This window comes from Geotalea uraniireducens (assembly GCF_027943965.1).
In the GTDB taxonomy this organism is placed as follows: Bacteria; Desulfobacterota; Desulfuromonadia; order Geobacterales; family Geobacteraceae; genus Geobacter; species Geobacter uraniireducens.
Window position 1 is genome coordinate 2,033,335 of sequence record NZ_AP027151.1, and the last position, 57,244, is coordinate 2,090,578.

At 64.2% G+C, this 57,244-nt stretch carries 47 protein-coding genes (2 of these 47 running past the window's edge); 26 read left to right on the forward strand and 21 right to left on the reverse strand.

Annotated elements, in window-relative coordinates:
- The 16 genes from QMN23_RS09510 to QMN23_RS09580 form a co-directional block, all read left to right on the forward strand.
- Positions 1 to 125: the final stretch of a NifB/NifX family molybdenum-iron cluster-binding protein gene (locus QMN23_RS09510; RefSeq protein ID WP_282003698.1), read on the forward strand. 253 nt of this gene lie to the left of the window's left edge; the window shows 125 of its 378 coding nt (coding positions 254-378); its start codon lies off the left edge, out of view; its stop codon occupies positions 123 to 125.
- 18 nt (positions 126 to 143) lie between these two features.
- Positions 144 to 782 (forward strand): class I SAM-dependent methyltransferase, encoded by a 639-nt coding sequence (locus QMN23_RS09515; protein ID WP_282003699.1) that lies wholly within the window; start codon positions 144 to 146, stop codon positions 780 to 782.
- A gap of 102 nt (positions 783 to 884) precedes the next feature.
- The gene (locus QMN23_RS19620) at positions 885 to 1,109 is read left to right on the forward strand and encodes a DUF5320 domain-containing protein (RefSeq protein WP_348835259.1); all 225 of its coding nucleotides are present in this window, start codon (positions 885 to 887) and stop codon (positions 1,107 to 1,109) included.
- Positions 1,060 to 1,311, forward strand: coding sequence for a GSU3529 family protein (locus QMN23_RS09520; RefSeq protein WP_282003700.1), 252 nt, complete (start codon positions 1,060 to 1,062; stop codon positions 1,309 to 1,311). Before QMN23_RS19620 ends, QMN23_RS09520 begins: the two co-directional genes overlap by 50 nt.
- A 180-nt stretch (positions 1,312 to 1,491) precedes the next feature.
- Positions 1,492 to 1,749: a DUF2845 domain-containing protein gene (locus tag QMN23_RS09525; RefSeq protein ID WP_282003851.1), complete on the forward strand. Its 258-nt coding sequence runs from the start codon at positions 1,492 to 1,494 to the stop codon at positions 1,747 to 1,749.
- Positions 1,750 to 1,836: 87 nt separating this feature from the next.
- Positions 1,837 to 2,466: a TetR/AcrR family transcriptional regulator gene (locus tag QMN23_RS09530; RefSeq protein ID WP_282003701.1), complete on the forward strand. Its 630-nt coding sequence runs from the start codon at positions 1,837 to 1,839 to the stop codon at positions 2,464 to 2,466.
- A complete protein-coding gene (locus QMN23_RS09535; RefSeq protein ID WP_282003703.1) occupies positions 2,450 to 3,892 on the forward strand; it encodes an ABC1 kinase family protein in 1,443 nt (480 codons plus the stop codon). Before QMN23_RS09530 ends, QMN23_RS09535 begins: the two co-directional genes overlap by 17 nt.
- Before the next feature lie 53 nt (positions 3,893 to 3,945).
- A complete protein-coding gene (locus QMN23_RS09540) occupies positions 3,946 to 4,800 on the forward strand; it encodes a 4Fe-4S binding protein (protein WP_282003705.1) in 855 nt (284 codons plus the stop codon).
- 45 nt (positions 4,801 to 4,845) lie between these two features.
- On the forward strand, positions 4,846 to 5,940 hold the full coding sequence (locus QMN23_RS09545) for a methyltransferase (protein ID WP_282003707.1): 1,095 nt from the start codon (positions 4,846 to 4,848) through the stop codon (positions 5,938 to 5,940).
- Between the two features lie 154 nt (positions 5,941 to 6,094).
- On the forward strand, positions 6,095 to 6,781 hold the full coding sequence (locus QMN23_RS09550; protein WP_282003709.1) for an SAM-dependent methyltransferase: 687 nt from the start codon (positions 6,095 to 6,097) through the stop codon (positions 6,779 to 6,781).
- Positions 6,782 to 6,970: 189 nt separating this feature from the next.
- The gene (locus QMN23_RS09555) at positions 6,971 to 7,312 is read left to right on the forward strand and encodes a hypothetical protein (RefSeq protein WP_282003710.1); all 342 of its coding nucleotides are present in this window, start codon (positions 6,971 to 6,973) and stop codon (positions 7,310 to 7,312) included.
- Positions 7,313 to 7,433: 121 nt separating this feature from the next.
- Positions 7,434 to 7,763, forward strand: coding sequence for a hypothetical protein (locus QMN23_RS09560; RefSeq protein ID WP_282003712.1), 330 nt, complete (start codon positions 7,434 to 7,436; stop codon positions 7,761 to 7,763).
- A gap of 66 nt (positions 7,764 to 7,829) precedes the next feature.
- Positions 7,830 to 8,261 (forward strand): DUF3795 domain-containing protein, encoded by a 432-nt coding sequence (locus QMN23_RS09565; protein ID WP_282003714.1) that lies wholly within the window; start codon positions 7,830 to 7,832, stop codon positions 8,259 to 8,261.
- 49 nt (positions 8,262 to 8,310) lie between these two features.
- Positions 8,311 to 8,733: an OsmC family protein gene (locus tag QMN23_RS09570; RefSeq protein WP_282003715.1), complete on the forward strand. Its 423-nt coding sequence runs from the start codon at positions 8,311 to 8,313 to the stop codon at positions 8,731 to 8,733.
- Between the two features lie 48 nt (positions 8,734 to 8,781).
- The gene (locus tag QMN23_RS09575) at positions 8,782 to 9,564 is read left to right on the forward strand and encodes an RNA polymerase sigma factor (protein WP_282003717.1); all 783 of its coding nucleotides are present in this window, start codon (positions 8,782 to 8,784) and stop codon (positions 9,562 to 9,564) included.
- A 95-nt stretch (positions 9,565 to 9,659) separates the two neighbouring features.
- Positions 9,660 to 10,559 carry an alpha/beta fold hydrolase gene (locus tag QMN23_RS09580; RefSeq protein WP_282003719.1) on the forward strand — a complete coding sequence of 300 codons (900 nt, stop codon included), beginning with the start codon at positions 9,660 to 9,662 and terminating at the stop codon, positions 10,557 to 10,559.
- A 33-nt stretch (positions 10,560 to 10,592) separates the two neighbouring features.
- Here the strand turns inward: QMN23_RS09580 and QMN23_RS09585 are convergent, their stop codons facing one another.
- The 14 genes from QMN23_RS09585 to QMN23_RS09650 form a co-directional block, all read right to left on the reverse strand.
- Positions 10,593 to 11,129, reverse strand: a complete 537-nt coding sequence (locus QMN23_RS09585; RefSeq protein ID WP_282003721.1) for a thermonuclease family protein — start codon at positions 11,127 to 11,129, stop codon at positions 10,593 to 10,595.
- Positions 11,130 to 11,263: 134 nt separating this feature from the next.
- Positions 11,264 to 12,724 (reverse strand): efflux transporter outer membrane subunit, encoded by a 1,461-nt coding sequence (locus tag QMN23_RS09590; RefSeq protein WP_282003723.1) that lies wholly within the window; start codon positions 12,722 to 12,724, stop codon positions 11,264 to 11,266.
- Between the two features lie 50 nt (positions 12,725 to 12,774).
- Positions 12,775 to 15,873: a multidrug efflux RND transporter permease subunit gene (locus QMN23_RS09595; protein WP_282003725.1), complete on the reverse strand. Its 3,099-nt coding sequence runs from the start codon at positions 15,871 to 15,873 to the stop codon at positions 12,775 to 12,777.
- 6 nt (positions 15,874 to 15,879) lie between these two features.
- The gene (locus QMN23_RS09600; RefSeq protein ID WP_282003727.1) at positions 15,880 to 18,978 is read right to left on the reverse strand and encodes an MdtB/MuxB family multidrug efflux RND transporter permease subunit; all 3,099 of its coding nucleotides are present in this window, start codon (positions 18,976 to 18,978) and stop codon (positions 15,880 to 15,882) included.
- Between the two features lie 69 nt (positions 18,979 to 19,047).
- Positions 19,048 to 20,427, reverse strand: a complete 1,380-nt coding sequence (locus tag QMN23_RS09605; protein WP_282003728.1) for an MdtA/MuxA family multidrug efflux RND transporter periplasmic adaptor subunit — start codon at positions 20,425 to 20,427, stop codon at positions 19,048 to 19,050.
- A 188-nt stretch (positions 20,428 to 20,615) separates the two neighbouring features.
- Entirely contained in the window at positions 20,616 to 20,969 is a 354-nt protein-coding gene (locus tag QMN23_RS09610; RefSeq protein ID WP_282003729.1) for a PadR family transcriptional regulator, read from the reverse strand.
- A gap of 22 nt (positions 20,970 to 20,991) precedes the next feature.
- On the reverse strand, positions 20,992 to 21,576 hold the full coding sequence (locus QMN23_RS09615) for a permease (protein WP_282003730.1): 585 nt from the start codon (positions 21,574 to 21,576) through the stop codon (positions 20,992 to 20,994).
- Positions 21,576 to 22,046, reverse strand: coding sequence for a permease (locus tag QMN23_RS09620; protein ID WP_282003732.1), 471 nt, complete (start codon positions 22,044 to 22,046; stop codon positions 21,576 to 21,578). Before QMN23_RS09620 ends, QMN23_RS09615 begins: the two co-directional genes overlap by 1 nt.
- 207 nt (positions 22,047 to 22,253) lie before the next feature.
- Positions 22,254 to 24,542, reverse strand: a complete 2,289-nt coding sequence (locus QMN23_RS09625) for a choice-of-anchor Q domain-containing protein (RefSeq protein WP_282003733.1) — start codon at positions 24,540 to 24,542, stop codon at positions 22,254 to 22,256.
- 48 nt (positions 24,543 to 24,590) lie between these two features.
- Entirely contained in the window at positions 24,591 to 33,776 is a 9,186-nt protein-coding gene (locus tag QMN23_RS09630; RefSeq protein WP_282003734.1) for a kelch repeat-containing protein, read from the reverse strand.
- A 36-nt stretch (positions 33,777 to 33,812) separates the two neighbouring features.
- Positions 33,813 to 35,558: a hypothetical protein gene (locus QMN23_RS09635; RefSeq protein WP_282003735.1), complete on the reverse strand. Its 1,746-nt coding sequence runs from the start codon at positions 35,556 to 35,558 to the stop codon at positions 33,813 to 33,815.
- Between the two features lie 50 nt (positions 35,559 to 35,608).
- Entirely contained in the window at positions 35,609 to 36,571 is a 963-nt protein-coding gene (locus QMN23_RS09640) for a peptidylprolyl isomerase (RefSeq protein ID WP_282003737.1), read from the reverse strand.
- Positions 36,568 to 36,801, reverse strand: coding sequence for a hypothetical protein (locus tag QMN23_RS09645; protein WP_282003739.1), 234 nt, complete (start codon positions 36,799 to 36,801; stop codon positions 36,568 to 36,570). Before QMN23_RS09645 ends, QMN23_RS09640 begins: the two co-directional genes overlap by 4 nt.
- Before the next feature lie 97 nt (positions 36,802 to 36,898).
- Positions 36,899 to 40,135 carry a BTAD domain-containing putative transcriptional regulator gene (locus QMN23_RS09650; RefSeq protein ID WP_282003741.1) on the reverse strand — a complete coding sequence of 1,079 codons (3,237 nt, stop codon included), beginning with the start codon at positions 40,133 to 40,135 and terminating at the stop codon, positions 36,899 to 36,901.
- Between the two features lie 261 nt (positions 40,136 to 40,396).
- Between QMN23_RS09650 and QMN23_RS09655 the strand changes: the two genes are divergently transcribed.
- Together QMN23_RS09655 and QMN23_RS09660 are read left to right on the forward strand one after the other, a co-directional pair.
- Complete coding sequence (locus QMN23_RS09655) at positions 40,397 to 42,487, forward strand: PAS domain-containing sensor histidine kinase (protein WP_282003742.1); 2,091 nt, start codon at positions 40,397 to 40,399, stop codon at positions 42,485 to 42,487.
- A gap of 76 nt (positions 42,488 to 42,563) precedes the next feature.
- Entirely contained in the window at positions 42,564 to 42,947 is a 384-nt protein-coding gene (locus tag QMN23_RS09660; protein WP_282003744.1) for a hypothetical protein, read from the forward strand.
- Between the two features lie 56 nt (positions 42,948 to 43,003).
- On the opposite strand, the gene QMN23_RS09665 is transcribed toward QMN23_RS09660, so the two are convergent.
- The 3 genes from QMN23_RS09665 to QMN23_RS09675 all read right to left on the reverse strand — a co-directional run bounded on the left by QMN23_RS09665 (position 43,004) and on the right by QMN23_RS09675 (position 45,583).
- Positions 43,004 to 43,156 (reverse strand): hypothetical protein, encoded by a 153-nt coding sequence (locus tag QMN23_RS09665; RefSeq protein WP_282003745.1) that lies wholly within the window; start codon positions 43,154 to 43,156, stop codon positions 43,004 to 43,006.
- Between the two features lie 217 nt (positions 43,157 to 43,373).
- Positions 43,374 to 44,642, reverse strand: a complete 1,269-nt coding sequence (locus QMN23_RS09670; protein WP_282003746.1) for a cation:proton antiporter — start codon at positions 44,640 to 44,642, stop codon at positions 43,374 to 43,376.
- Positions 44,639 to 45,583, reverse strand: a complete 945-nt coding sequence (locus QMN23_RS09675) for a mechanosensitive ion channel family protein (protein ID WP_282003748.1) — start codon at positions 45,581 to 45,583, stop codon at positions 44,639 to 44,641. Before QMN23_RS09675 ends, QMN23_RS09670 begins: the two co-directional genes overlap by 4 nt.
- A 254-nt stretch (positions 45,584 to 45,837) precedes the next feature.
- Here QMN23_RS09675 and QMN23_RS09680 point away from each other — a divergent pair, with 254 nt between their 5' ends.
- Both QMN23_RS09680 and QMN23_RS09685 read left to right on the forward strand, forming a co-directional pair.
- Positions 45,838 to 46,266 carry an OsmC family protein gene (locus tag QMN23_RS09680; RefSeq protein ID WP_282003749.1) on the forward strand — a complete coding sequence of 143 codons (429 nt, stop codon included), beginning with the start codon at positions 45,838 to 45,840 and terminating at the stop codon, positions 46,264 to 46,266.
- Positions 46,267 to 46,293: 27 nt separating this feature from the next.
- Positions 46,294 to 46,581, forward strand: a complete 288-nt coding sequence (locus tag QMN23_RS09685; RefSeq protein ID WP_282003751.1) for a hypothetical protein — start codon at positions 46,294 to 46,296, stop codon at positions 46,579 to 46,581.
- Here the strand turns inward: QMN23_RS09685 and QMN23_RS09690 are convergent.
- Together QMN23_RS09690 and QMN23_RS09695 are read right to left on the reverse strand one after the other, a co-directional pair.
- Positions 46,574 to 47,668, reverse strand: a complete 1,095-nt coding sequence (locus tag QMN23_RS09690) for a mechanosensitive ion channel family protein (RefSeq protein ID WP_282003753.1) — start codon at positions 47,666 to 47,668, stop codon at positions 46,574 to 46,576. The genes QMN23_RS09685 and QMN23_RS09690 overlap by 8 nt on opposite strands.
- A gap of 41 nt (positions 47,669 to 47,709) precedes the next feature.
- Entirely contained in the window at positions 47,710 to 48,141 is a 432-nt protein-coding gene (locus QMN23_RS09695) for a YidH family protein (protein WP_282003755.1), read from the reverse strand.
- Between the two features lie 443 nt (positions 48,142 to 48,584).
- Between QMN23_RS09695 and QMN23_RS09700 the strand changes: the two genes are divergently transcribed.
- Entirely contained in the window at positions 48,585 to 48,971 is a 387-nt protein-coding gene (locus tag QMN23_RS09700; protein WP_282003756.1) for an HIT family protein, read from the forward strand.
- Positions 48,968 to 49,396 carry a DUF1653 domain-containing protein gene (locus QMN23_RS19695; RefSeq protein WP_282003758.1) on the forward strand — a complete coding sequence of 143 codons (429 nt, stop codon included), beginning with the start codon at positions 48,968 to 48,970 and terminating at the stop codon, positions 49,394 to 49,396. Before QMN23_RS09700 ends, QMN23_RS19695 begins: the two co-directional genes overlap by 4 nt.
- A gap of 341 nt (positions 49,397 to 49,737) precedes the next feature.
- Here the strand turns inward: QMN23_RS19695 and QMN23_RS09710 are convergent, their stop codons facing one another.
- The gene (locus QMN23_RS09710) at positions 49,738 to 50,130 is read right to left on the reverse strand and encodes a TraR/DksA family transcriptional regulator (RefSeq protein ID WP_282003760.1); all 393 of its coding nucleotides are present in this window, start codon (positions 50,128 to 50,130) and stop codon (positions 49,738 to 49,740) included.
- A 341-nt stretch (positions 50,131 to 50,471) separates the two neighbouring features.
- On the opposite strand from QMN23_RS09710, the gene ehuB reads away from it, so the two are divergent.
- The 4 genes from ehuB to QMN23_RS09730 are packed head-to-tail and all read left to right on the forward strand — an operon-like array spanning position 50,472 to position 56,116.
- Complete coding sequence (gene ehuB, locus QMN23_RS09715; RefSeq protein ID WP_282003762.1) at positions 50,472 to 51,344, forward strand: ectoine/hydroxyectoine ABC transporter substrate-binding protein EhuB; 873 nt, start codon at positions 50,472 to 50,474, stop codon at positions 51,342 to 51,344.
- On the forward strand, positions 51,341 to 54,517 hold the full coding sequence (locus QMN23_RS09720; RefSeq protein ID WP_282003763.1) for a PAS domain S-box protein: 3,177 nt from the start codon (positions 51,341 to 51,343) through the stop codon (positions 54,515 to 54,517). The genes ehuB and QMN23_RS09720 overlap by 4 nt, the downstream gene beginning before the upstream one ends.
- Positions 54,514 to 54,954: a response regulator gene (locus QMN23_RS09725; protein WP_282003765.1), complete on the forward strand. Its 441-nt coding sequence runs from the start codon at positions 54,514 to 54,516 to the stop codon at positions 54,952 to 54,954. Before QMN23_RS09720 ends, QMN23_RS09725 begins: the two co-directional genes overlap by 4 nt.
- A 19-nt stretch (positions 54,955 to 54,973) precedes the next feature.
- The gene (locus QMN23_RS09730) at positions 54,974 to 56,116 is read left to right on the forward strand and encodes a sensor histidine kinase (RefSeq protein ID WP_282003767.1); all 1,143 of its coding nucleotides are present in this window, start codon (positions 54,974 to 54,976) and stop codon (positions 56,114 to 56,116) included.
- Between the two features lie 53 nt (positions 56,117 to 56,169).
- On the opposite strand, the gene QMN23_RS09735 is transcribed toward QMN23_RS09730, so the two are convergent.
- A protein-coding gene (locus QMN23_RS09735) for an aspartate aminotransferase family protein (RefSeq protein WP_282003769.1) crosses the window boundary here: on the reverse strand, positions 56,170 to 57,244 show its 3' portion. It continues 218 nt past the right edge of the window; only the last 1,075 of its 1,293 coding nucleotides appear in the window; its start codon lies off the right edge, out of view — the gene reads right to left on this strand; it ends in the stop codon at positions 56,170 to 56,172.

Genomic DNA, 57,244 nt, shown 5'->3' on the forward strand with positions numbered 1-57,244 from the left:
GGGTGTTCACCGCCCAGGCGCCGACGGTGGGGGAAAACGTGGCGCTCTTCAAAAGCGGGGCGTTCCGGGAGATCGTGCCCCAGGGGTGCGGCGGGCATGGCCAGGGACACGGCTGCGCTCACTGAGCCGGTGGAAAGGGAGTTATGAGCGAACTGCGAACCGGGCGGCGGAAATATTACGACCTTTTCTCCCGTTACTACGACGCCTTTATCCGCCTCCATTCCGGGCGGGACGAGGACGATACCCGGGATTTCCTCGTTGGCGCGGCCCGGCTGGATGACCGGCGCGCCCCGCGGGTTCTCGACGTCTGCTGCGGGACGGGCTCGGTCGTGCTGGCCTTTGCCGACCGCTACCCCGATGCCCTGGCAGTCGGTTACGATTTTTCCCGCGGCATGCTGAACAAGGCCCGGGAGAAAGATGGCGCCGACCGGGTGGTGTTCGTCGAGGGGGATGCGGCGGCGCTCCCCTTTGCCGATGACAGTTTCGACGTGGTGACCTGCTCCCATGCGCTGTACGAACTGAAGGGGGAGGCGCGGCGCAAGGCCCTCGCGGAGATGCGGCGGGTGGTTTCCCCCGCCGGTCGGGTGCTGATCATGGAACACGAAATCCCGCGTCATCCTGTCATCAGGCTGCTGTTCAACATTCGGATGCTCTCGATGGGGTCGGCAGATGCGCACGAATTCGTCAAGGCGGGGTTGACGCCGTACCGGACGATCTTTTCGCAGGTCGAACTGAGCCATTCCCGGACCGGCAAAAGCAAGCTGATGAGCTGTCAGAAATAACCGCATCGTCTGCTGTCTGTCAGGTTGCCGGCTCCATGCCGTAGGCCGACCGGGGCCGGTGCACGGGCCGTCCCGTCGGGGACGGCGGAAAGGAGCAAGCACATGCCAGGTGGTGACAGAACGGGACCGCAAGGATTGGGCCCGCGCTCGGGCGGAGCGCGCGGCCGGTGTACGGGGGGCGATGCTCCGGGGGATGGAGGAAGGCGCGGCGGTCAAGCCGGCACGGCTTCTTCCTGCCGCATGCAGAACTCGCCGGTCAACGGCAGGAAGGAGCATCATGGATCCATTCGAAAAACTGAGAAATGTCGTGATGAGACAGAGTCTTGAGGGGGATTTTCCCGACTGGCTGCTCGAGGATGTGTTGAGCATTGCCGATGCGCCGGAGAGTTATGGCGCAGTCGTGCCCCTTGTCGAGCAACTCATCGACCAGATCGGGGAATTCGACCCCTTTGCCGGTGTCGGCTGTTTCCCGGCCGCCGTCGGCATCGAGCAGATCCAAGCGACGGTGCAGCGGATCAAGCGGCACTGAAATCCCGTGCCGGTCGCGTGCCCGGCGCTCTTTGGCCGTTGCCGCGTGTTGTCGGCGACGACAAGGTAACTCGCTTCGCACACTGTTTCACCGTGGCCCGCCACCGTAACTACAACGGTGCGGGCCTTTTTGTTTTTTTAGGCAATTTTTTTTGGTGCTGCGGTAACCTACAGCGGCAGCCTGAGCTGCGAGCGGGGGATCGTCTCGCTCGGCGATAGCGGCGGGGAAGTAGTTGCCAAGTGCGGCCCGCCGTCCTTTACGACCCGGCGCGAGGAAAAGCGGGTCAGCGACGCCGCGAAAGTGGCGCGTGACCGGACCGTTACCGAGGTTACCGTCGACGACTGGACCTTTAATTTCGGCCCGGACCGGTTCCAGTACCGGCTGCTGCTGGAAGATGGCCGGGTGACGCGGATCGAGAGCCTCGATTACGGGTATTGATTTGTTATATGAGCGTGCTCATTTACTGGTTGCATTTACCGGTGGCGGATGTTAAAGTGAGCGCGCTCATTTAGACGGAGAGACCCCATGCGCATCAGCGAACAGACCAAGCAGGAAACCCGGAGCCGCATCCTGGAAAAGGCGACGGAGCTTTTCATTACCCGCGGCTTCGACGAGTGCACCACCCGAGATGTCGCCGTGGCCGCAGGGCTCGCTGCCGGTACCCTTTTTAACTATTTCCCCAGCAAGGAAACCCTGGCGATGACCCTGGTTGCCGAAGCCCTCAGCGGGGGGACAGAAGATTTCCAGCGGCGTCGTACCGGCACGGAGGAGCTGGCCGAGGAGCTCTTTCTCTTCATCTCTTCCGGGCTCAGGCGGCTGCGACCGTTGCGCTCTTTTCTCGGTCCGGTGCTGGAGCGTTCCATGAGTCCGTTCCCCCGCAAGACCGTCTGCCCGGAAGGGGAGGCGGCTCATCAGGAACATCTGGCCGCCGTGCAGCAGATCATCGCCCGGCACGGTTTCACCGAGGCACCCGATTACGTGGCGATGACCATTTACTGGTCGCTCTATCTCGGCATTCTCGCCTTCTGGGCTCATGATGAGTCGCCCCATCAGCAGGCGACCCTGGCGCTCGTTGACTATGCAATCCGCACGTTCGTCCAGGTGATTTCCGGCACGGCAGCGGAAACGGGAGGGAACCATGCAGAGAGATCGTGAAGAGAGCGCTGACGTGTGGTGCCCTGACTTCCTTGCCGGCAGCCTTGCAGGCGGAGCGGATGGCGGGCGGGGCAGAGACCGCCTGGCGGAACGTCTTGCCGGAATCTCCGCCAGAAAGGTGCCGGCAAGTTCCTTTTCCCGCTTGTGGCTGCTCGGCTCACTGCACGCCAAGGTTGCCGCCGGCTACTTCGTCTGCTGGCTCCGCAGCCGTTTTGCCGACGCCGGTGAAAAAGAGCGGCTGAAAAACGAGGCCAACCTCTCTGCTGCGCTGCAGTTGCTCGGTACAATGGGGTACCTGCGCGGTGCGGTAATGAAGATCGGCCAGATGCTGGCAACACTCCCCGAAGTCGTCCCGGATGAATTCGCCCGGGTGCTGGCCTCGCTGCAGTTCGAGGCGCCGCCGATGCATTATGCGTTGATCCGGGAGGTTTTTCTCGATGAGTTCGGCCGGGAGCCCGAGGAACTGTTCGCTTCATTCGAGCGGCGGGCCTTTGCCGCCGCCTCGCTGGGGCAGGTGCACCGCGCCAGGCTTCATTCCGGTGAAGAGGTGGCGGTGAAGATTCAGTATCCGGATATTGCCCGGACTATCCGCGCCGATCTGCGTACACTGCGCCTGCTCCTCCAGCCGATGTGCATGACCGGGGACTGGCCGAACCAACTGGCAAAGTTGGCGGATATCGAGCGGATGCTGCTCATGGAGACCGACTATGAACAGGAAGCCCGCTTTGGTCGGGAAATCCGCCGGCATTTCACGGCCAACGACCGGGTGGTTATCCCGCGCATCTATGATGAATATTCCACCCGGCGGGTCCTGACCGCCGACTACCTGCCTGGCCTGCACCTGGAGCAGTTTCTTGCTACCGGGCCGAGCCGGGAGTTACGCGACCATTTCACCCGGCTGATCACCGTCGCGACCATGCGGCTGATGTATCGGGCACACTGGATTCTGGCCGACCCGAACCCAGGTAATTATATATTTATGGCGGATGGCCGTCTCGGACTCATTGATTTCGGCTGTACGCGGGTCATTACCGATGATGAGTGGCGTCTTCAACGCGCCTTTGAAGATGCTGTCATCAATCGGGACGAGGCGGAAATGGATCGGGTAATTGCCAAAGCCTGCCTGTATGACGATCCGGCGGAGATGGAGCCGGAGCGGCTGGCGGCGGTCGGGCAGGGTGCCCGCTGGCAGATGGAGCCGTGGCTGACCGAAGGTCTGTTCGATTTCGGTGACAGGGAGTTTTATCGCCGGGGCATCGCTTTGTTCCTCGACGTCATGCGCAAAGGCTATACCCGGGGGAAGCCGCTGTATCTCTGGACCAACCGCTTTGTCCTGGGGGCGCGGGCCATGGTCTTTCGCCTTGAGGGGCGTTGCGAGTTCCGGAAGATCTACGATGAAGAGTTGGCCGGGGCGAGGGAAGGCTGAGCCTGTTTCTCCGGCAACGAGTTCGTCGGAGGCAATGTATCGGGAGGTGACGGGTGTGTGAATTCTGTCTGAAGCATGGCGAAGGGGAAAAGTGGTACCTGCAGGCCAGGAATTACTCGGAGGACCTGCTGAGCGACCTGCGGCGCTACAAATTCCTGGAAAAGTTCGCCGACCCGGCGGCGCTGGAGCGGGAGATCGCCAAGGCGAACACCGGTTTCGACCGGCTCGGCAAGCTCCCCTGGTTTCTGCGGACCCTGTTTACCCGGCTGATCGTCGGCAAGATGAAGAAGATCCACTTCGGCCAGGTGGTGCCGATCGAGGATGTCGAGCAGATCTTCGCCCTGACCAACTCCGTCGTCCGGGTGGCCTGCGTCTGCCGCCAGTCGGCACTGGGAGCGGAAAAACGCTACTGCTACGGGATCAGCATCGGTCCCAACGGCGGCAAGCTGCTGGAAATTTTCCAGGCGCTCGAAGAGAAATTCACCGGCGGCGTCGACGACAACCGGTTCGAGATGCTCAGCCGGGAGGAAGCGTTGGCGGCCTTCCGCCGCCACGAGCAGGAAGGGCTCTGCCACACCATCTGGACCTTCCAGACCCCCTTCATCGGCGGCATCTGCAACTGCGACCGGGTCGACTGTCTGGCCATGCGCGGTATCTTTACCCACGACGTCCCGACGATGCTCCGCGCCGAGTACATCGCCGAGGTCGCTGCCGACGCCTGCACCGGCTGCCGGGAGTGCATGCGGCTCTGCCAGTTCGGTGCCCTGGGTTACAGCGCCGCCACCGGGAAGATGGTGGTGGACCAGACGCGCTGCTACGGCTGCGGCGTCTGCCGGGCCGGCTGCCCGACCAACGCCATCCGGCTCGAAGACCGTGCCGCCTCGCCGGTCGCGGCGAATCTCTGGTAGAAGCATCGTCGCGGCGCCGGCAGCCGCCGCGGAAAGGAATCGTTCATGCGCAGTGCCGTCGTTCCCCCTTGGTTTGTCGTCAAGTCCCTCTTTGCCCTGCTGCGCGGTCTTGATCGGCTGCGGAACACGTTGACCCCGCCGCCGTTGCGGTTGATGGAGCTGGTCGGCGGCTACGGTGCGACCCAGATCGTTCGCAGCGCGGCGGAACTCGGCCTTGCCGACCTCTTGGCGGCCGGGCCGAAGACCATCGCCGAACTGGCCGCCGGCTGCGGTGCCGACGAGGATGCCCTGGCGCGGTTGATCCGGCCGCTCTGCAGCCTCGGTATCTGTCGGAAAAGCGCCAGTCGCGGCGCCTTTGCCCTCGGCCCGCTCGGGGAGTATCTGCGCAGCGACCATCCGGAAACCTTCCGGGCTACCGCCATCGCCGCGGGCCGGGAGCAGTACGACGGCATGGCCGGCCTGACGGCGAGCATCCGGCGCGGCGGCGCGACCTTCCCCGAGCGCCAGGGGAGCGATTTTTTCAGCTGCCTGGCGCAACGCGAGGAGTCGGGGCGACACTTTGCCGACAGCATGGCGGAGATCTCGCGGGCCTGTCTCCCCGCTGTCCTGGCCGAGTACGACTTCTCTACCATCCGTCATCTCGTCGACGTGGCGGGCGGAACCGGGGCGCTGCTCAACGGCATCTTGGCCCGCTACCCCCAGATGGCGGGGACCCTCTTCGAGCAGCCGTCGATTGTCGCACGGGTGGAGTCCTCGCCCGGCCAGTCCGCTCGCTGCCGCTGCGTGGCCGGCGACATGTTCGATGCGGTGCCGGCCGGTGGCGACGCCTACCTGTTGCAGCGGGTCCTGCACGACTGGGACGACGAGGGGGCGCTGCGGATTCTCGCCAACTGCCGCCGGGTGATGCCCTCCAATGGCCGGCTGCTGCTGCTCGAACTCGGCATGGGGGGCGATGACGAGCAGTTCGTCCGCTTCCATGCCGACCTGCTGATGCTGTCGCTGTTCGGCGGCCGGGAGCGGACCGACGACGAGTTCCGCGACTTGCTCGACCGGGCCGGCTTTACTCTCCACTGCGTCATCGAGACCCGTTCGCCGCTGCGGATCTACGAAGCGTTCCCTTCCCGCTGGGGAACGGAATGAATGTCCGGGGATTCCCCTCCTTCAAGGGAGGGGAATGGAAATGAGCCGGAAGATTGGTGCAATCAGGTTAAAGGTTGACGTTACTCCCCTGCGGGAGTAAGAGCATTAATGCGGGAAGTTGAATGTGGCTGCCGGCGGCCGGAGGTGATCAGCGGTGAACCTGGAAAATATCGTCCCCTGGGGGAGATCGTTTGCCGAGTACGTGCGGATGTTCGCTCTGACGGCGGATGATTTGGCGCTGTATATCCTCGGTTGCGGCGACGGACCCGCCTCGTTCAACGGGACCCTGACCCGTCAGGGGGGGCGGGTGGTCTCCTGCGATCCGCTCTACCGCTATTCCGCCGGCGAGATCGAGGCGCGGATCGCGGCCACCCGCGGGACGATCCTGGCGCAGCTGCACCAGTTGCGGGACCGCTACGTCTGGGATTTTTTCGGCTCTCCCGCAGAGGTGGGCCGGGTCCGGCAGGCGGCGATGGCGAAGTTCCTGGCGGATTACGTTGGGGGCCGCGAGGCGGGGCGCTACCTGGCGGGGGAGTTGCCGGAGCTGCCGTTCGCTCCCCGGCAGTTCGACCTGGCCCTCTGCTCCCACCTGCTGTTTCTCTACTCCGCGCAGCTGTCGCTGGATTTTCACCGGGCCGCACTCCGCGAACTCTGCCGCGTCGCCCGGGAGGTCCGGATCTTTCCGCTCGTCGACCTGGCGGGGAAGCCGTCACCCTATGTCGAACCCCTTGCCGCCGAGCTGGCGGACCTCGGTTACGCGGTGGAGTTCCGTCGGGTGTCGTATGAATTCCAGCGTGGCGCCGATACGATGCTGCGCCTCGTTGCCCGTGGCCCGGCATGACCTTGATCGCGGCGGCACGGCTTGCCGAAACGGAAAAGGTAACGCGGCATGTTCGACGGAGGCTCTTTTGGGACGCATTTTTAAAATACAGCCGCCAAGCAGTCCCTGACGTATTTTGCCGTTGAAGTCTGCCGGCATTTCCGGCTTGCCACGTGGCACGAACCGAACGATAGGAGGTGCGGATATCCGATGCGCGAGGTGATTATTTTACTGGGCCTGATAGTTGTTGGGGTAGTGCTGTACGGGGCGTTTCCGCCGATGTGCGCCGCGGCGGCTGGTTCGGCCGGACCTGCTCCGGAAGTGATCTCCCGGGTGCCGCAGGAGCTGCTTCCGGCGAGCATCGCGCCGCCTCTGCTGTCGCGGGCCGCGGCAGCGGAACAGCCCGAACCGGGCTTGATGGCCAACGGCTGGGGCCGGCTGCTGCTGGAGAGCACGGTCGCGGGGATCAGTAATCTCGTGCCGACCCACCGGGTACGTCCCTGCCGGGAATCTTTCCCCGGCGGCACGTTCGGTTCGTGCCGGGACGAATAGAAGGGGCGGTCAGTCAGCCGCCGGAAATATCGCCGGTGCCGGGGGGGCGAAGCGGTGAACCTGCGCCGGCTGAATTGCTGTCCCGGGTCAACGAGATGTCGCTGGGAAAGGAAGGAGCCCGATGGTGGAGTTGCTGCAACAGGATGAGGCGGCCGGACAAAGCCTGGTGGAATCGTTATGGATTCGCGAGCCGCGGGAGGCGTTCAGCCGCCTTTCCGAAACCTTTGCCATGACTCGCTGGCAGGTCCGGTCGACGGCGGGAGGCTGCATTGCCGAGACCAGTTTCTGTACCCTTGCCGCACAGGCAAAGGCGCTGGGGGCGGCGAGTCCCTGCCGGCACTACTGCCTGGATCCCCTGGCCGCCATGGTGCGGAGCCTTGCCCCGCAGAGCCGCTTCACGGTGTGCGAGACCCTCTGGGCGGGGGAACGCTGTCTGGTGGAGGTCGGATGACGGCACGGAGGTTGGGCGGTTCGTGTGGTTGGATTCTATCCCTGTGAAGCAAAGAGGAGGGGAACCATGGAGGACAAAAAGTCGTTGGTCGCGCCGTGCGGCCTGGACTGTTTCAACTGTGACATCCACGAGAGCAATTTGACCGCCGAACTGGCCGAGGTGATCCATAACGCCCGCGGGGTGCCGAAAGAGCAGATTGCCTGCCGGGGGTGCCGCCAGCAGGGCGGCCGGCATTACCATCTGCCCGACGGTTGCGCGACGCTGGAGTGCGCCAAGGCCAAGGGGGTGGAGCTTTGCGGCGACTGCGCCGACTTTCCCTGCCCCTATCTGGCGCCGCTCGCCGACCAGGCCGGCCGGCTGGTCCACAACATCAAGGTCTACAATCTCTGCCGGATCGGGAAAATCGGCCTCGAACGCTGGATTGCGGAGGAAGCGGGGGCGATGCGGCACAACTACTTTACCCGCCCCTTCGTCATGGGGAAGGGACAGGCGGAGTGAGTGCCGGCTACGACCGGCGATTATCGGGTAAACATCGAAAGGATAGCGCATGGCGACGCAACTGGCCGCAACCGTCTCGCTGCAGGGCGATTCACTGCTGATCGGCAAAGGGCATACTGGGCACGAAGTCCGGATCGACTATCTCCCCCCGTTGGGAGGCGATGACGGCTTCATGCCGCTGGAGCTGCTGCTGACCAGCCTGGCCGCCTGCAGCTGTCATACCGTCCTTTTTTTGCTGCGCAAAATGGGCAAGACGGTCGAGACGTTCGAGGTCCGGGCCGTCGGCAACCGCCGCGAGGAACATCCGACCGGCTTTACGGCGATCGAGTTGCGCTACGAGCTGGCTGGCGCGGCGCTGGACGCTGCGTCGGTGGCCCGGGCGATCCGGCTGGCGGAAGAGACCTACTGTCCGGTCTGGGCGATGCTGCAGGGCAGCGTTACCCTGTCGTCGTCCTACCGCGTGCTCGCGTGAGCGGCGCTCGTGCCGGCGGCTGTAATCCCCGCGTCATCGGGAGGGAAAATGACCGATAACCATACTGAGCTGTTCGACCGGCTCTATCGCGATCACCAGGCGCAGGTCTATCACCTGGCGCTGGGGCTGGCCGGCAATCCGCACGAGGCGGAAGAGATCGTCCAGGAGGCGTTTTACCGGGCGTTCCGCGCCTACGACACCTTTCGGGAGGAGTCGTCCTTCGCCACCTGGCTCTACCGGATCACCGTCAACGTGTCTAATGACTCTCTGCGGCAGCGGAGCAAATTCCCGGTCCAGACCCTGACCGAGGACCTGGGCTATGCGCTTGACGACATCATCGATCCGAATCCCGCCGCCAATCCCGAAAACGAGCTGCTGGCCGCCCAGGCGCGGCTCCGCTGCCTGCACAGCATGACCGAGTGCCTGCCGCTCGAGCAGCGCAAGGTGTTCTGCCTGGCAATCACCCTCGGCCTGCCGCACAAGCTGGTAGCGGAGATCCTGGGCTGTTCGGTCGGCGCGGTGAAAACCACCCTCCATCGCGCCAAACAACGCTGGTTCGGCTATATGGAGGATCACTGCCAGTTGATCCGGCAGTCCAATCCTTGTAACTGCGCCCAGTGGGTCCGCTTCGGTCTCGCCAAGGGGTGGATCAGCCGGGATGGGGCGCGCCGCCCGGAGCCGGCGGCGACTGCGGCGGTCAAAGAAGAACTCGGCCGGCTGAAGACGTTGCGGACCGTCTATCAGGATCTGTACCGGGAAGAGGCCGATGCGGCGTATGTGCAACGGCTGCGCGAGGGAATCCGCAACCGGGAGTGGCAGATTTTTTCCTGAGCCGACGAGCCGTGCCGGCCGGATTTTCATTCCGCCGGTAACCTTCCGCCTCCGGAGCCGTCTAAGCGACAGATCGCTCTTCAGGAGGCATGACCATGACGACATCATCCCCCTTGACCTTCTCCACCGGCACGGTCCGGGCTAACGGCCTGGCGTTCAGCTACCTCGAACAGGGCGAGGGGCCGCTGGTCCTCGCCCTGCACGGCTTTCCCGACCTGCCGTACACCTTTTGCCACCAGCTGGCGGCGCTGGCGGCCGCCGGTTACCGGGTGGTTGCCCCCTGGCTGCGCGGTTATCCGCCGAGCGGCGCGGCGCCCGACGGCCGGTACGAGGCGGCGGTGCTGGTGCAGGACGTCCTGGCCCTCGCGGCGGCATTGTCACCTGAACCGGTCTTTCTGCTCGGTCACGACTGGGGGGCGCAGGCCGCCTACGGGGCGGCGATTCTGACCCCGGAGCGGGTCGCCGGGCTGATCGCCATCGCCGTGCCGCTCGGGCTGGGCGGCCAGTTCATTACCAATCCGCTCCAGCAACGCCGTTCCTGGTATCTGTTCCTCTTTCAGCTGGCCTTCGCCGAGGCGGCCGTTGCCTATGACGATTTCGCCTTTCTCGACCGGCTGTGGCGGGAGTGGTCGCCGGGGTGGGACTACCCGGCCGGGGAGATGGCGCGGCTCAAGGAAACCTTCCGCATCCCCGGAGTGCTGCCGGCGGCGCTTGATTACTATCGGCAGACCCTCAATCCGGCCCGGCAGAGCCCTGAATTGGCGGCAATCCGGCAGCGGCTGCACGAGCCGGTCCCGGTGCCGGCGCTCTACCTGCATGGTGCCGATGACGGTTGTATCGGGGCGGAAACGGTTAGGGGGGTGGAAAGCAGGTTTGCGGGCGGGGTGGCAATCCGGATCGTCGCCGGGGCGGGGCATTTCGTCCATCGGGAACAACCGGTGGCGGTTAACCGGGCGATTCTCGAATTCCTCGCGGCACGGCGGACGGGGGCGTAACGGTCCAAGGGCCGTTCTGCAGCTGAACCGGCGCTACCAGTTTTCCTTCCGGAACTCCCACGGCGCCTGTGGGGAGTGTTGCTGCCAGAGTCCGTTACGGGCGGCCCGGGCCGCCTTTTCGGCAACAATGAAGTCCACGTTGTACTGGCCGTGGAGATAGTGCCGGTAGGCCCAGGCCCATCCCTCGGCGATCATTTCCCGGTTGATGAGGTGCTCACCGACTTTTACCAGCGAGACGAGCCGTTTGCCCCGGTCGACGGTCATCACTTCCAACTGCACCGGATTCCCTACAACTTTTTGTTCGAGAACCGTTTTCGCTTCCTCGCCGAAAGGCTGCCCCGGTCTGAGGAGCCGGCCCGTTTTCCGGCTCCGGCGTTCGACTTCCGGCGCGTCGATGCCGTAGAGGCTGACGAGTACCTTCCTGCCGTCGCAGAGCGCGGTCAGCGTGTCGCCGCTGGCGACGTCGGTGACGGTGCAGTCGGGGAGAACCCGGATCGGAGTGGCCGCCCAGGCGGCGGCAGGGGAGGAGAGCAGCAGGCAGCACAAGGCCAGCAGGACGAGCTGTTTCACGACATCCCTCCGGGAGGATGACCTCAAACATTACCCGCTACTAAATACAACAAAATTCGCTCGGGCGAAAGAACAAATCGCGCTGGCCAGCCGTGGTAACACCTTCTTTTTCGGGCAATTCCGGCGGCGGGCGCCTATTTTCGGTCCTGCTCCCCGCCAGCCGTCAGCGAGCCGGCATTCCAGCCGCCGCCCAGCGCCTGGATCAGCAGGACGCTGGCGATCATCCGCCGGCCCCTGATGCCGATTGCGGTCAGTTCGTTGGCCACTTCGGTGGTCTGGGCAACCAGGACGTTCAGGTAGCTTACGGTCCCCGCCCGGTACTGATTGTCGGTGATCGCCACCGTCTGCCGGGCGGCGGCAACCGTCTCGTCCTGTACTCCCGCCTCCTCTTCAAGGATCCGCAACGCCGCCAGATTGTCCTCGACTTCCTGGAAGCCGGTCAGCACCGTCTGACGGTAGGTGGCGACGCTGGCCTCGTAGGCGGCCCGCGCCTGCTCGTCCTGGGCGCGGCGCAGACCCCCATCGTAAACGGTCTCCGAAACCGCTGGGCCGACCGACCAGAAGCGGCTCGGCCAGGTCAGCCAGTGGGAAAGGCCGGTCGCCTGCAGACCGCCCGAGGCGGAGAGGGTGACGGTCGGATACCAGGCGGCCTCGGTGGCGCCGATTTGGGCGTTGGCCGCCGCCATCTGCCGTTCGGCGGCGGCGATGTCGGGGCGGCGTTCGAGGAGTGCCGAGGGGAGACCGACCGGGATCGGCGGCGGCACCGCGTCGAGCGGCGAGAAAGGGATGGTGAGCTCGGCGGCCGGCTTGCCGATCAACAGCGCAATGGCATGCTCCTGTTGGGCACGCTGGACCCCGACATCGATGGCCTGGGCCTGGGCGCTCTTGAGCTGGGTTTCGGCCTGCAGCACGTCCGACCGGGCGACCACGCCGCTGGTATAGCGATTCCGGGTCAGCTGGAGCGATTTCTGGTAGTAGGAGACGGTGGTCTCCAGGAACCGTTTCTGGCTATCGAGGGTGCGGAGCTGGAAGTAGGCCTGGGCCAGGCCGGCCTGGGCGCTCAGCCGGGCCGCCGCCAGGTCGGCGGCGCTCGCCTGGGCGCTGGCGGTGCTTGCTTCGACGCTGCGGCGGATCCGTCCCCAGAGATCGGCCTCCCAGGAGAAATCGATCGGCAGGGTCTCGGTGGTGGTGGCGGACTGCGAGGTCGTCCGGCTGCCGAGGTTGGCGGACTGGCGGGAGTTGATCGCCGAGGCGCCCACCGTGACGGTCGGGAAGTAGCCGGCCCGGGTCGCCTGGATCAGGGCGCGGGCCTGCCGGTAGCGCGCTTCGGCCGCCAGGACGTTCTGGTTGGAGATGACCACCTGCTCTTCCAGGGCAGTCAGCTGCGGGTCATTGAACAGTTCCCACCAGGTCCCCATGAGGCTGGCATCGCGCGGTTGCGCGGTCTTCCAGCCGTTCAGCTCTTTGTAGGCCGTCGGCATCACCGGCGTGGCTGGCGGCCTGACATACTCGGGCCCCACCGTGCAGGCGGAGAGGAGGATGGGCGTCGCCAGGGCGGAGAGCAGCGCGCGGCGAAATCCTGTGGTTATGAACATGGTGCGTCCTTTCTGTACAGCCTTTCCCCGGCCAAGGGAAGGGCAAAAAGCTATCTCCGGCTGTTTCCCCGGCCCCGCAGCCGCTCCACCCACAGGCGCAACCGGTCCATGTAGAGGTAGATCACCGGCGTGGTGTAAAGGGTCATCAGCTGGCTGAAGAGCAAGCCGCCGACGATCGAGATGCCGAGCGGCCGGCGCAGTTCCGAGCCGACCCCGGTTCCCAGCGCCAGGGGGAGCGCCCCGAACAGGGCGGCCATGGTCGTCATCATGATCGGCCGGAAGCGGAGCAGGCAGGCCTCGTAGATTGCCGCCTCGGGGGATTTCCCTTCGTTCCGCTCGGCGGCGATGGCGAAATCGACCATCATGATCCCGTTTTTCTTGACGATGCCGATCAGGAGGATCACGCCGATGATGGCGATCAGGCTCAGGTCGAAGCGGAAGAGCAAGAGGGCCAGCACCGCGCCCACCCCCGCCGAGGGAAGGGTGGAGAGAATGGTGATCGGGTGGACGTAGCTCTCGTAGAGCATGCCGAGGACGATATAGACCGTTACCAGGGCGGCAAGGATCAACAGCGGCTGGTTTTTGAGCGACGCCTGGAATGCCTGGGCCGTCCCCTGGAAACTCCCCCGGATGGTGGCCGGCATGCCCAGCTGCCGGGTGGCGGTTTCGATCGCCTTGACCGCGTCGCCGAGGGCCACCCCGGGCGCCAGGTTGAACGACAGGGTGATCGAGGGAAACTGCCCCTGGTGGTTGACGGCCAGCGAGGTGGCGGTCGGCGCATAGTGGGTGAAGGTCGACAGCGGCACCGGGGCGCCTGAGGCGGTCGGCAGATAGATGTCCCGCAGCGTTTCGGGGTTCTGCCAGAACGGCGGCGCCACTTCCATCACCACGTGATACTGGTTGAGCAGGGTGTAGGAAATCGCCACCTGGCGCTGGCCGAAGGCGTCGTAGAGGGTGTTGTCGAGCAGCTGCGGCGAGATCCCCAACCGGCTGGCGGTGGGGCGATCGATCACCAGTTCGGCCTGCAGCCCCCGGTTCTGCTGATCGCTGTTCAGATCGACCAGCTGGGGGAGGGTCCGCAGTTTCTGCAGCACCCGCTGGGACCAGCTGTTGAGCTCGTCCAGGTTGGCGCCCTGCAAGGTGTACTGGTAGAGGGCGTTGCTGATCCGGCCGCCGACCCGCAGGTCCTGCACCGGGGTCAGGAAGGCTGGGGCGCCGGGAACCAGCCGCAGTTTCTTACGCAGCCGGTTGATGACGTCGTTGGCGGTTGAGGTCCGCGTTTCGAACGGTTTCAGGGCGATGAACATCCGGCCGCTGTTGGTGGTCGAACCGCCCCCCCCGCCGCCACCGGTGAAGGCGGTGACGTATTCGACGTCCGGGTCAGATTTGATGATCGTGACGATCGTCGCCAGCTTCTGGGCCATCCCCTGGAAGGAAATGTCCTGGGCCGCCTGAATCCTTCCCATGATCCGGCCGGTGTCCTGTTCGGGGAAGAACCCCTTGGGGATGAACCAGAAGAGGAGCACGTTGAGGCCGAGCGTCGCCAGGGTGATGCCGAGCATGATCCGGGAGTGGGCGAGCGCCCAGGCCAGGGTCCGGTCGTAGAGGGCATGCATCCGGGTGAACATCGCTTCGCTGATTCGGTAGAGGTGGCCGTGCTGCTTCTTTTCCTCCGGGCGGAGCAGGGTGGCGCACATCATCGGCGTGGCGGTCAGGGAGATCAGCAGCGACACGACGATCGCGGTCGAGAGGACGACGGCGAACTCGCGGAACAGGCGGCCGACCATTCCCCCCATCAGCAGGATCGGGATGAATACCGCCACCAGCGAAAGGCTCATCGAGAGAACGGTGAAGGCGATCTCCTTCGATCCCGCCATGGCGGCGCGGAACGGGCTCTGGCCCATTTCCCGGTAGCGGGTGACGTTCTCCAGCACGACGATGGCGTCGTCGACCACGAAGCCGGTAGCGATGGTCAGCGCCATCAGCGACAGGTTGTCCAGCGAATAGCCCATCAGGTACATCACCGCGAAGGTGCCGACGATCGAGACGGTTACCGCCACCGCCGGGATCAGGGTGGCGCGGATGTTGCGCAGGAACCAGAAGACCACCAGGATCACCAGGATTCCCGAGGCGAGTAGCGAAAACTCCACGTCCCGCAGGGAGCCGCGGATCGGCGGGGTCCGGTCGAGGACGACCGACAGCTTGATCGCTCCCGGCAGGGCCGCGGCCAGCTGGGGGAGCAGTGCGCGCACACTGTCCACCGTCTCGATGATGTTGGCCCCCGGCTGGCGGAAGAGGATCACCATGACCGCCGGTTGGCCGTTCACCAGCCCGGTCGAGCGCACATCCTCCACCGAGTCCCGGACGTCGGCCACGTCTGCCAGCTTGACCGCCGTCCCGGCGCGATACCTGATCACCAGCGGCAGGTACTCGGCCGCCGTGTGGAACTGGTCGTTGGTCCGGATCTGCCAGCGTCGGTCGCCTGAGGCGATTTCTCCCTTCGGCCGGTTGACGTTGGTGGCCGCCAGTGCGCCGCGCAGCTCTTCCAGGCTGATGCCGTACTTGCTGAGGACCAGGGGGTTCGCCTCGACCCGCACCGCCGGCAGCGAGCTGCCGCCGACAAAGACCTGGCCGACGCCCTTCACCTGGGAGAGCCGCTGCTGCAGGATGGACGAGGCCGCATCGTACATCTGCGGCTTGCTCATGGTGTCCGAGGTGAGCGCCAGGATCATGATCGGCGCATCGGACGGGTTGATCTTCCGGTAGGTCGGGTTGCTGGGAAGATTGGAGGGAAGGTCGCCCCGGGCGGCGTTGATGGCCGCCTGCACATCCCGGGCGGCACCGTCGATGTCACGGTTCAGCTCGAACTGCAGGGTGATGCTGGTGGTGCCGCGGTAGCTGGTGGAGGTCATCTCGGTCACCCCGGCGATCCGGGCGAACTGTCGTTCCAGGGGGGCGGCCACCGAGGTCGACATGGTTTCCGGATCGGCGCCCGGCAGGCCGGCCGAAACCGAGATGGTCGGGAAGTCCACCTGGGGGAGCGGCGACACCGGCAGGAGCCGGAAGGCGATCACTCCGGCCAGCACCAGCCCGAGGGTGAGCAGGGTGGTGGCGACCGGTCGCTTGATGAACGGGGCGGAGATGTTCATAGGGATTTAAAAGTCCGCACTCCCTTCAAGCGGCCGCTTCTTCCAGAACCGCCGCTTGAGCCGTTCGAAGGCCAGGTAGATTACCGGCGTGGTGTAGAGGGTCAAGATCTGGCTGAAAATCAACCCGCCGACGATGGAAATGCCGAGCGGCCGGCGCAGCTCCGAGCCGACGCCGTGCCCCAGGGCCAGCGGCAGGGCGCCGAGCAGCGCCGCCATGGTGGTCATCATGATCGGCCGGAAGCGGAGCAGGCAGGCCTGATAGATCGCCTCCTCCGGCGGTTTCCCCTCGTTCCGTTCGGCGTCGAGGGCAAAGTCGACCATCATGATGCCGTTCTTCTTGACGATGCCGATCAGGAGGATGATCCCGATAATGGCGATCACGCTCAGGTCGGTGCGGCAGAGCATCAGCGACAGCACCGCGCCGACCCCGGCCGACGGCAGCGTCGAGAGGATGGTGATCGGATGGATGTAACTTTCGTAGAGCACGCCGAGAACGATGTAGACGGTGATCAGCGCCGCCAGGATCAGCAGCGGCTCGTTGGTGAGCGACGCCTTGAATGCCTGCGCCGTCCCCTGGAAGCTGCCGCGGAGGCTGGCCGGCAGGTTGAGCTCTTGCGTCGCCTCTTCGATCGCCGTCACCGCCTTGCCGAGCGCCACTCCCGGGGCCAGGTTGAAGGAGGTGGTCACCGCCGGGAACTGGCCCTGGCGGTTGATCACCAGTGGACCGGTGGATTCGGTGGCGCGGGTGATGGCACCGAGCGGCACCTGGCCGCCATCGGCACTGCGCAGCCAGAGCGATTGCAGCCCGGTGGGGCCGTCCTTGAATTGCGGTTTCACCGTCAGCACCACCCGGTACTGGTTCAACTCGGTGAAGATGGTCGAGATCTGCCGCTGGCCGAAGGCGTCGTAGAGGGTGTCGTCGATGTTCTGCGGAGTGATGCCGAAGCGGGCCGCCGTCGGCCGGTCGATGGCGAGATCGAGCCGCAGCCCCTGGTCCAGCTGGTCGCTGCTGACGTCCCGCAGCTCGGGCCGGGTCTTCATGGCGGCGACGATCCGCGGGGCCAGCGCTTTCAATTCGTCGGTATTCGGGTCTTCCAGGGTGTATTGGAACTGGGTGCGGCTGACCCGGGTATCGACGGTCAGATCCTGCACCGGCTGCATGAAAAGGGTGATGCCGTCGACTTTGGCCAACTCGGGCTCCAGGCGGCGGATCACCTCGCTGGCGCTGGCGTCGCGGTCTGCCAGCGGCTTGAGGTTGATCAGCAACCGCCCGCTGTTGAGGGTGGTGTTGGTGCCGTCGATGCCGATGAACGAGGAAAGACTTTCTACCGCCGTGTCCTTGAGGATCACCCGCGCCAGTTCCCGCTGCCGCTCGGCCATGGCGCTGAAGGAGATGGACTGGGGGGCCTCGGAAATCCCCTGGATGGTGCCGGTATCCTGCACCGGGAAGAAGCCCTTCGGGACGATCACGTAGAGGAGTACCGTCAATACCAGGGTGCCGATCGCCACCAGCAGGGTGGCGGTCTGGTGGCGCAGCACCCACTGCAGCGAGCGACCGTAGGCGGCGATGATCCGATCGAACTGCTGCTGGGACCAGTGGTAGAACCTCCCCTGGCGTTCTTCGGGGACGTGCCGGAGCAGCCGGGCACACATCATCGGCGTCAGGGTCAGGGAGACCACCGCCGAAATCAGGATGGTGACGCCGAGGGTGACGGCGAACTCGCGGAACAGCCGGCCGACCACGTCCCCCATGAAGAGAAGCGGGATGAGCACGGCGATCAGCGACACCGTCAGCGAGAGGATGGTGAAGCCGATCTGCTGCGACCCCTTGAGCGCCGCCTGGAGCGGCGTTTCCCCTTCCTCCACGTAGCGGGCGATATTTTCGATCATCACGATGGCATCGTCGACCACGAAGCCGGTGGAGATGGTCAGGGCCATCAGCGACAGGTTGTTCAGGCTGAACCCGAGCAGGTACATGATGCCGAATGTCCCCACCAGGGAGAGCGGCACTGCCACGCTCGGGATGGCAGTGGCGGAAAGGTTGCGCAGGAAGAGAAAGATGACCATCACCACCAGTACCACTGCCAGCAGCAGCTCGTCCTGGACGTCGGCCACCGAGGCGCGGATGGTGGTGGTCCGGTCGGTCAGCACCGAAACGTGGACGGCGGCGGGGAGTGATGCCTGGAGCTGGGGGAGCAGCTTTTTGATCCGGTCGACCACTTCGATGACGTTGGCGCCGGGCTGGCGCTGGACGTTGAGGACTACCGCCGGCTTGTCGTTGATCCAGGCCGCCTGGTTGACGTTCTCCGCGTCGTCGACGACATCGGCGACGTCGGCGAGGCGGACCGGCGCGCCGTTCCGGTAAGCGACCACCAGCGGTCGAAAATCGGCGCTCGAGTAAAGTTGGTCGTTGGCGCCGATGATGTAGGCCTGGCGAGGCCCGTCGAAGCCCCCCTTGGCCTGGTTGACGTTGGCGGCGGCGATGCTGCTCCGCAGGTCTTCCATGGTCAGGCTGTAGGAGGCGAGGGCGGTCGGGTTGGCGTGCACCCGGACCGCCGGTCGCTGGCCGCCGCTGATGCTGACCAGGCCGACGCCGGGGAGCTGGGAGATCTTCTGCGCCAGCCGGGTATCGGCCAGATCCTCCACTTTCGGCAGCGGCAGGTCGTCGGAGGTCAGGGCCAGGGTCAGGATCGGCGCGTCGGCCGGGTTGACTTTGCTGTAGACCGGCGGATTGGGGAGGTCGCGGGGGAGGAAGGTCGAGCTGGCATTGATGGCGGCCTGGACCTCCTGCTCGGCCACGTCGAGCGACAGTTCCAGGCTGAACTGGAGGGTGATGGTCGAGCTGCCGTTGGAGCTGGTCGAGGTCATCTGGGTCAGTCCCGGCATCTGGCCGAACTGCCGTTCCAGCGGGGCGGTGACCGAGGTGGCCATGACGTCCGGGCTGGCGCCCGGGTAGAAGGTCCGCACCTGGATGGTCGGATAGTCCACCTGGGGGAGGGCCGCTACCGGCAGCTGCTTGTAGGCGATGGCGCCGGCCAGCAGGATGGCGATCATCAGCAAGGTGGTGGCGACGGGACGCAATATGAAGAGACGGGAGATGTTCATGGCTGTCCTGGAAACGGCTGTGCGAGATGCATCCCCCTGCGGTACGGGGAGGCGTGAAAGGCGACGGGGTTACTGCCTGCCGCCCGGCCCGGCTGCGGCCGGCACTGACGGCTGATTCGCCCCCTTCCGGTTCCTGCCGCCCGGGTCGGGTGTCCCCTGTTGGCCCTTGGTCCCGGCCGGGTTTCTCAGCTCGACCTTGCTCCCTTCCCGCAACCGTTCCGCCCCTTCGACGACGACCATTTCGCCGCCGGCGAGGCCGGAGTCGACGGAGACGATGTCCGCTTGGTGCACACCGACGACCACTGGGCGGACGGTAACGGTCCGGTCGGCCTTCACCACGTAGACGAACGTCCCCTGGCTGCCGCGCTGGATGGCGGCGGCCGGCACGACGATCGCGTTACGCCGGGTTTCGAGCAGCAGCCTGACGTTGACGAACTGGTTGGGGAACAGTTGGTTGTCGGTATTGGGAAAGACCGCCTTGAGCTTGACCGTGCCGGTCGTCGGATCGATCTGGTTATCCAGGGTTTGCAGCAGGCCGCTGGCCAGCTGCTGTCGCTGTTCCCGGTCATAGGCATCCACTGTCAGGCGGGCGCCCGTTTTGACCTTGGCCAGCAGCTTGGGGAGATTGTCCTCGGGGAGGGGAAAGACGACCGTGATCGGCTGTACCTGGGTGATTACCACCAGGCCGTTGGTGTCGCTGGCGTGGACGATGTTACCCGGGTCGACCTGCCGCAGTCCGACCCGGCCGGCGACCGGGGCGGTGATGCGGCTGTAGACCAGCTGTAGTCGGGCGCTGTCGATCTGCCCCTGGTCAACCTTGAGCGAACCTTCGAGCTGGCGGACCAGCGCTTCCTGGGTGTCGTACTGCTGGCGGGAGCCCGAATCCTGCTGCCAGAGCTGCTTGTAGCGCTGGAGGTCGAGCCGGGCGTTGTTCAGTTGTTCCCGGTCGCGGGCCATCTGCCCCTCGGCCTGGGTCAGCTGCACCTGGAAGGGGCGCGGGTCGATCACCGCCAGCAGCTGGCCCCGCCTGACGTCCTGCCCTTCGCGGAAGTGCACCGCCATTAGCTGGCCGTCGACCCGGCTCTTTACCGTCACCGTGTTGAGCGCGGTGACGTTGCCGAGGCCGGTGAGATAGACCCCCACATCTTTTTTCCCGGCCGGCACGGCCACCACCGGCATGGTCGCCGGCTTCTTCTGTGCCTGTTTGGCGGCGAGTGACTTTGCCCGGGCGCCGTACAGGTATATCCCTCCGGCCACAAGGAGCAGCAGCGGTACGGCGAGCCACCAGCGCCGCGTCCCCCCCGGGCGGGACCCCGTCGGCCGGCCGTTGTGGCCGGCCTCCACCTGCGTGTCGTCGGTTATGGCATCATCCCCCGCCGTTGCCCCGCGTGTCGGCCGGGTATCATTTCCCGTTACCTCTGGAATCACCGTTTCCTCCTCCTTCGTCATCCGCCTGAAACCGCCTGCGAGCGGCGTCTTTCGGCTCGTCCCCTACTATTCCACAGCGCCCGGCGAATAGGGGTTAAGAAAAATCAAGGCATTGTAAAAGTTTGTAAAACATTGGCAGCGGCCGGGCTGCCGGGAGAGGGCTGCTACGCGCTGTCGTCGGGCGGGAGCCTGACGGGGAGGGGGGCCGGTCAATGCCTGCGGGCATCCGTGACGGCGCGATAGCTGTCGAGGAAGTGGCGGAGGTTGGCGATCCGCAGTTCGATATCCTCCCGCCAGTACTCAAGTTTTTCCCAGCCCCGGTCGGTCAGTTGGTAAATTTTGCGGGCGGGGCCACTCTGGGAGGTATCCCAGGTCGACGTCACTTCGCCGTCCAGTTCGAGCTGGTGCAACGTCCGGTAGATTGCGCCGGTATCCGGCTTGTACAGCGGCATCCGGTCGCTCAGGACGGTATGGATCGCCCCGCCGTGGATCGGTCCTTCGGCCAGGGCGAGGAGGATAAAGGCGGGCAAATGGCGATACTGCTGTTTGCGTTTGGGCTGCATGGTCGTTTTCCTGCGGGTGACGTTATTTCGATACTATAGTGCAGTCGGCCGACCCCGTCAATCGTGCTCTGCCGGCTGGTGCCGCCGCTGCCGGCGCCACACCGGGGAGGCTGGCGGCCGGGACCAGCCGCTCCATCAGGTACCCCACCGCCAGGACGCACGGGACGGTGAACAGCAGCCGGAGAAGGGCGAAGCGCATGCCGATGAAGCTGCTTTCCATGACGATCATCGGGATCTTGATGGTCGCCCAGGTGCCGAGGAAGATGACCATGTTGGCCAGCCGCGCTCCTTTTTCCCGCAACGACTCCGCCACCGGAAAGGCGGCGTAGATCGGGCCCGCCGCGAAGCTTCCCAGCAGCATCGCCAGGATGGCGCCTCGCGGGCCGGCCTCGTGCCCGAGATGATTTTCCACCAGCCGGCGCGGCAGCCAGACGTCAAGCAAACCCATCAGCAGCATCACCGGGGGGACGATCAACGCCACCTCGGCGAGAAAGGCGATCGTTTCGTCCGCCGAGCGGCGGGCCAGGGCCGGCTGCCAGCCGGCCAGCAGCAGGTTGACCGCCAGCACGGCCAGGAGGAGCCGATAGCGTTTCAGGATGCGGGCCATCAGAGGAATACCCCCATCAACAGGCCGATCAGGACTGCCGAAGCAAAGCTCAGCAGCTGGCGGAGGAGGGTGAAGCGCCGGCCGAAATATGAAACCTCCAGCGGTGCGGTAACGGTGCCGACCATGGTGAGGGTGGTGATGAAGGCGGCCAGCGCCGCCGGATTGGCGCCGAGCCGGAGCAGCGAGCCGGCCAGCGGGAAGGCGACCGGTCCCGGCATGGAGACCAGCGAGCCGACCAGCGAAACCAGCACGAAGCCGCCGATGCCATGGGCGGCAAAGAGTTTCTGCAGGACGTGCGGCGGAATCAGTGCCAGTACCAGCCCCACCAGACTGACCATCCCGAGGATTGCCGGTACCAGCCCGAGGAGTGACCGGCCGGCGAGCCGCACTGCCGCTGCGGTGCGTTGCCGGTCGGCGCCCCACGACAATAGCAGCGCCGCTGCTGCAATAATGAACAACGTTGTCGACATGGCGAGCCCTCTCATGCACTTGGTTTGTATTGTTAACAACATCTAGATGTTAATTACAGTATAGTGTTTGACTTGGGTTGAAGTCAAGGTGGATTTACGGGAGAGCCGAGGGGGGAGATCAAGCGCCGCTCCCAGGCGGTGAAAACGACTGCGGGGCCGTCTCGATCTGAAACGGCCCCGCAGTGGTGCAGCTGTATCCGGCGTGAGTTAACGGATGATGAGCTGTTCCACGGTGAGCGATCCCTTGCCGATTGTTACCCCCCCTTGAATGGTAGTGTAGTCAGTGCGGTTACTGCCGAAACTCGTGTCATAGCCCCCCTTGAGTTGCAGTGTCACCGGCCGGTCGAAGGCCAGCCACCCGGTCAGGCTGGATGCCCGGCAGGCGATGGTGGCCGTCGCGTTATCCGCAATGACCGCGTAGGCACCGGCAATCGTGCCGAAATCCAGGCTGGACGTCTGCTGGAAAAGCCGGACCGGTTGGACGAAGGTGAACAGTGCGCTTGCCTGCCGATCCGCATCCATGGTCAGGGAACAGTCGCCGGTGGCGGCACAGTCGCCTCCCCAGCCGCTGAAGAGGTAATCGGCCGAAGCGGTGGCGGAGAGGGTCACCCGGTCGCCGGAGACGTAGGGCGTTGCCGGGCAGTCGGCCGTTGCGCAGGAGTAGTTCTGCCCGAGGATGCTGCTGCCGTGGACTGCTCCATTGCCGGTGATCGTCACCTTGAGCAGCGGATCGACGGTGGAGAACGTCAGGTCGCCGCCATAGGTTACCCCGGCACTGCTTGTGGCGGCGATCCGGTAATGATAGATGCCGGAAGAGAGACCGTCGATAACGGCGCTGACGGGAGTATCGGTAACGCCGCCGATCGTCCCCGGGATGGCGGCGACCGAAAAGCCGTAGCCGGTGTCGCGGCCGTACTGGAAAAAGACCATCGTGTCGGCATTGTTGGCATTGGCCGTGCCGTGCAGGGTCGCTCCGTTGCGGGTCAGTGCGGTAGCCGGGTTCGTTGTCGCCCCGTGGAATTCGTAGGCGCCCGGATCGACGGCGCTGCCCCAGGTCCGCGCCGCGCCGCCGGCATCCTCCGTCGGCAGGTCTGGATGGCCGATCCCTCCGTCGAGGCAGGGCGAACCGGGTTTCAGTCGGTAATTGCCGGCGAGGGGGGCGACGAATTGGGGGGGAGCGTCGATATTGGAGGCGTCGGCGGCAAAGGCTGGGGCGTTGGCGTAAAATCCGCTGGCGGACCAGACGTTGTGGGAGACGGTCAGCGGAATCGTTGCGCCGGAACTGTTGATATAGACATCCTCGCCGTTGACGGCGGCGGTGCCGTAGACGATATTGTTGGTCAGATCGACGGCGGCTGCGGTGGTTTCGACGATGATCGCGGTCCCGGCGCCGGCGGTGCTGGCACTGTTGCCGGCGATGGTGTTGTTGAGCAGGACGACCGGTCCGGTCGCCGCGGTGATCTGCAGTGCCGCGGCGCCGGCGGCACTGTTGGCGTACAGGATGTTGTCGACGAGGAGAACCGGGCCGCTGTCGCTGCTGGTGATGGCACCGCCGCCGCCGCTGTCGGCGCTGTTGCCGCTGATGATGTTGCCGACCAGTTCAATCGCCCCTTGGTAGCAGCCGGCCCTGATGCCGCCACCCTTCTGGCCGGTGGTGGCGGCGCCGTTCCTGACGGTGAGGTTTTCGATGCGGACCGTGCCGGTGCACTTGGCCGAGTCGGTGTCGATCGCCAGGACTATGCCGTTGCCGATGCCGTCCTGGTCCGTATCGCCGTCCAGGACGGTGAGGGCGGGATCGGTCTGCCGCCCGTTCGTGTCGGCCGGGTCGTACCCACCGCTCAGGGTAAGGCCGTACTGCTCGTTCCAGCCGGCGGCATAGCTGAAAGCGCCTGGATAGGTTCCCCTGGCCACCCTGATCAGGTTGTGCCGCTGGTCGGCCCCGGCATCCGACAGGCAGTTCTGCAGGACCAACGGATGGTAGACCGTGGTTTCGGCGTGGGCGGCATCGGGGTATGCCCAGATGCAGGCCGCGGGGTCGTTGCCGTTCAGGTAATCCTGAAGGTCCGAAATGCCGTTGCGGTTCATGTCGCCGGAGCCGTCATCGCCGGGGTGGTCCGCCGCCCACTGCTCGGTGGTGCGGGCGGACTCGAAGTCGAGCCTGACGAGCGTCCCCCAGGCGGGAATGGTAACGGTCCCGATCACCGCCGTCCCATTGAGGATTTCGGCGGCATCACCGCTCAGGGCAGTCCCGGCGGTCCGGGGGGCAAAGGCGTCCATCGGCACCCGGAGGGTATATTTCAGGTCCGTGCCGAGGGTGCATGTCGCCAGCGGGACCGTGGTGCCGCTCAGCCGGATGGCGAGCGTGTTTCCCGCTGCCGCGGTAGTTGCCGTGCCGTAGTAAACGGCATCCGGTTCGCTCAGCGTCGCCCGGGCCGGCCCGGTCATTATCGTGATGGCGGCTGCCGCACCAGTCGCGGTCAGTAAGATTTTCTGCATCGGACTTCCCCTCCTGCCATGCCTCGTGATGGTCCCCTCGCGCATCCGTCAGTTTCCCGAATAGGCATAGGTCTGGAAGAACATCTTGATGTCGTTCACCATGTTGATGAAGGTATTCAGCCCGACGTCCTTGTTGAACAATAGGGTCGAGCCGGGAATGATGAGCATCCACTGGGTATTCCATACCGAGCGGCCGATCAGCCGGTTGTCCGCGGTGGTCTGGCTCGGATTGAACGCGCCGCTGTAGGGGTAGGCCCGGAAGTCAGCCAGTTTCCGGATGTCGTACAGCTCGTCGCTCAGCGAGTCGTTGACCGGGATGAATTCCGGATTGGTCAGGTCGGTGCTGCCGAGGGTGAACGGCACCGGCAGCTTCTGGTCGCGGACCAGCCAGTCGCGGGTGGCGAAGCCGTCCCCTGTCGGCGAGCGGAGTACGTCGGCACCGGTCGGGACCAGGTAGATCCGCGGGGTGCTGGAAAGCACCTGGCTGTTGTAGTTTTCGAACCAGACCCCGACCGAGCGGACCCTGGTGGAGAAATTGCTGGTACTGTAGGCGCTGTCGCCGCCGCTCAGCGGCCAGCCGAAGAAGTTCTTGCCGTAGGTGACGGTGGTCGGGAACCTGATCACGATCCCCGGCTGGGCGCCGGCGCTCTCCGGTGCAAAGGGGCGGCAGTAGCGCCGGAATTCCGGTATCTGCCAGAGGTCGGTTACCAGGTGGTCCTTGAGCACGTTCCGCCAGTCGTTGTCGGCGGTGCTATCGGCCTTGACCCGGAACAGCCCGGTTCGCAGGGAGAAAGGGGTGGTTTCGGTCTGCGGGTTGTTGAAACCGAGCTGGGTCCTGTAAATGCCGAAGTTCTGCGAGAGCCGTGCCATGACATCGGCCAGCCCGGGAAAGCCGGCTTGGGGGATCCCGTTGCTGACCACGCCCAGGGTCCGCTGCCGGGCGACCTCGGAGAGGAATTTCCGTCCCGCTCCCGAGGCGGTGCCGAGGAGGTTGGTCTCGTAATCGTAGGCGGTAGCCGCCAGGTAGACGTATTTGGCGGCCAGGTCGAACTGGGCGCGGAATTTCTGGATGGCGTCGTTGCGGAAGACCCTGAAACCGAGATCCTGATAACGGTATTCCTGGACCTCAGCCGCCGCCTGGGCCCGTTTCTCGGTCCGTTCGTCCCAGAGCCGCAGCCCCTCGGCCAACGCTGCCTGGTAGTTGCCGGCCGTCTGCCGGATGGTCTCGCTGAGCGAGTAGAGTTCCAGCAGCTTGAGGTCCAGGTCGGCCATGCTGTTCTGCAGCTCCTTCACCAGCTGCGATACCTCCCAGCTGGCGTCGGACTTGGCCAGCTTCAGCTCCATGCCGGCCTGCATCCGCTCCTTGACCGTCGACAGGCTGAATTCGCCCATGTCCGTAGCGTCGCCGCCGATATCGAGGGCGCCCGCGCCGATATAGGCAAGCAGCTTGATCGCGCTGCGGGCCGGGGCGGTGACGTCGCCGCCCCAGATGCTCGCCTCCGTGGGGAGCGCCTCGCACATCGAATCGCCAACGTCACGGAGGATGGTGCTCCCCCGCTTGAATACCAGCCCGGCCGCATGCAGCGCATTGATGGTCGAGTCCAGGCCGATCTGCGCCCCCTCGTTCTGGTCCCGGACCAGGATCTGGTTGGCGAGGATGTTGTAGCGCTGCTCCAGGTTCGTCTTGGCGTCCTCGATGCCGCCGAGCTGGCTCTCGTACTCTTTGAAAGCCTTATCGTAGGCGGCCTGGGCCTGGATCAGGTCGGAGAGGGCCTGCTGGACCCGCCCCGGCGCCCGCCGTTCCGAGCTCCACGACGGGTCCTTTTCCAACCAGAGATGGGCGGTATCGATGGTGTACTTCACCGTGTGGCTGGTGCCGGCGTCGATGGTGTAATTGGTCAGTCCCAGGGCCCAGAAATCGGCCGGCAGCGTATAGGAGACGTCGTAGGTCGTGTAGGTAATGTCGGGCAAAGGGGTGCCGCCGGTCAGCTCGGTCCGGTCCACGTAGTTGTAGTGGAAGATGTCCGGCCCGTCATAGCCGTCCGGGTAGGTTTTGCCGGCGCCGATGTCGTCGGGGTAGGGATAGCCGAAGATCTCGATCAGGCGGTTTTTGTAGTCCCGTTCCTGGTCGTCGAGGTTCTTCTTGAAATCCTCCAGGGTGTCCTGGTTCTGGCGGAGCCGCTGGGTATAGCCGTTGGCGTAGTCGTAGGCCGCGACCGCATTTTCCAGGGCCTTCTCGGCCCGGGCGTAGACCTGCTCGAAGTGGGTCTGGCCGGCGTCGATCAGGGCTGGATCGATGTCGAACGGTACCACCCCCTTGACTAGGCCGAGCGGGTTGATGCCGTCGTTCACCTCGTTCATCTTGGCCTGGATCTTGTGAAACTGGGAGGCGATGGAGGTCAGCTCCGGCACCTTGCTCCGGTCGATCTGCTGGATGTCGGCGCCGGCGATTGTCTCCTCATGGAGGGCGCCAGTGCTATCGGTGACGTATTTCTTCCGGTCGTGGGCCGCGGCCGGGATACTGTCCGGCAGGATGGCGTTGGCCGTGACCCAGTCGAAGTAGGCCGCCTGACCGGCGCGGCGCGCCCATTCATCCACCCCCCAGGCGCGGTTGAGGTAAGTATCCGTGTACCCCTGCCACTGGCCGGCCGGGTCGTCGGTGTAGAATTTGCGATAAGTCAGGTCGAGGATCTCTGCACCGGTCTTGGCCCGGGCTGCGGCGATGGCGGCGAATTTCCGCTCGTCCAGGTAATCGACCATGATCGGCTGCCCCGCCACCAGCACGTACTCGACCCGCGGTTCCCAGCTGAAGCTCGGGTGGCCGAGCAGTTTGTAATAATAGCCGATCGCTTGCAGGTAATGTCCCCAGGCGTCGCCGTGCCCCTGGGGGTACATGATCTTGGCATCGGCGGCGTTGATGATGCCGTTGCCGTCCTGGTCGGTGATGTTGTAATTCTGGGCATAGGCCACTTCCCCCTCGCCTTGGGTGAAGTTCCAGATCAGCCGGTTGTAGTAGGGGGCATTGTGGGTGCTGCCGGCGGAGTCGTCGCGCCCTCGCAATAGGGCCAGTTCCTCTTCCAGCAGCGAGTCGAGCTGATTCTGGAAGGTGAACACCGACGGCGCCATGGAGCCGTATTCGGCGCTCTTGGTGCTGAAGCCGATGGTCGGGTCGACGGCGTCGGCGTAGGCCTCGTTCCCCAGCGCCAGGTAGAAGGTGGCCAGCCGGCTGGAGATGTTCAGCAGGGCATCGTTGGTCGGGCCGTAGTTTTGCGGCGGGACGGCATCGATGCTGAACTGCCGGGCCCGGTTCAGCACCGTCTCGTAGGCCGGGATCAGGCCCATGCCGTTCAGGTTGTCGGCATCGCTGTTCATGGCCACGTCCCCTTCGTAGCGGGTGCCGTACTGGGAGATCATGCTCACCGTCGTGTTGGTGGCACTGTTGCGGAAATCGGTTACCCGGGCCTCCAGGGGGTTGAGACCGTCGACCACCCGTTTGACCCAGCCCAGCGCCAGCATCGGGCTGTCGGTGCTGTTCGCGCCGCTCCAGCCGCTCCAGTTGTTCCGGTCGTCGTGGGGGGTGACGGCGTTGAGCGGGTCCGACGCCTCGGCCAGCTCGGGCCAGGCGGCCTTGTAGTAGTAGCGGGCCACGAACCAGTTGTCCGACATCGTCAGCGGCGAAGCGCCGGCAATGGTGATGTCGGAAAGACCATAACCGTCGCTGTCGGCGACGATGAATTTCGTCCAGGAATCGTCGGCCGGACCCGCCGACGGCAAGGAAGGCATGCTCCCCGCGACCGGCTGGTAGTACCATTCGAAGTTGAATTTCTCCGGTTCGCCGCCGAAATCACCCGTGTAGTGGAGAGTCAGTTTTTCGTCGAAAACGTTCTGCGCCTTGAGCGCCTTGATGACCCCCCGGTAGACCGGCTCGTTGACTATCCGGAGGACATGGAGCTGGACCGGGGCATCGAGCAGGGCGTCGTCGTTGTTTTCCACCAGCACCACATAGCCGGTTCCCTGGGCCATGCCGGCGGTGAGGGCGTTCTTTTCCCCGACGATGGAGCGGGCGGCAGCCAGCGAACCGTTGCGCAATGCCAATCCCAGCCGGATTCCCCAGGCGCTTTTCCAGCCACCGGTGGTGTCCGAGGGCCGGTAGGGGTTGATCCGGGCGGCGTTCCAGCTCCCGTCGTCGACGGCATTGGGGTTTCTGCCCAGCCCATAAAGGGCGTCCACTGCCGCGGTCCAGGCGCTGTCCGTGCTCAGGGCGCGGATGGCAGCCTGCTCCGTGGCGGTCATCAGGTTGGGGAGCAGCCAGGGCGTTTCGCCGTCGTTGGCGATCCATACCCCTTTGTAGCCGAGTCTCTTGCCGGCCGGGTCGTAGAAAAGGCGCGCCTGGATCGCGTAGGGGAGCGTCGGGAAGGTCTTTACCCCGCCGCTGCCGATCTCGGTGGGGATGGTGGCGGGGAGGGCGGCCAGCCCGGTATAGAGGTAGCGTTCCGGGGCATAGAGCTTAGCCAGGGGCCCTTTGCCGCTGTAGACGTTTTCGTCGAAGATCATCTCGGCACTCTTGAAATTGTAGAGATCGGGGAGACCGTCGCGGGCGGTCGTCAGAGTATCCCCCATCGCCAGGGTCGGCGTTTCGTCCGGCCATTTGGTGACGTAACTGACGTCGACCGGCAGGTCGCCGGTGGCGTAATAGCCGCGGGAGCTGTTATTCAGAAAGGGGATCGGGTCACCGGCCACCCTGGCCAGGGTACCGGTGAACGGCCAGTAGAAATCGGCCCGCATGGAGTAGTACCACTGCATGACGAACCGGGACTTGTCGGCGTCGGTCTTGCTGTCGCCGGTCTTCCAGTTGGCGGCCTTGGCCCAGTGTCCACCGTTGTGGTCCTGGAGGTGCCACTCTTCTCCGGCGCCGCTCTTGATGCCGCTCTGCGGCGGAACCTGGAAGGAGCTGGGGAAGGGGGGGGTGATCGGGCTGCCGGCGTCGACGGTATAGGTGAAGCCAGCGGCGGGACGGACCACCCGGTAGGCCTCCATGGTCCACTCCTGGGCGGTCGTGTCGAAATATTTCAGCAACACGTAGGGCTTCGATTCATCCTTGATGGCGTTCAGGTCGTCCCGCAGGGCGTAGAGGGTGTCGCCGGTGATCAGGGCGTGTTCCTCGTTGGGGTTGTAGCCGGCAAGGGTCTTGTCCGGCTGGTTGTAGACCCTGGCCTGTGGCTTGGCGGTCGGCGATACGGCAATGCCGTTGCCGATGGTGATGGTCTGCGGAGTTGCGGGCCAGTCCGCCTTGTAGCGTTTCGGGGTCACCGGCCAGCCGATGTCCCCCTGGCCCCGTTCGTACCAGACCACCACCAGCGGCTTGACGTCGCCGGGAAGGCTCCTGTTGACCGGGATGATCGCCCCGGTGCGGTTGGAACGGTCGTAGGCCCTGTCGCTGCCGGCGCCGTCGTATACCCCGCCGTCGTAAAAGAGATAACCGGTCTTGTTCCGGGACGGGACAGTCTCGTTTTCCGGGTCCCGGTGCCCGGGATCGGTGATCTTTCGGCCGATCTCCCAGGGGATTTCCTCCAGCTTGGCCGGTTCCAGGGCCTCGGTTTCCACGACGATGAAGGCGGTGCCCGGCTTCAGGTCCGGGAGCGCCACCGGGGTGGTGAATCGGAGCACGCTCGTCCCGGCGCTGCTGGCATTGAACGTGGCCAGGGTGGCATCGGCGCCGTTGGTGGTATAGCTAATGGCGTTGAAGGTGTTGACCGCATCGGGCGGTTGCAGGTTGGCCGGTGCCTCGGCGATGTGTTTCTGCTTCTGCGGCCAGATGGTCATGCACGTTTCGTCGTAGGTGGCCGTCGAGTTGATAAGCGGCCACTTGATGGTAAACGAGTTCACCGGGTGGATCGGGAAATAGCGCATCCCCTGGTTGGCCGGCACGGAATTGTCCCAGCCCCAGACGAAAGCGCTGTCGGCCGTGTCCCCGGCGAGGGCCGCCGAGAGGATGGTGATCTCCGGCTTCCTGCTGGTGTCGATGTTCTGTCCCTCCGGTGCGAACACCGGCTTGCCGATAATGTAGGCCTTGGTCTGGTCGTAGCGCCACTCCACGGTCATCGGTTTGTCCAGGCTGTAGGTGGAGAGGGTCTTCCGGCCGTTGCTGATCGTCTGCACGTTGCCGCTGCCGCCGCCGCTATAGATCACTTGGGTGAGGGTCCGGGGCGAGCTGGAGAGCGGATCGGTGAAGGACTGCAGCGCGGTAAGCGTCAGGCTTGTCTGCTGGGAAATGGTCGAGGCGTCGTAATAGTGAACGTTCGATACGGTCGCGGCGGCATTGGCTGCGCAGGTGGCGATGTCGTTGTCGGGGCTCGGGCATTCGCGCGGGTCGGCGGAGTCGGTGGCCGGGACGGTCGACAGGGTCAGCCGCTGTCCCGCGGTCCCGGCATAGCTCTGGGTGGCGGCGGCGCTGAGCGTCATCGTGCCGTTGACCGCGTCGATGGCGACGATGGCCGTTCCTGCCGGGATGCCGTAGCCGCTGGCGACCATCCCCGGATTCAGACCGGCAGTGGCGATGGCGGTGACGGTGGCGGAACCGGCGGTGGTGTCGCCGGGCAGGTCGACCACCGTGAGCGGCGTATCTTCGCCGACCGTGGTGACCGCCACCCGGAGCTGTTTGCGATAGTTCCAGGTGATGGTCGAGTTGGTGCCGATGGTGGGGGTGGCGGTGGTGGCCATGCCCGCCGCCGCGTTGCCGTCGCTGATACTGCCGGTCCCGGTCCAGCCGCTGAGCACGTAGCGGACCGTGTTCCCCTGGGCATAGACCGTATTGGGGGCGACAAGGGCCGCCGTTTCGTCGGCGCGATAGGTGACGGCGGTGGTGGCCGGGGCGGGGGAGATGCCGGGCAGATTCCTGAACAGCGCCTTGTCGGCATCGTCGACGCCGTTGACCGCCACGGTGACGTTCAGCCGTTTGGTGTAGACGAATCGGTAGGTCCAGGGGAGGAACTGCCGGCCCTGGTCGATCCGGTACCGGTCGTTGACGCCGTCATAGGTCATGGTCGCCCAAATGGGGAGGGCGGGGGACTCCAGCACCCAGTTCTCCACCACGCTGTTGTAGGTCCTGGTGATGGTCCGGGGGACGGTGATCGCGCTGGTGCTGGCCGCGGTCAGATAGGCGGTATCGGTGACGACGGACGGGTTGGTCACCGTGGTGGCGGTCTTGATGGAGGCCCCGCCGCTGCCGAGAATGTCGTATTGCTCTTCGAACCTGGCCTTGATCTCGGTCGGCATGCCGGTGTCGTCGGCCACGACCCGGGTGATGAAATGCTTCTCGTAAAGCCATTTGATCGTACTGGTGGCATTGGCGCCCAGCGCCGCCGTCGCCGTGCTGCCGGCGGCCGCCACCCGGCCGGTGCCGCCGGCCCAGCCGAGGGGGAGCCAGCGGGCATTCTCCCGCAGCGCGGCGATGCTCCCGGCCGTCAGGCTGCCGGTGGTTGCCGGCAGCCATTTGGTCCCGGTGAAGAGCGCGCTTCCCAGCGCCGGGGTCATGGCAGGGACCAGCTGCACGTTGTTGCCGTTCCGGTTCTGGATAACGCCGTTGGCGTCCAGTTCGAGCAGTTCGACGGTGGCCAGGGTGTTCCCCCCCTGCATCAGCCCGCCGGAGATCAGCACCTTGCCGTCCGGCAGCGTCAGGCCGGCGGCGTGATAGCGCGCCGTTCCCAGCGTGGCGCCGGCCGTACGCCAGCCGTCCGTGGTGATCGTCGCCGTCCGCCCGGCGTAATCGAACAGCTCGACGCTGGCGAGTGCGACGCTGTCCCCCGAGCCGCCGGCCACCAGGACCGAATTGTCGCTCAACAGAGCAATGGCGGGGGCGTAGCGGGCGGTTGTCATTGCCGCCGTCGTACTCCAGCTGTCGGTCGCCGGATCGTAGAGTACGGCGCTCTTCAGCGGGGTGCCGGGAACCGTCGAACCGCCGGCCATCAGCACCTTGCCGGTGGGGAGCAGCAGTGTAGCCGCCGCGTAACGGGGCTCGGGCAGGTCGGCCGCCGGTGACCAGCTGTCGGTCGCCGGATCGTATAGCTCCGCACTCTGCAGGACGGTGCTGCTCCCCTGGATACCCCCGGCGACCAGCACCTTGCCGTTGGCGAGCCGGACGGCGCCGGCGGCGCGTCGGGGAACAGCCATCGGGGCCGCGTCACTCCAGCTGTTGGCCGCCGGGTCGTACAATCTGGCGGCGTTGCTGTCGGTGCCGTTCGCGCTGCCGCCGGCCAGCAGCACCTTGCCGTTCGCCAGCAGGGTGGCGGTGTGGTAGATGACGGTGAACGGCGTCGAGGCGTCGGCCCAGCTGTCGGTCGACAGATCGAGCATGGCGTTGTTGACCGTGCCTCCCCCCAGAACCAGCAGCCTGCCGTCCGGCAGCGGCAGGGACGAGTGCCCCTGACGGGCAGAGGTAAGCGCCAGCGGGCCGGGAATGTTGTTGCTGACGGTGAATTTTGCGCCGGTCGTGTAGTAATAATCGAGATACTCGTCCGGCGTCCCGTCGGTCGCCGGGCTCAACTCTTCGCGGACGTTTCCGTACGGGCCGCCGTTGCTCTTGATCTGGTCGAGGCTCTGCGCCCAGCTGTTGGCATAATCGTGATGCTTGAGATCGACGATGAACTTGTTGTCGGCTTCCTTGTTCTCCGGCAGGTAGTACTGCATGCTGCCGACGGGGAGCCGCCTGACGGGGCCGGCGTAGGCCGTGCTGCCGCCGTCGTAGAAGTAGCGGGTCACGACCTGGGCGTTACGCTGATAGCGCGCAAAGATGTCCGATTCGCCGTCCTGGATCGGCACGTCGGAGCAGGCCCGGGAGTACCCGGACAGCCAGGAGGCGGTGAACGTCTTATCCTGGAAATCGGCGTAGCCGACATCCATCATCCAGGAACCGCCGGTCACCTGGTCGAAGGTGTACCTGCCGCCGCAGGCCGCGGTCGGCACGTTCATGCAGCCGGCGGCGCCGTTCGGCGGCCAGATCGGCCAGCTCGAATAATACTGGAATTGGGGATAGGTGTTGTTGCCGGGGACTTCCCAGATGAACTTTATCTCGCAGGCGCTCCCTTTGTAGGTTGCCTTGCTGATGCTCCAGACATCGGACAGACTGTTGCCGTGCTGGTCCGAAGTCAGGACAAAGATGGCCGCCGTTGCCCGGCCCGCCCCGCCGGCCATGATGAGGAACATGAGAATCAATAACAGTAGTTTCATCCGTTTCATCGGCTCTTCTCCCGTGGCGAGCAGCCCGGCCAAGGTTTATTGATTGAGGACGTCCACGTCGGACGCCAGTTTGATGGTGAAGTTCCCCTGCACCTTGATTGGTCCCTTGGCGAGTCCTCTGATATGCTCGGTGTAGGTGCCGCCGAGCACGGTCACCCCCCATCCCGGCGGCGGATTGCCCGGGTTGTCCCGCGGGGTGCCGTCGAAGACCAGCGTGACGTCGCGGGTGATCCGGTTCGCTTCCTGCCGGAACGTCGCGAAGTCGCTCGCCAGGTTGTCGTGATCGGGGTGGTAGCGGTGCAGGAACGGGTTGGTCGGCTGGGTGTAGGCAGCCGATGACTCGACGATCATTCGGCAGCTGACCGTGGTCGAGATGCTGCCGCTGCATTTCAGGGCAGTGCCGTCGAAGTCGGTCTCCGTCCCCGGCGAGTAATCGATGCCGACCGCGCTCAGCCGCCGGCCGACCTTGGCGCCGTCCCGCTCGGTGACCCCCGAATAACCGGCGAGCAGCGCATCGTCGGTCAGGGCCACGTACCGGCCGGCGGTCGCCGGCGAGCCATCCGCATTGAGCGTACCGTCCTGGTGCATCAGGATCGCCTGTTTGAGGAGCCGGACCTGGCCGTACCTGTCCTGGTGGAGGATCAGGTTGAGGTTGAGTGCGGCCGGGGTCGCCTTCGCCTCGCCGTTGGCGAAATCGGGCGCCGGTCCCGAATCGGTGAGCTGGCTGACCATGTTCAGGGCGGCACTGCCCGTCCAGAGCCCCGGGTAGCCGTTGACCGGGTTCGACGTTGCCGTTACCGGCAGTCTGATCCTGCTTCCCTGGGCGTCGCTGAACTCCAGTACCGATGCTGCCGTGCCACTGAAGCTTCCCCGCTGGGCCGCCAGGGTAACGGTCGCCGAATTGCCTGCCTTGACGGTGATCGGCGCCATTACCGTCAGCGGTTCGGTCAGGATCTGGCCACTGGTCGCGTCGTAGCGGCGATAGGCCAGGGCGACCGGATTGGCGGCGCCGAGCTGGGTTAGGGCAACGGTCCGGTCGCTCGACGACGCATTTGCCACCGTCACCGTCAGCAGCGTGATGCCGATGCCGAAATCCAGCCCGTCGGCGTTGTCCGTCTCGGCGGCCAGCGGCCCCTGGTAGTCGGAACCGGACTGGCAGTAGATCCAGAAGGCTTCGCCCGAACGCATGGCTGCGGTGGTCGGATTGGTGACCGGTTCCCAGCTCCCGGAGACGTTGTTCAGCCGGTAGATCGCCTGGTTTTTATGGGCGGCGGACGGGGCGAAGAAGGCGGCGAACGTCGGCGGTGTCGCCGTGAAGCCGAAGCCGGTGAGATTGAACGAATCGGGAATCCACTCCCGGTGCCGGATGGTGGGGCGGCCGGCGATGTTCAGGGTCAGCGGCGGCGTCCCGGCGGGAAGATGGATCAGGTAGGCATTGTTGGCGGTGATGGCGTACAGGTTGTTGAGGCCCGATTCCGCCGCTGCGGCGAAGATCGCCAGCCAGCGGGGATTGCTGACCGGGGTTTCGCCAGGATCCTGGATGAACTGGACCGGGTCGCTCTTGCCGGTCCAGGCCCAGACGCTCGCGCCGGTCGGCAGACCACGGAAGACCACGGCGGGAGCCTTCTCCGGCGGTGTCACCTCCAGGTAGACGGCGTTCCAGCCAGGGTTCAGGTCGACCGCCTGGGTCACCGTCGGCACGGCGGCCGCCCCGGCAGGGGTCCGGATCAGTAGCGGCAGGGCAAGACTCAGGGCGAGAAGAAGCAGCTTGGTAATCTTCATGATGATCTCCCAGGAAAGGAGGGCTTGTCCTCCCGACGGTATGCCGGGGTTCAGCGCGCCGGCAACGCCGGCGGTTCCGCCGCCGAACCCGGCGCGGCCGGTGTCATTGCCCGGAGTGCATCCTCGTTGACGGTGACCGGTATCCTGCCTTGCAGCCGCGCGATGAACTCCCGTTCGGCCCGGTGCTTCTTTTCCCGGGTGACCCGGTAGCGGACGCCATCCCGCACCGCTTCGAACGGTTTGCTTGCCGCCGCTCTGACTTCGCTCAGCCTGACGAGGTAGTAGCCGTCCGCCGCCGTGATCACCGGCGACACTTCGCCGGGCGTTTTGAGCGCGAACAGGGCGTCGAGCACCGCTTTGTCCGGCCCGCCGTCGTTGTCCCCCGCCCGAAACCAGCCGATGTCGCCGCCCCGGTAGCGGCTTCCCTGGTCTTCCGAATAGGCGAGTGCCACGGGGCCGAAGGCCGGAACACCGGGGGCGAGGGCTAGCGCCTCGCCCCGGGCGCGTTCTGCCCGGGCGCGCAGCTCGACCTTCTTCTCGGCGGAAGCCTTGGCTGGGACGGCGATCTTGATCAGAGCCCCCCGGAGCATTGCCGGGGTGCCGAATTCGGCACGATGGGCCTGGTAATAGGCCTCCGTCTCCTGGTCGGTCGCCACAATTTTCGCCAGTGCAGGCTCCAGGTTGTCGCGGAGGTATGCGTCCACCAGCAGCTGTTTGACGGCAGCGACCACCTCTGGGACGTTGTCATAGCCCGCCGCTTTCGCCGCGGTGTAGAGCACCTCGTTCCGCACCATGATGTCGAGGAGTTGCCGTTCCCGCTCCGGCAGCGGCTGTACCCGGCTGCGTGCCAGTTCGGCCCTGAACATGGCCGCGGTGATCGGCTTGCCGGCGACGAGCGCCAGCGGGACGGCATCGTCCGGCGGCGGTCCGGCAGCGGTCGATGCCGGCGGCTGACCGAGCTGCAGCCAGCCGGCGCAGAGAATGATCGGAATCCATCTGCCGTTCCAGGTCATGGTTCATTCCTCCCGGGGGGGTGCCGTACGGCCGGGTGCCGGCGGCGCCGCGGCCGCTGTCGGTTCATCAGGACGTTCAGGGCACACGCCAGGTCGTCGAGATCGGCAAAGGGGATGCGCGCTCCACTGCCGTCCATCGGCTCGACCAGCCCGGTAAGCAGGCGTGGCTCAGCCGGGTCGGCGCGGTAGATGCGGATGATGAAGCTGCTGGCGGTGGTCAGTTCTGACATGATGCCGCCAGTCAACCATGCGGCGACCCACAGATTGCCCACAGATTTGAAAAAAACGCGGATCGGGGAGAAAAATGCGGTGGGTGGAGGGGAAGGGTTATGCCGGGTGAACGATGGCGGAATAGACGGCGGTGGTTTCCGGGGAGGGGTCGATGCCGAGTTCGGTCCGGAGGAGGCTGCGGCAGCGCTGGTAGCTCTTCACGGCGTCGCTGTGGTTGCCGAGCTGCCGTTGGCAGATCATCAGCCGGCGGTGGAATTCCTCGGCCAGGCTGTCGGTTTCGATCCCTTTCAGGTAGTAATCGGCGGCCTGTTCCCACTCGCCGGCTGCTTCATGGTGCCGCCCCGCTTGCAGGGAGATTCGGAGCAGGCCGTTCCGGAGGGTTTCGCGCCGGGCGGCACTCCAGTCCAGGCCCGTATCGGCGGGGAGAAATTGCCCCTGATACAGGCCGTAGGCTTTCTTGCAGAGTGTTGCCGCCCGGTCGGCCGGCGTCGTGCGGATCGCCTCGACGAGCTGCCAGAGCGCCAGGCTGTCCACCCAGCAGGTGCCCGGGTTGAGCGAGAGCTGCCGTGACCGGCAGATGAGATGGCCGTCGTCGCCGAGGAGCTTGCGCAGCCGGCCGATGGTGGTCTCGAAAGACTTGTTGGCCAGGTCGCCGTCGGCATCGGGCCAGAGGAGATCGGTCAGCCGCTCGCGGGGGACGTTCCGGCCGCCGAGGGCGATCAGTGCCTTGAGCAGCTCCAGTGGCTTTTTCTGCTCCTTGCCGGCGTAGGGCAGCGGCGTGTCGTTCCTGAGAATTTCGAACCTGCCGAGGGTGTAGATCTTGATCGGATAGGGCCACGCCTCCAGCCGGGCGGGGGCTGTTCCCCCACTTTCGAGGGGGGGAGCGAGTGCCAGGGTGCCGATCAGCCGTTTGACGTATTCCGGTTCGATCTCCTCCGCCAGCGCCCTGGCACAGAGCTCGCGGACGACGGCTGGTTGATAGAACTCGAGATGAACGAAACCGTGTCGCCTCCCCAGCGATAGCCCACGGTGCAGCGCCAGCAGTCCTGCCGTTTCCTCTCCCCCCTGGAGCTGGTACCAGCCCAGGATCAGCAGCGAGTACCACTCTATCACCTGGCTCTTCATCGCCAGGCCGATGCGGTGCGCCGCCTCGGCAAGTCTCCGTGCTTCCTCCCGGTCTCCCAGGGCGAAGGCGACCTGTGCCATGCCGATATGCCACAGTGCCCGGTAGTAAATGGTCCCCATCTGTTCCGTGATGGCCGCAACGGTTTCCAGATGGGTGGCGGCGAGGGCCGGCTTGTCGGTGATGAGCCCGTACCATGCCGAGTTTACGTGGTAGAAAAACCTGCCGAGGAGATTTTCGTTGCCGGTCAGGGCGGTCATCTGCCGGTCGAGCGAGACGGCGGCGCTCGCCCGCCTGCCGGGGGCCAGTTCTGCCGCGGCCTTGAAGCCCCACAAGAGGGAATCGTAAACATGGACGCCGTGCCGGGCGGAAATCTCCAAACCTTCGCTGAGGGTTTGCAGGGCTTCCGGGTAATCGGCGGTGACCCAACAATGGATCCCTTTCATCAGCTTGATGCGGATCACCGTGAACGGCGACGGCTGGCGGTGGCGGACTTCGGCCGCCGCTCGTTCGAGCAGCACCGCATTCCGTTCGTAGTCCCCCTTCCAGAGATAGTAGACGCTCATGCTGAAGATCGTCTCCAGCTGGATGTCGAGGGACGGCTTCTCCTTCAGCAGGGCGGTGACGCGCTGCAACCACTCCTCCACCCGGCGGGGCTGGTCCGGTTTCCTCAGGGTGAGGGCCAGCAGCATGCGGGACGAGGCGATCAGCTCGATCTCCGCCGACGGATACGCGGCGTGCTCCCGTTGCAATTCGTCGAAATCGGCAAGGCAGGCGTCGAGAGGCTTCCACTCGTTGCCGAAGGCGTAGCTGTCGACGATCCCGGCCCAGGCGAGATAGATGCCGGAAATGTCCCGTTGCCGTCTGAAGAGGGCCAGCGCACTTTCCAGCCGATTCCTGGTCCGGGCCGGGTCGACCGGGAACGCACACAGGCCGTGCCAGTAAAGCAGCCAGGGATTTGCCTCGATCGCCGCTTCGGGGAGCCGGCCGAGCCAATCGGCGAGGACCCGGCAGCGCCCCTGGGCGAGCAGCTCCCGGCCATGCCGGACGACTAGCCTGGCCAGGTCGTCATGATTGCCAGCTTCGCCGTACAGCTGCGCCGCCTCTTCCCGCTGTCCCCCCTGCTCCAGGAGGTGGGCGACGCGCTGGCGCAGAACTGCCAGCTCGGCGGGTGGAACGACGGTTTTCAACCGGTTGACGAGAAATTTGCGGAACAGCGGGTGATACTGGAAGTTTTCGCCGCTGCCGGCCAGCCGGTCAGTGAAGAGACGATGGCGATTGAGGGTGACGAGGATCTCCCCGGCGTCGGTGATCCCGGTCAGTCGCTCGGCCAGCGACGCGTTGAGAATGGGCAGCAAGGCAGTCTGCAGCAGGAAATCCCGGATTTTCTCCTCCAGGCGGACGAACACTTCGGTGGCGAAATAGTCGAAAACCCGGTCGTAGTCGAGATCTGTCGCCGGGACGGTCCCGCCGGCGCCCAGTGCCCGTCGCTCCAGGGTCAGGGTGATGCCGGCGGCCCAACCCCGGGTCAGCTCGTGCATCTGGGCGACCCGCTCCTGCCCCAGTGCCGGTAGCCGGTCGCTGATCAGCTGTCGGGCCTCGTCAAGGGTGAAGCGCAGATCGTCATAGTCGAGCATGGCGATACGTTCGCCGGCCTGGCAGCGGGCGAGAGTCGGCGGCGGGGTGGTGCGGCTCAGGATGATCAGGCGGATGCCAGCCGTGACGCAGTTGACGCCGGTGCCGATCATCTCATGGAATGGCGCGTGAAGCGGAACTTCCTGATAGTTGTCGAGAACGATGACGAAATCGCCCGGCGTTGCTTCCGTAACGGCACGGGGAACGAGCCGGCCGTAAAGGCTTTCGAAATACCGTCTGGTAAAGGTGGCGATGCCGGCGAAATACTCGGGGGTCAGCAGCGGCAGCGATTTTTTGTGGCGCGGCGCCGCCTGTTTCGCCGCCAGTCCCATGTAGTAGAAGAAGGTCGCCAGGTCGGCGTCGCCGGCATCGCATTGGTACCAGAGGCTGGGGAGAGTGCGGGCGGAGAGATAGCTGGCGACGAGGGTGGACTTGCCGGAACCGCCCGGCGCCGCTATCCAGGTAACCGGTTTTGCCGCCGCCTGATCGAGCAGGTCGAACAACCGTTGCCGTTGCACCGGCTTCGAGTGGGTCGGCCGGGCTATCTTGGCTGAAACGGTAGATTGTGCCGTCATTTTTTCGGGCCTGTCGTCAGGATGGTTCCTGCAGTTCCGTAATTGCGAGATCGGGTAACATTATCCGTAACACATGATAAAATATTTTCACATAAAATTAATAAACTATAGATTCGCTGTATTCTGGCGGCCAACGGCAGCTTTTCGTCGCCCATTGGTTGCTAACCGGTGAAAATGGTTCACTAACGGTGGAAAATCTGGTAATCAGTGTGCAGAAATTGATGCCGAATTGTGAGCCGTCGACTAGCGGAAGTGAAACGTATGCGGGATGAGCCTGAAATCAAAGCGGGAGAACCTGCTCCGGCAGAGACCGACCGGTTGCTGAAAAACGAGCAGTTGCTCAGATTCCTCGGCGACAATCTGCCCGACAGCTATATCTACCAGTATACCCGCGAGGCCGACGGTACGCCGCGGTTTATCTATCTCAGCGCCGGCGTCGAGCGGCTGACGGGGGTTGCCGCTGTAGTGGCCTTGGCCGATGCCGGTGCCTTGCTCAGTCAGGTCGATCCAGAACAGTGGGCGGACTATGCGGCGGCCGAGGCCGCCAGCGCCCGCGACCTGACCGGTTTCGCGATGGATCTGCGTACCTGCCGCGCCGACGGGGTATGGCGCTGGATGCAGTTGCGCTCCAGTCCGCTCCGCGACGCCGACGGCCGGGTGGTCTGGTCCGGGGTGGTGAGCGACATCACCGAGCGGAAAGCTCACGAACGCGAGCTTGAGCGACTAAACCGCCTTTATGCGGCGCTCAGCCACGTCAACCAGGCGATCGTCCGGATTCGCAGCCGCGACGAGTTGTTTCGGGAAGTTACCCGGGCGCTGGTAGAGTCCGGCGGCTTCAAGATGGTCTGGATCGGCTTGCGCAATCCGGTCAGCGAACAGGTCGAGCTGGCGGCCAGCCAGGGGGATGATACCGGCTACCTGGCCAGCATCCGGGTTTTTGCCGACGACCGTGTCGAAGGACGCGGGCCGACCGGGACGGCGGTCCGCGAGGGGCGACCCTATGTCTGCAACGATTTTCTCAACGACCCACGGACCTTTCCGTGGCGCGAGGCTGCCGCCCGGGCCGGCTGGCGTTCCTCGGCGGGTTTTCCGATCCGGCAGGGTGGCGCGGTCTGCGGCGCTCTGACCGTCTACGACCGCGAAGTGGCTTTCTTCGGCGATCGTGAGGTTACCCTGCTTGCAGAGGCGGCGGGCGATATCTCGTTCGGCCTCGACAATCTGGCGCGTGAGGACTTGCGGGTTCGGACGGAGACCGCACTGCGGCTTTCCGAAGAAAAGTACCGCGATATCTTCGACAATGCTCCGGTGGGGATCTTCCAGTCGTCGGTGGCAGGACGTTTTTTACGGGTCAATCCGGCCTGTGCGGCCATCTATGGGTACGATTCGCCGGCCGAACTGATCCGGGCCATTTCGGACATCTCGGCACAACTGTTCGTCGACCCCGACCAGCGCGACGAAATCCTGCGGGCAGTGCGGGAAACCGATGCCTTTGTCCGGCGTGAAATCGGCTATCGCCGCAAGGACGGTTCGCCATTCGTCGCCAACCTGATGATGCGGGCGGTCCGGGACACGGCTGGAGCCATCGCTTTTCTCGAAGGCTTCGTCGAGGACATTACCGACCGCAAGCGCGTCGAGCGGGAGATGCAGGAGTTCAACGCCGAACTGGAACGGCGGGTGCGGGAGCGGACTGCCGACCTGGAGGCGTTCAGCTATTCGGTTTCCCACGATCTGCGGGGGCCGCTGGCGGCGGTTGATGGCTTTACCCTTGCCGTGCTCGACGATTACGGCGATCGCCTTGACGACACTGCCCAAGAGTACCTGGGGCGAGTGCGCCGGGCGAGCAAACGCATGGCGCAGATCATTGATTCGCTGCTCCAGCTTGCCAAGCTGAACCGGGCCACGATTACCCGGGAACAGGTGGACCTGAGCGCTCTTGCCGAAGGGATCGCCGAGGGGCTTGCTCAGATGGCTCCCGAACGAACAGTGCGCTTCACCATCGCCAGGGGGGTGACCGTCAATGGCGACCGGCGTCTGTTACGCCAAGTGATGGAGAACCTGCTCGGCAACGCCTGGAAATACACCAGCCACACGACGGCGGCGATCATCGAATTCGGCGTTGCCGACCAAGGGGGGCGGCCGGTTTATTTCGTCAGCGACAACGGTGCCGGCTTCGAGATGAGCGGTGCCGACAAGCTGTTCCGGCCATTTCAGCGCCTGCATGGTGAGAGCGAGTTTGCCGGAACGGGGATCGGCCTGACGATCGTCCAACGGATCGTTCAGCTTCATGGCGGGACGGTCTGGGCGGAAGGGGAGCGGGACCGGGGCGCCCGGTTTTCGTTCACCTTGGGCTAACAATAGCCATTCAGGCTGTCTTTTGCGGCAAGCCGCACGCACGGGCGGTCGTCGGCCGACAAGGAGCGGCCCGGCAATGAAATTTTTTCCGGCAACTTTCCACGGCCGGCTCCGGGTCGCTGCTACGGCAATTCTGGCGGCCGGCCTGACCGCCAGCACCATTGCCTATCTTCTCGCGGCTCCACCGGCCGACCTGCCGCTGGACTACGACCCTCGCTATTCCAAGAGTTACCAGCACGATCTCGAATTGTACGGCGGTACCCTCAACGTCCTGGCCAGCGAGTTCATGGACTGGTTCGCCGGATTGTGGCACGGACGGGCGCTTGCCGGCACCGTTGCCGTCTTTGCCGTCACTATTTCCGCCATCCTCTATTTCGTTGCCAACCGGCTGCAGCGCGATGCGGCCGTCGAGGATTCGGGACCTGCCTGGGAGCGGGACAACGCCGGTCCGCGCCGGTAGTCGCTCAGCAGCAGGTGGCCGGACCGGGCGAATGAGCGACCTTCCTCGTGAAACGCCTATTCCTCGGCAACCTCACAGACCGGGCAATACCCCTCGCCACTTTCGGCATCCATCTCCAGTTCGCCGCCGCAAACCTCGCAAATTTCCGGTGGTGCCGGTGCATTGTGCTTCTGCCGGTACTGTTCGCCAAACCGTTTCGTTTTGTCCATGGTAACCTCCTGTCGCCGCCGGCGACCAACTCCGGGCATCGTGATCCGGCCGGCGTGTCTATTCGTCCCATGACACAGCGTAGCGTTCGTAGCCCGGGGGGGGACGGTTATGAGCCGCCCGCCGTGCCAGCGGGTCTCGTGCGGCCTTGGGGAGGCCCTGCCCGGCACTTTTCGCGGGGAGGGTGGGCGCGGTTGGCCGTACAATAATTATAGTCGGTTAATCGTCGAGGGAAAGGGGAGGAGCTGGCAGCTTCGGATAGGTGCGGGCGACCAGCTTGCCCAAGGTAAGCCCCTGGACGATGATCGAAAAGACCACGATCATGTAGGTCATGACCAGGATGGCATTCCGTTCGGCGCCGCCGGGGAGGGAAAGGGCCAGCGCCACGGAGATGCCGCCGCGCAGCCCTCCCCAGGTGAGAATGTTAACTGTCCCGGGGCTGAAGGATCTGAACCCCCGCAGGATGGCGGCCATTCCCGCCACACTGGCCCACCGCGCCAGCAGGGCGATGGCAATGGCCAGGGCACCGGCGGTCAGGTAAGCAGGCGTGTAGGTAATTACCTGCGCCTCCAGGCCGATCAGCAAAAACAGCAGGGCGTTGAGAATCTCGTCGACCAGTTCCCAGAAGTCGTCGAGCCGTGTCCGAGTGGTTGTCGACATGGCGTTGGCGCGCCCCTGGTTACCGATCAACAGTCCGGCCACTACCACAGCGAGCGGCCCGGAGGTGTGCAGCCGGTCGGCCAGGTTGTAGGCTCCCATGGCCAGCGCCAGGGTGATAATGATCTCGACCTGATAGTTGTCGATCCGTTTGAGCATCAGATAGGCGAGAAACCCGGCGGCAAGGCCGACCAGCGTGCCGCCGACCGCTTCCCTGACAAAGAGCCCTGCTACCGCGCCGACGGTAACGTTGAGCTCCCGCCGGGCCAGTTCCAGGATGATCATGAAGGCGACTACCCCGATGCCGTCATTGAACAGGGATTCGCCGGCGATCTTTGTTTCCAGGCTCTTCGGCACGCCGGCAGTTTTGATGATGCCGAGCACCGCCACCGGGTCGGTGGGGGAGATCAGGGCGCCGAACAGCAGGCAGAAGATGAAAGGGAGCGGCTTGCCGAGCAGTCCCAGAACGTACCAGGAGAGCCCGCCGACGATGAACGTCGAGGCGATCACCCCGACCGTTGAGAGGAGGGTGATGGTCCATTTCTGGCCGGCCAGGTCGTCGAGCCGGATGTGGAGCGCGCCGGCGAACAAGAGGAAGGTAAGCATGCCGTGCAGCAGCGCCTCGTCGAAGTCGATGCTTGCCAGAATTGCCTCGGCATGACGTTGCGCGGCGTGGAGGCCGAACATGCCACTGCCGGCGATGCCGAGGGAGACGGCCATGGCGATCAGCAGCACGCCGACGGTGGTCGGCAGACGGATGGTTCGACAGTTCAGGTAGCTGAAGAGCGCGGTGAGCACCAGCAGGACGGTGATGATCTCGAACAGGCTCATCGGCTCTCCGGTGGCAGCTCAGGGGTGGCCCGGGCGCCGGCCTTTCCCTCGACGGTGTTTGCATAATAGCGAGTGGTCGGGTAGGCGAAGTCGATGTCGTCGCAGGCAGCGAACCGTTCCAGGATCGCTTCCCAGAGCTGCTGGGTTCCTTCGCGCCGACGACGGGGTTCGCAGAGGTAACGGAGGGTCAGCAGCACGCCGCTCTCCTCCACCGAGGTGTAGACCGTCGGCGCCAGACTGGGGGAAACGATGATGAATTCCCGGGATGATTCCTTCAGCTTGCGCTCCGCCAGCGGGGTGAGGTGGCCGGCATGGTCGGTGGCGATCTGCTGTAACTCCGCTTTGGCCCTCTGCCAGTTGCTCTCGAAGGTGACCAGCACGGGGAGTTCGTTCCAGATGTAGTCGAACCACCCTTTGGTGTAGTTGACCTGGGGATCGGAGAAGACTTTGCCGTTGGGGATATGGACGATCCGTCCGGTACATTGGTCGGCATGGACCCAGTTACCGATCTCGGTCAGGGTGAACTGGAACACCCGGATGTCGATCACATCGCCGGCGTGCGGGCCGATCTGGATCCGATCCCCGACGTCGAAGGGACGCCGCCAGAGAATGAACAGCCAGCCCGCCACATTAACCAGCGGGTCCTTCATGGCGATGGCCAGTCCTGCCGACAGCAGGCCGAGGAAGGTCATCACCGATTCGAACTGCTGGAACCATATCCTGCCGAGAAACAGCAGTCCGAGGGTGACTGCCGTATAGTTTGAGATCTTGCGCCACTGGTAGCGGATCCGGGAGTTTTCGGTCCGCCGCCAGACCGCTTTGAGAATCAGCCGGCGCACCAACCAGAGTACCAGGATGATAGTCAGGGAGGTAAACACCCGGTCGTACAGATCGGCGGGGATGCCGGTGGTTTTCTGTAGCCATTCGGTAAGTAGTCTCATCGTTCTCCCTTGTTTCGTCTGCCGGAGCGGCGACCGCCGAGGCTGGTGCCGAGTTTTCCTGCTCAAGTATACCACGGGAATCGCTCTCGCCGTGGTCTTGCGGCTAATGGGCCGATTTGCCACCTGAATTCCATGACCGATTCGACGCCGGCCGATTGAACCGGCCGCGTAAGAAGTTATACTTTGCTCATAATGACATGGCCTTCTCCCCGGCCGGGGAGGGCGGCGGAGAATTCAGGAACAATGGAGGTGACATGATGAAACGACGCGGTTCAGCGGTCTGGCAGGGTGAGCTGAAGGGGGGGAGCGGGACGGTATCGACGGAGAGCGGCATTCTCAGCGCGACGCCCTATTCGTTCACTACCCGCTTCGAGAATGGGGCGGGGACCAATCCGGAGGAACTGATTGCGGCGGCCCACGCCGGCTGCTTTTCCATGGCGCTCGCCGCCCAGCTTGGCGGCGCCGGTTTGAAGCCCGACAGCATCTCGACCAGCGCGACCGTCTTTTTTGACAAGCTGGACGAAGGGTGGACGGTAAGCAGAGTCCATCTCGACGTGGCGGCCAAGGTGCCGGGAGCTACGCGTGAGGGGTTCGAGAGCGCTGCCTTCGCCGCCAAGAAAGGGTGTCCTGTCTCGCGGTTGTTGCAGGCGGAGATCACCATGGAGGCGAAACTCGTCAGCTGATGCCGTGGCGTGGAAAGGAGGCCTGTCATGTCGTTGCAGGAGCGGTGCCGGGAAGAACTGGTGGCCAAACTGGCGGCGGGCGAACGGAGACTCGGCCAGCTCGGCGAGCGGGCAAAGGCGGTGCCGGTCGAGCGACGCTCGGCGTTCGAGAAAGAACTAGACGAGCTACAGGGCAGGAAGAGTGCCGTAGCGTTGAAAATCGAGGAACTGCGCCGGGCGGAAGGCCATTCCTGGGAAGCGATCAAAGGCGAGATCGAAGCGGCGGTCGACGAGTGGGGAATAGCGATCGAAGAGGCGATCGCCCGTTTCAGGTAAGGGGCAGGGAGCCCCCCGGCAGCTCCCCGTGCAGTTCGGTCCGCAGTCGCGGCAGGCTCGCCGGGTAGTGGCGGCGGATGAATTCCACCAACTTCTCCCGCACTTCACAACGGAGGTCCCAGACAGCCGTCGAATCGGCGGCGCTCATCAGGGCGCGCAGTTCCATGGTCTGCTCGCTCACCTTGGTCATCTGTAGTCCCCAGGTTTCCCGGTCCCAGTTGGCCGAGCTCTCCAGAATCCGGTGCAACTCCTGCCGCAGCTCCTCCACCGGCAGCGTATAGTCGGTATAGATGAAGACCGTTCCAAGCAGGTTGGCCGAGACCCGGGTCCAGTTCTGGAAGGGTTTGTCGAGGAAGTAGGTCACCGGCACCACCAGCCGCCGCAGGTCCCAGATCCGGATCACCACGTAGGTGAGGCTGATCTCCTCGACGGTTCCCCATTCCCCCTCGACGATCACGATATCGCCGAGCCGGATCGGCTGGGTGATGGCGATCTGCAGGCCGGCCAAAAGAGTGGCGATGCTCCGCTGGGCGGCGAAACCGATGATGATCCCGGCGATCCCCGCCGAAGCCAGGATGCTCATCCCCACCTGGCGAATCCGCTCGAACGTCATCAGCATTGTCGCTACGGCGACGATGCTGACGATCACCACGGCGATCTTCACCAGTACCGTCAGCTGGGTATAGACCGCCCGGGCCCGGAGGTTGTCCTTCGCCTCGAAGTCGTAGCGGCTCAGGACGATGTCCCGGCCGGCGACGATCACGTCGATGAGCAGCCAGCTGGTAGCGGCGATGAACAGGATGCTGAACAGGTGCTGGAGCAGTTCGCGGACCTCGGCGGGGAACGCCAGGGTCGGCTGGACCACCATCAGCACCAGCAGCGGAATTGTGACCCGGGCCGGCCGCCGCAGCCGGGCGATCAGGATCGCCCCTTGCTTCGCTGCCGTCTGCTCGACAAGCCGGCCGAGGAACGACCAGAGCAGCCGGAAAAGTACCACTCCCGCCAGCAGTGCCGTCACCGCCAGCCCCGCCGAAACCATCAGATTGTCCCACTGGAAGATTTCCCGCCAGGAGCCGAACCGATTCATGGGACCTCGCTTCTGAGTTTGTCGTATCCGGGTGGCGCCGTTCAGACCGCGGCGGCGAACAGAAAGACTACGAGCGCCAGGCCTAGACCAGCGACGACTATCGCCAACATGACCCCGAAGAGTAACCCGTCGCCGGGCATCGTATCTCCCCGGCGGTAACGGAGGGTGAAGCGGAAGTAACTCATCGCCGCGACGATGCTCACCGCCGAACCGAGTATTACCATCCCCGAGCCGGCCCAGGAGGGGACCGTTTTGCCGAACCAGCGCAGCCCGGTGGGCATGAATGCCTGTTGGTAGACCAGGCTGAAGCGGTCGATGATAAAGCCGAAGCCCATCAGGGTCAGGGCAATCCGGACCCAGGTGAGCAGGGTTCGTTCCGCCGCGAAGTAGACCAGACGCCGGCCGTTCATCTCCATTGCCATGAGCCGTTCGTTTTCGCTTCGCCCATCGCCGGCCGGCGTTTGTTCGTTCATGGTGTGCTCGTTTGGCGGAGGTAGTCGAAAATGCATCAGAGATAAGTTTAAGGAAGCTCTTTCGGATGTCAAACCGGTGCTGTTTCTCGGATCCTGATGCTTCTTGCGGGCATATTTCCCTTTAAGAGTCGATTCCCGTTTAGTGGGGCAAAAGTTACTATATTTAGTAACCTGCTAAAAATATAGGCAAATCTGTGTGGGTTTTGCTTTGTTTGGCAGGGGTGGGTCTGTTATGAGCATGGCTTTGTCGGCACACTGTCCTGGCCAGTTTTGCCAGCAGCCAGGCCGCATCAAGTGAACTCTGGAGGAATCGTTGGTTTGATGGCGACGGGAATGTTGTTGATTGTTTGTTATGGCCCCGCTATGCTCACTCTGGTTATCGGAGAAATTCCTAGTCTCGTTGATGTCGTCAGGTGATGCCGTGTTTTGCAGAGTGAGAGCCCATGAACAGCTGTCCGTTTTGCACCCCGAATCAATCAGCAATCCTGCTGGCCAACGACCGTGCGCTGGCCATCCCCGACGCTTATCCTGTGACTCCTGGTCATACCTTGATTGTGCCAAAGCGCCATATCACCTCCTTATTCGAGGCGAGCAAAGAAGAACAGGCAGCACTGTTTGATCTCGTGGCAAAGATGCGCCAACTGATCCTGCAGGACCGTCAGCCCGATGGCTTCAATATCGGTATCAATGATGGAATTGCCGCCGGCCAGACGGTCATGCACCTACACATTCACCTGATTCCCCGCTATGCAGGCGATACGGAAGACCCTCGCGGCGGCGTGCGCTGGATCATGCCCAAGAATGCGCCATACTGGAAGCAGATTCGATGAATGACCAACTCCAGCCGGGAATCTACCGTCATTACACGGGGAAATATTGTCGGGTGCTCAGTGTGGCCCGGGAACGCGAAACCGGCGCGGAGCTGGTGGTCTATACTTGGCTGGCTGGCGACCGTTTGTTGCGGGTCCGGCCGCCGGCGCAATTCATCGAGACGGTGACCGTCGACGGGCGGCCGATGCCGCGTTTCGTTGCGTGCGAAGGGGAGGGCGCCGTGATGGTCGAGCCGGCCCGCTGCAAGGGGTGCGGGCGCTGCGTGGCGGCCTGCGGCAACCGGCTGCTCAGCCTGGAGAGCCGCGGCGGCAGGAAGGTGGCGATCCTCGGGAACTCGGAACGGTGCGACCGTTGCGGCCGTTGTGTTGCCGAGTGCCTGTTCGGGGCCATTTCCGTACCGGCCGAGCCAGTGGATCGGCCCTGAAGGATTCCGCCCGCAGCGAGCACTTTACCGATGAAGGATCGGTCTCTGTCGAGCTTTCCACGGCGCCTGTGGATAACTCCCCCAGAGCTGTGGATATCCTCCCTGATTCTGCCGTATCATTAAGTACTTTCTCAGGTTGCGCAACGAATAGGCAGTGTTTGCAACATCCCGGAATTACATGTCAATAACTATTTTTGCCCGTATACGGTATTCCGTATATCGGCCTGTCGATCATGGTAACGAATCTGTCTCGCGACAGTGGATAACTGTCACGAAACATAACCGGAAAATTCGTTTTCATTTTCGTCATTTGGCTGGCAGCTACCGTCGTTGCCGACCGTTCAGAGGGTGACTCCCGGCGGTGTCGCCGGCCCTTCGCGGCGGGTCTGGCAGGAAACGCAGCAGGGGGTGAACGGCAAGAGCGCCAGCCGTTTTTCGTCGATCTCCCGGCCGCACTCTTCGCAACGCCCGTAGGTGCCTTCCCGGAGTTTCCGCTCCGCCTCCTCCATCCGGGTCAATTCCTCCTGGTGAATGTCGGCCAGGGCGAGCCCCATGTCGGCCAACAGGTCGATCATGCCCCGGTCGCCCAGATCCTGGGGCAATTCATATTGGGACTGCAGCCCTTCGCCGGTCTTCCTGAAGAGTTCCTCGCGCAGCTCGCTCCAGAGCGTTTGTTTCTTTTCCCGCAACAGTGCAATCAATCGTTCCTGCCGTTCCCGATCGTGTTTTGTCATGGCGGCATCCTTTCCGTAGTTGTCTTCAAGCCCTCCTCACGTTGATTGTAACCCGCCCGGGGGCGCTTGCAATTGTCGGTTTCCCTTTAGCGTTTATGTAAGCCTTATGCTTAAACCTGGTTATTGGTTGTCTACTATATAAGTGTGGTTACTATATGTAGTAACATTACAGTATTATTGGATTGTAATGCTTCAAATCTTTTGACTGACTGAAATTGTATGGTAAAAATTTGAGCGATAGACTGGCATGTTGTGTCTTTGTTACCGCCCCCGGTTGGCGCGCTCGATCAAGCGCTGCGGCGGTGCGCTGACGACCTGCCTCGCCGAGAGAGGTGGCGCGGATGAAAAGGAATTCCCGGATAATCGGTGCTGTCCTGGTGTTTGCGGCCATTTGCACTGTCGCTGTCGTAGCTGTTTCCTGCACGCGTGACCGGTCGCTGGCCCGGCTCCGGGAAGCGGGGGTGGTCAGGGTCGGTTACGCGGTCGAGGCTCCCTATGCGTTCGTCGGTGCCAATTGCCAAGTGACGGGGGAGTTTCCGGAGGCGGCGAAATATCTCGCCGCCCGTCTCGGGATTCGCCGGGTCGAATGGGTGCAGACGGATTTCGATGCCTTAATTCCCGATCTGGAAAGCGGTCGCTTCGATCTGATCGCTGCCGGGATGTTCATTACCCCGCAACGGGCGAAACGGATTGCTTTCAGCGAACCGTTGCTCCGGGTGCGGCAGGGGCTGCTGGTTCGCCGCGGCAATCCGCGGCAGCTCCATGCCTACCGGGATGTCTTGACGCGTCCCGGCATCAGGATAGCCGTCCTTGCCGGCTCGTTCGAGGAAACACTGCTTCGCCAGATGAAGGTCCCCGAGCGGCAGATCGTCTCGGTTCCCGACGCCCTGACCGGCCGACTGGCGGTGGAATCCGGCGTTGCCGACGGCCTGGCACTGTCGCAACCGACGTTGCGCTGGATGGTGGATCGAGCGGCATCGGGGAGGACGGCACTGGCTGAACCGTTCGAACAGCCGACGCCGGCCCAGATGAAGGGGAGCAGCTACTGCGCGTTCGGTTTCCGCAAAGAGGACCACCAGTTGCTTGATGCCTGGAATAAGGCGCTACATCCCTTTGTCGATAGTCCTGAACATCTGGCGCTGCTCTCCCGGTTCGGTTTCGGCCGTTTGGCGCTGCCGGGAACTATTACTACCAGCGAGGTCCTTGTCCGATGAGTTTCCCTTTCTGGCTTCGTGCCGTCCATCACCGTCGCTGGGCGTGGGGGGCCGTGGCCATGTCGATCCTGGTCTGCGGGGTGATCTCCTGGCTGCACCTGCAGCAGCGGGATACGCTCATTCGGGCGATGAAGGCTCTGGAGACGATGCGCCAGGCCCGGATCGAGCTTGCCCAAGGGTTTCTGGCCGCTACGTTGGACCGGGAGTCCTCGCTGCCGACCACCGGGCGCGGAGATGCTGTTGCCCTGCTGCACCAGGCACTGGACTCCTTTGACCTGGCGACCGTCAACCTCGGCAGCCGGCAAGATTCCACCACGTCTTTCCATGACAAACTGCGGGTTTTTGAGGCGCAACTGACCAGATTGAACGGTCGGCAACGAAACATCGATCCCCAGGTCGAGACGGAATTGAGGATCGCCTATCACCAACTCGAACAGGAAGCCGGCCGGCTCGACCAGACTACCCGCCAGCGCGTGCAATACCTGATTGCTCATCAGGATGCCATGTTTGCCTGGTTGCTGGCGGGGGCCGCACTGCTGCTCGGTGGTGTCTGCCTGGCCGTTGCCGCGGCAGGGCGCGCCCATGCTCTCTCCGAGTCGGCACTGCGTCGCTGGGCCGATGCCTTTGAATTTTGTGCCCACGGGATTGCCATCGGCGATCCTGTGACGGAGCGAATCCTTGTCTGCAATCCCGCCTTCGCCAACCTCCATGGCCGATTGCCGGCCGAGGTGGCCGGTCTGCCGATCCTTGCCGTCTATGCGGCCGAGGAACACGAGATGGTTGGCAGGATGATCGCCGAGGCCGACCGGACCGGGCAGGTCCACTACGAATCGCTGATGGTACGTGCCGACGGCACCGTCTTTCCGGCTCAGATCGATGTGGTGACTGTCCGGAATGACCGTCGGGAGTTGATGTACCGGGTTGCCACGATCCAGGACATCACGGCGCGCAAGCGGGCGGAGGGCCAGCTGCGGGCGGCCGAAAACAAGTTTCGCAGTCTGGTCGAACAGTCGCTGATCGGCATCTATATCATCGAGGGCGGCTATTTTCGTTACGTGAATCCGGGCTTTGCCGAACTGTTCGGCTATGAATCGCCGGACGATCTGATCGACCGGGTTCCCGTGCTCGATCTTGTGTCCCCCGATGATCGGGCCTTGGTGGCGGAAAACGTCCGCTTGCGCATCGCCGGTCGGGAAGCGGAAATGCGCTACGATTTTGTCGGTATCCGCCGGGATCGCACGACGATCAATGTCGAAGTTCATGGCCGCTCCTTCGATTACCAGGGGAAAGCGGCGGTGATCGGCGTCGTCCTCGATATTACCGCCCGCAAGCAGCGGGAAGAGGCGCTGCAACGCTTCGAGCTGCTGGTCAGCCACAGCCGGGACGTTATCTTCTTCATCCGGCGCGGCGACGGTCAAATCCTCGAAGCCAACAACGCGGCGGTTGCCACTTATGGGTACCGTCGCGACGAACTGCTGGCCATGACGGTCAAGGAATTGCGGGCGCCGGCGCTGCAAGAGCTGACTGACGGCCATATGGCCGATGCCGATGCCGGCGGCGTCTTGTTCGAGACGGTGCATCTGCGCCGGGACGGCACGATCTTCCCGGTGGAGGTCAGCTCACAGGGTGCGACCATCGGCGGGACGCGGATGCTGATCAGCGTCGTTCGAGACATCAGCGAGCGCAAACGGGCGGAAGAATCGCTGCGCGAAAGCGAGGCGCGGCTGCGGCTGTTCGTCGAGTACGCCCCTGCCTCGCTGGCGATGTTCGACCGACAGATGCGCTATCTGGTCGTCAGCCGCCGCTGGTTGGCCGATTATAACCTTGGCGAGCGTGATTTGACCGGATTGTCCCATTACGACGTATTTCCCGAGATTCCCGATCGGTGGAAGCAGGTCCATGGTCGTGCCCTGGCAGGAGAGGTGGTAACGGCCGACGCCGACCGCTTCGAACGGGCCGACGGCTCGGTACAGTGGCTGCGCTGGGAAGTCCGACCCTGGCACGGCGTAAGGGGGGAGGTAGCCGGAGTCGTGGTGTTCAGCGAGGATATCACCGCCTCGGTGCAGGCGCAGCAAGCGCTCCGGGCAGGCGCGGAACGGCTGCGGCGCGCCGAGGAGATTGCCCATTTCGGCCATTGGCGGCGGGACCTGGCGAACGACCGGTTGGTGTGGTCCGACGAACTGTATCGGATTTTCGGTCTCGACAAGGAGTCCTTTTCGCCCTCTCGGGAAAGCTATTTGCGCTACATCCACCCTGATGACCTGGAGACCTTTCGCCGTGACCGGGATTCCTTGCCGCCGCAAGGGAGGGGCCGGTTCGGCGCCCGAATCATCCGCCCCGACGGGGAGACTCGTTACCTGGACGGGGTTGGCGAGATTGAGCGCGACGAGTCGGGGAAGGCGGTGGCCTCGTTCGGTACCTTGCAGGACGTGACCGAGTTGCGCAACAAGGAGCGAGAACTGCAGGAAAAGAATGCCGAGCTGGAACGGTTCACCTATATGATTTCCCATGACCTCAGGAGTCCGCTGGTCACGGTGAAGACGTTCCTCGGCTATCTTCGGAGCGACTTGCTCAGCGGCAATGGCGGGCAGATTGAGAAGGACATGCTCTACATGGCCACGGCAACGGACCGGATGGGGCAATTGCTCGACGAACTGCTGGAGATGTCGCGGATCGGTCGGCTTATCAACCCGCCGACCGACGTGACGTTCCGGGAACTGGCCGGGGCTGCCGTCAACCTGGTGGCCGGCCAGATTGCCGAACGGGGGGTAGCGGTACGGATTGCCGAGGCGGCGGTTACCCTCTGCGGCGACCGGGCGCGGCTGGTGGAAATCTGGCAGAACCTGGTGGAGAACGCAGTGAAGTTTATGGGCAGCCAGGCGGTGCCGCAGATCGAGATCGGCGCCGTCGGCGAGGGGCGGGAGACGACCTTTTTCGTCCGGGATAACGGCGGCGGTATCGATCCGCGCTTTCATGAGAAGATCTTCGGCCTGTTCGAAAAACTCGATGCCGGAAGCACGGGGACCGGCCTTGGCCTGGCGTTGGTCCGGCGGATCGTCGAACTGTATCAGGGGAAAATCTGGGTCGAATCGACCGGCGAGGGGGGCGGCGCGACGTTCCGTTTCACGCTCCCCGAGGCCTTTAAACGCGTCTTGAGAGGAGATGGCTCATGAAAGGTACCCCGATCGTTATCCTGTTGGTGGAGGACGACCCGGCCCATGCCGAGATCGTTCGGCGGAACTTCGCCGGCTTTCGCATTGCTAACCGGCTGCTCCATGTGGCCGACGGCCAGGCGGCCCTCGATTATCTCTACCGGCAGGGCGAATTCGCCGATCCCGAGCTGTCGCCCGCTCCCGGCCTGATCCTGCTCGATCTGCGGCTTCCCAAGGTCGACGGCCTGGAGGTGCTGAAGACCGTCAAGGAGGACCGCAATCTCTGCCATATCCCGGTGGTGATCCTGACCACCTCGGCAGCCGAGGCGGACATGATCAACGCGTACGATCATCACGCCAACAGTTATCTGGTGAAGCCGGTGGAGTTTCCCCAGTTCCTGTCGCTGATGGAAAACCTCGGCTATTACTGGCTGATGTGGAACGGCTATCCCTATTGAGGCCGTTTCTGGAGCAACCATGACGCTTCCCCCGGTACACATTATGATTGTCGACGACGAGCCGGCCCACGCCGAAGCCATCAGGCGGGCGCTCATGGCCGCCAACTCGGATGCTGAAATCCGGGTGGCGGGTACCCTAGACGACTATCGCCGGCAGATTGCCGCCTGGCCGCCGGACATTGCCCTGATCGACCTGAACCTGCCGGATGGCCGGGCAGGGGAGATCCTGACCGCGCCGCCGGAAAATGGCCCGTTTCCGGTGCTGATCATGACTAGCTACGGCAACGAGCAGATTGCCGTCGATGCCATGCGTTCAGGGGCATTCGATTACGTGGTCAAATCCGTCGACGCGTTCACCGAGATGCCGCGGACCGTGGCCCGTGCCCTGCGCGAGTGGGGGGTGTTGATGGAACGGAAGAGGGCGGAGGAGTCCATCCGCCGGCTTAACGAGGAGCTGGAACAACGGGTCCGGGAACGGACGATGCAGCTAGAAGCCGCCAATCGCGAGCTGGAGTCATTCAGTTTTTCGGTCTCTCACGATCTCCGTACGCCGCTCCGCCATATCCGGATGTTTTGCGATATTATCGAACGAGACTGCCAGGACAGCTTCCAGAGCGGCTGTCATGATCACCTCGGACGGATCCGGGCCTCGGCAGCCAAGATGGAGGAATTGATCAGTGCACTCCTCGGCCTTTCCCAAGTATCCCGGAGCGAACTCAGGCTACAGCGGGTCGACCTTTCCCTCATCGTTCGGCGGATTGCCGGTGAACTGGCCAAGGCGGAGCCGTCACGCGACGTGGAATTCCGGATCGCCGACAACGTTGTCGTCAATGCCGACCCGACGCTGATGGAGATCGTCATCGGCAACCTGCTGGGCAATGCCTGGAAATATACCTCGAAGAAGTCACACGGGGTGATCGAGTTCGGCCGGGTGGCGACTACTGCCGCAGCCGCCTGCCTGGTCCGCGATAACGGCGCTGGTTTCGACATGAACTATGCCGAGCGGCTGTTCGGGCCGTTCCAGCGGCTGCACAGCCAGGACGATTTCGAAGGGATCGGTATCGGGCTGGCCACCGTCCAGCGAATCATTCTGCGTCATGGCGGGAATATCTGGGCTGAAGGCGAACCGGACAAGGGCGCGAGTTTTTATTTCACCCTGTGAACCGGCATCCAGCCGACATGTTCTCCCGTCGGCGGTTTTCCGAGCCGAGCCATCTACTCCTCGATTACCGTTTCGAGCGCCCGGGCGAAGATGTCCAGGGCTTCGGCCAACTCGGCGTCGCTGATGGTGAGTGGCGGGATGAACCTGATGATGTTGCGGTCCGGCCCGCAGTTGATGATCAACAACCCCCGTTCCCGGCATTCGCTGATCAGCCGCTGGCAGGCGGCACTGTCCGGCGCGCCGTCGGCCGTCACCAGCTCGATGCCGATCATCAGCCCCGGTCCGCGCACGTCGCCGATGACAGGATGTCGCTCCTGCAAGGCGCGCAGCCGGTCGACCGCCATTGCGCCCAAGGCCCGGCAGCGGGGGAGCAGCCCGTCGTCGCGGATCGTTTCGATGGTGCCGATGGCCGCGGCACAGGAGACCGGGTTGCCGCCGAAGGTGGTGCCGTGGGCATAGCTCGGCCACCGTTCCATGAGCTCGTGACGGGAGACGACCGCCGAAAGGGGAAAGCCGGAGGCGATCCCCTTGGCGACGGTCAGGATGTCCGGGGTGATGCCATAGCCCTGGGCGGCGAACCAGTCGCCGGTCCGGCCGACTCCCGACTGCACTTCGTCGAAGATGAGCAGGATGCCGTGCTCGTCACAGAGCCGGCGAAGCGTCCCCAGAAACAGCTCCGGTGCCGGTACGTAGCCCCCTTCGCCGAGGACCGGCTCGATAATGATCGCCGCTACTTCCTGCGGGGATATCTGGCAACGCAGCAGCTGTTCGAGATAGGCGAGGCAGGCGAATGTGCAGCCGTTGGCGGTGTTGCCGAACTGGCAGCGGTAGCAGTACGGGTAGGGGACGTGATACACCGACGGCAGCAGCGGATGGTAGTGTTCCCGGTAGCGGCTGCGGCTGGTGGTGAGCGAGAGGGCGCCCATGGTCCGGCCGTGAAAGGCGCCGCTGAAGGCGATGATCCCCTGGCGGCCGGTGACGTAGCGGGCGAGTTTCAGTGCCCCTTCCACCGCTTCGGCGCCGGCGTTGCTGAAGAAAAGCATGTCGAGTCCCGGCGGGGTGACCGAGGTCAGAAGTTCCGCGGCTGCCGTGGTGCTTTCGTTGTGGTAGATTCCGCCGGTATGGACG

What these genes read in the sequence shown, in the direction of transcription:
- QMN23_RS09515 (WP_282003699.1), top strand. Translation starts at nt 144, where the DNA reads ATGAGCGAACTGCGAACCGGGCGGCGGAAATATTACGACCTTTTCTCC.
- QMN23_RS19620 (WP_348835259.1), top strand. Translation starts at nt 885, where the DNA reads ATGCCAGGTGGTGACAGAACGGGACCGCAAGGATTGGGCCCGCGCTCG.
- QMN23_RS09520 (WP_282003700.1), top strand. Translation starts at nt 1,060, where the DNA reads ATGGATCCATTCGAAAAACTGAGAAATGTCGTGATGAGACAGAGTCTT.
- QMN23_RS09530 (WP_282003701.1), top strand. Translation starts at nt 1,837, where the DNA reads ATGCGCATCAGCGAACAGACCAAGCAGGAAACCCGGAGCCGCATCCTG.
- QMN23_RS09535 (WP_282003703.1), top strand. Translation starts at nt 2,450, where the DNA reads ATGCAGAGAGATCGTGAAGAGAGCGCTGACGTGTGGTGCCCTGACTTC.
- QMN23_RS09545 (WP_282003707.1), top strand. Translation starts at nt 4,846, where the DNA reads ATGCGCAGTGCCGTCGTTCCCCCTTGGTTTGTCGTCAAGTCCCTCTTT.
- QMN23_RS09555 (WP_282003710.1), top strand. Translation starts at nt 6,971, where the DNA reads ATGCGCGAGGTGATTATTTTACTGGGCCTGATAGTTGTTGGGGTAGTG.
- QMN23_RS09560 (WP_282003712.1), top strand. Translation starts at nt 7,434, where the DNA reads ATGGTGGAGTTGCTGCAACAGGATGAGGCGGCCGGACAAAGCCTGGTG.
- QMN23_RS09565 (WP_282003714.1), top strand. Translation starts at nt 7,830, where the DNA reads ATGGAGGACAAAAAGTCGTTGGTCGCGCCGTGCGGCCTGGACTGTTTC.
- QMN23_RS09570 (WP_282003715.1), top strand. Translation starts at nt 8,311, where the DNA reads ATGGCGACGCAACTGGCCGCAACCGTCTCGCTGCAGGGCGATTCACTG.
- QMN23_RS09575 (WP_282003717.1), top strand. Translation starts at nt 8,782, where the DNA reads ATGACCGATAACCATACTGAGCTGTTCGACCGGCTCTATCGCGATCAC.
- QMN23_RS09580 (WP_282003719.1), top strand. Translation starts at nt 9,660, where the DNA reads ATGACGACATCATCCCCCTTGACCTTCTCCACCGGCACGGTCCGGGCT.
- QMN23_RS09590 (WP_282003723.1), bottom strand. Translation starts at nt 12,724, where the DNA reads ATGTTCATAACCACAGGATTTCGCCGCGCGCTGCTCTCCGCCCTGGCG.
- QMN23_RS09595 (WP_282003725.1), bottom strand. Translation starts at nt 15,873, where the DNA reads ATGAACATCTCCGCCCCGTTCATCAAGCGACCGGTCGCCACCACCCTG.
- QMN23_RS09600 (WP_282003727.1), bottom strand. Translation starts at nt 18,978, where the DNA reads ATGAACATCTCCCGTCTCTTCATATTGCGTCCCGTCGCCACCACCTTG.
- QMN23_RS09605 (WP_282003728.1), bottom strand. Translation starts at nt 20,427, where the DNA reads ATGACGAAGGAGGAGGAAACGGTGATTCCAGAGGTAACGGGAAATGAT.
- QMN23_RS09610 (WP_282003729.1), bottom strand. Translation starts at nt 20,969, where the DNA reads ATGCAGCCCAAACGCAAACAGCAGTATCGCCATTTGCCCGCCTTTATC.
- QMN23_RS09615 (WP_282003730.1), bottom strand. Translation starts at nt 21,576, where the DNA reads ATGGCCCGCATCCTGAAACGCTATCGGCTCCTCCTGGCCGTGCTGGCG.
- QMN23_RS09620 (WP_282003732.1), bottom strand. Translation starts at nt 22,046, where the DNA reads ATGTCGACAACGTTGTTCATTATTGCAGCAGCGGCGCTGCTATTGTCG.
- QMN23_RS09625 (WP_282003733.1), bottom strand. Translation starts at nt 24,542, where the DNA reads ATGCAGAAAATCTTACTGACCGCGACTGGTGCGGCAGCCGCCATCACG.
- QMN23_RS09630 (WP_282003734.1), bottom strand. Translation starts at nt 33,776, where the DNA reads ATGAAACGGATGAAACTACTGTTATTGATTCTCATGTTCCTCATCATG.
- QMN23_RS09635 (WP_282003735.1), bottom strand. Translation starts at nt 35,558, where the DNA reads ATGAAGATTACCAAGCTGCTTCTTCTCGCCCTGAGTCTTGCCCTGCCG.
- QMN23_RS09640 (WP_282003737.1), bottom strand. Translation starts at nt 36,571, where the DNA reads ATGACCTGGAACGGCAGATGGATTCCGATCATTCTCTGCGCCGGCTGG.
- QMN23_RS09645 (WP_282003739.1), bottom strand. Translation starts at nt 36,801, where the DNA reads ATGTCAGAACTGACCACCGCCAGCAGCTTCATCATCCGCATCTACCGC.
- QMN23_RS09650 (WP_282003741.1), bottom strand. Translation starts at nt 40,135, where the DNA reads ATGACGGCACAATCTACCGTTTCAGCCAAGATAGCCCGGCCGACCCAC.
- QMN23_RS09655 (WP_282003742.1), top strand. Translation starts at nt 40,397, where the DNA reads ATGCGGGATGAGCCTGAAATCAAAGCGGGAGAACCTGCTCCGGCAGAG.
- QMN23_RS09660 (WP_282003744.1), top strand. Translation starts at nt 42,564, where the DNA reads ATGAAATTTTTTCCGGCAACTTTCCACGGCCGGCTCCGGGTCGCTGCT.
- QMN23_RS09665 (WP_282003745.1), bottom strand. Translation starts at nt 43,156, where the DNA reads ATGGACAAAACGAAACGGTTTGGCGAACAGTACCGGCAGAAGCACAAT.
- QMN23_RS09670 (WP_282003746.1), bottom strand. Translation starts at nt 44,642, where the DNA reads ATGAGCCTGTTCGAGATCATCACCGTCCTGCTGGTGCTCACCGCGCTC.
- QMN23_RS09675 (WP_282003748.1), bottom strand. Translation starts at nt 45,583, where the DNA reads ATGAGACTACTTACCGAATGGCTACAGAAAACCACCGGCATCCCCGCC.
- QMN23_RS09680 (WP_282003749.1), top strand. Translation starts at nt 45,838, where the DNA reads ATGATGAAACGACGCGGTTCAGCGGTCTGGCAGGGTGAGCTGAAGGGG.
- QMN23_RS09685 (WP_282003751.1), top strand. Translation starts at nt 46,294, where the DNA reads ATGTCGTTGCAGGAGCGGTGCCGGGAAGAACTGGTGGCCAAACTGGCG.
- QMN23_RS09690 (WP_282003753.1), bottom strand. Translation starts at nt 47,668, where the DNA reads ATGAATCGGTTCGGCTCCTGGCGGGAAATCTTCCAGTGGGACAATCTG.
- QMN23_RS09695 (WP_282003755.1), bottom strand. Translation starts at nt 48,141, where the DNA reads ATGAACGAACAAACGCCGGCCGGCGATGGGCGAAGCGAAAACGAACGG.
- QMN23_RS09700 (WP_282003756.1), top strand. Translation starts at nt 48,585, where the DNA reads ATGAACAGCTGTCCGTTTTGCACCCCGAATCAATCAGCAATCCTGCTG.
- QMN23_RS19695 (WP_282003758.1), top strand. Translation starts at nt 48,968, where the DNA reads ATGAATGACCAACTCCAGCCGGGAATCTACCGTCATTACACGGGGAAA.
- QMN23_RS09710 (WP_282003760.1), bottom strand. Translation starts at nt 50,130, where the DNA reads ATGACAAAACACGATCGGGAACGGCAGGAACGATTGATTGCACTGTTG.
- ehuB (WP_282003762.1), top strand. Translation starts at nt 50,472, where the DNA reads ATGAAAAGGAATTCCCGGATAATCGGTGCTGTCCTGGTGTTTGCGGCC.
- QMN23_RS09720 (WP_282003763.1), top strand. Translation starts at nt 51,341, where the DNA reads ATGAGTTTCCCTTTCTGGCTTCGTGCCGTCCATCACCGTCGCTGGGCG.
- QMN23_RS09725 (WP_282003765.1), top strand. Translation starts at nt 54,514, where the DNA reads ATGAAAGGTACCCCGATCGTTATCCTGTTGGTGGAGGACGACCCGGCC.
- QMN23_RS09730 (WP_282003767.1), top strand. Translation starts at nt 54,974, where the DNA reads ATGACGCTTCCCCCGGTACACATTATGATTGTCGACGACGAGCCGGCC.